Raw genomic sequence first — 47,221 nt, 5'->3', positions numbered from 1 at the left:
CTCAGAAGTGAAACAGGCCTGCGCCGATGGTAGTGTGGCATTTGCCCATGTGAGAGTAGGTCATCGTCAGACTCTTAATACCAAACCCCAGCTTCTTGCGAAGCTGGGGTTTTTTTATGTCCGAAATTAGTCTTGCGAGCAGTGTGGAAGCTCCCTCATTTGCATCCCGGTGATATACTGTTTTCACGAAACCAAATGCGATACGGAGTAATTCAATGTCTGGCAACGATCATCTGGTTATTTTTGATACAACTCTCCGTGATGGCGAGCAAAGTCCCGGCGCTACGATGAATAAAGCCGAGAAGCTCCGTATTGCCAGGGCTCTTGAAAAGCTTCGTGTGGATGTCATTGAGGCAGGTTTTGCGATCGCGAGTCAGGGAGATTTTGAAGCCGTTAAGTCCATCGCAGAAACGATCAAAGGCTCAACGATTTGTAGTCTCGCTCGTGCGCTGGACAAGGACATTGATCGGGCGGCTGAAGCGATTCGCCCCGCAGAGCGGGGGCGTATACATACGTTTATTGCAACCTCGCCAATCCACATGCAGCACAAGCTGCAGATGGAACCGCATGAGGTGATTGAGCAGGCAGTTCGGTCTGTAAAGCGTGCCCGAAGTCACGTGGATGACGTTGAGTTCTCCTGTGAGGATGCAGGGCGGTCCGAGCTGGATTTTCTCTGCAGAATTATTGAGGCGGCCATCGATGCGGGTGCCAATACGATCAACATTCCGGATACGGTTGGTTATGCTGTGCCAGAGCAGTTTGCAGAAACCATTCATCAACTCCTTAATCGTGTCCCTAATGCCGATAAAGCCATTTTCTCTGTGCATTGCCATAACGATCTGGGGCTTGCCGTTGCAAACTCTCTGGCAGCGGTAACTCGTGGTGCCCGTCAGGTCGAATGCACCATCAATGGACTGGGAGAGCGTGCAGGCAATGCCTCACTCGAAGAGATAGTGATGGCCGTCCGCACGCGGCAGGATTTTTACAATCTCGATACGCAAATAGATGCCAACCATATCGTACCTGCTTCTCGACTCGTGTCTACGATCACAGGTTTTCCGGTACAGCCCAACAAAGCCATTGTGGGCGCTAACGCCTTTGCCCATGAGTCGGGTATTCACCAGGACGGAGTGCTCAAGCATCGCGAAACATACGAAATCATGCGCGCAGAAGACGTGGGCTGGCACACTAATAGCTTGGTGCTTGGTAAACACTCAGGCCGAAATGCTTTCCGCACGCGCCTCCTGGAGCTTGGTATTCAGTTTGAAACTGAAACGGAGTTGAACGAAGCATTTACCCGTTTCAAAGCCCTGGCTGATTTGAAGCACGAAATCTTTGATGAGGACTTGCAGGCAATCGCCAGTGACACTCGGCAGAAAGATGAAGAGGGCCGTTATGGCTTGGTGTGCCTGCAGGTTTGCTCAGAAACAGGTGTTGTTCCAATGGCTAACCTGACGTTAACGATGGATGGAAAGGAGCATAAGGTAGAGGCGGAAGGGAGTGGTCCGGTAGATGCGACTTTTAAAGCGATCGAGTCGCTGGTTGATTCGGGCTGCAATTTGCAACTTTACTCAGTAAACAATATCACCAGCGGCACGGACTCCCAAGGCGAGGTTACTGTTCGGCTGGAACGTGGTGGGCGTATCGTAAATGGTATCGGCGCCGATACAGATATTATCATTGCTTCAGCTAAGGCCTACATCGAAGCGCTTAACCTGATTAGCCGTGGTGGGATTCGGCAACATCCACAGGTGGCGGATGTTTGAATGATTCAGACTGAGGCTCAAAGACAGTTCTATCTTGGCTCGGCGGGAATCCGGTTGTGGTATGCCCGTGAACCACTGCCGGGTGCTGCTTCGAGCCCGGCGTTTGTATTTCCTGAGCCAGATAAGGTTGTACATTCCCCCTCATTTGCTCCAAGCCGCGCGCCCGTAGAGGCTGAAAAAAATGGTTCGCCGGCGGCGAGCGTCGCCGCGAACAAGAAAGGTGTGCAGCGAATTGCCAGTCTTCAGGCTCTAATGGAGGGTAAGGAAGAGCCATCTGCGCAACCGAAGCAACCACCAGATCAGGGCTTGTCGGAGCTTTCTGTTCCGTCTCCTGAAGGTTCGGAGGTGACTGTTGCATCGCCGCAGGAAGTTGAAGCGCCAGCAGTAGCCGTAAGTCTGGGAGTGTTTTTTGGGTCAAAGTACGTTCTCATCGCGGATATAACCCGGGAAGCGAGCCTGAGCCTCCAGGAAACTCTTGCCGCGAATATTGTGAAGAGTCTGGGAGATGGGCAGTTAAAGCCTGTTGACTGGGTTCACTGGCCCGTCTTCAATAATCGTGTAGTTCCCGGAAATTCCTTGTCCGATTTAAAGGCTGTGGTGCAGTACGTGTTGCGAGATATAGATGACAGGAAGGTGATTGTTCTTGGGACAGGTGAGGGCCTTGATAGAAGTGGTGTCGAAGCTGGTTGGCTGTTCAAAGCTCTTGGCCGAGCCCCTGACGTAAAATCTATTCACTCATTGGCGGCTCTTGCCAGCAACCCTCCGCTGAAGCGGTCTTTATGGGAACAGCTTAAGCCCCTGGCTCAGAAATGACACAGCGACGTTCTGATCGATACCACTGTATGCAAGGTCTTCAGCTGGGATTTCGGCCTCTGACGCCTGAAGATATTCCGGAGATGCTTGAGATCGAGCGCCAGGGCCACTCCCACCCCTGGACTGAAGGGGTGTTTCTCGATTGCTTCAAGCCGAATTATCGCTTATGGGGTGCCTGCCTCGGCGATTCTCTTGCGGGGTTTGTGGTCGGAACTTATATGCTGGATGAAGTGCATCTGCTGAATATATGTGTTCATCCTCGAAGCCGAGGCCATGGGGTTGGGCGGTATTTGTTGAGGCACCTCATCGCAGAAGCTACTCATGAAGGCATGAATCAGATGCTTCTTGAGGTGCGGTTAAGTAACAGTGTGGCAAGCAAGCTCTACCGCAATGAAGGGTTTGTAGAAATAGGACGGCGCCCCGGATACTATCCTGCAGCCTCTGGCCGCGAAGATGCGCGGGTAATGTCGTTGCTTCTGTACCCCTGATATTACCGCTTGTGTTCGCGTAATAACCTCTTAGCCCCTATAATACCCGCCTTCTCCGAACATCTGACGCAGGTTTCTCTTCGACTATGTCTCACCTTTCCCAGGAAGTGGCCAAGCGCCGCACCTTTGCAATCATCTCTCACCCGGACGCCGGTAAAACCACGATTACCGAGAAAGTACTGCTATTCGGGCATGCTCTGCAGCGGGCGGGAACGGTCAAGGGTAAGAAGTCCGGGCAGCATGCAAAGTCTGACTGGATGGAAATGGAAAAGGAGCGGGGTATTTCTGTTACCACGTCTGTCATGCAGTTTCCTTACGGCGGAAAGCTGGTGAACCTGCTGGATACGCCAGGTCACGAGGATTTTTCGGAAGATACTTACCGTACCCTGACAGCTGTAGACTCCTGTCTCATGGTGATTGACAGTGCAAAAGGCGTTGAGGAACGTACCATTAAGTTGATGGAAGTTACCCGGCTAAGAGACACGCCGATTATCACTTTCATGAACAAATTGGATCGGGATACCAGGGACCCGGTTGAGCTTATGGATGAAGTGGAAGATGTTCTTAGCATTGCCTGTGCGCCGATTACCTGGCCTATTGGTATGGGCAAGAGCTTCAAGGGTGTCTATCACTTGCTGCGTGACGAGGTGATTCTTTACCAAAGTGGGCACGGTCACGAGATCCAGGAGGTTCGAACTATCAGCGGGTTGGACAATCCGGAGCTTGATAATGCTCTTGGTGGATACGCCAGCGATTTGCGCGATGAGGTCGAGCTGGTAAAAGGAGCGTCTCACGAATTCGATCAGGAAGCATTTCTGGCTGGTGAGCTTACGCCGGTATTTTTCGGTACGGCGCTAGGTAATTTTGGCGTTGATCACATGCTCGACGGTTTGGTGGACTGGGCCCCTGAGCCACAGCCACGCGAGACGGATCAGCGGTTGGTGCAGCCGGATGATCAGGGATTCTCTGGCTTTGTTTTTAAAATTCAGGCCAATATGGATCCCCAGCACCGGGATCGAGTTGCATTTATGCGCATAGTGTCGGGCAAGTACAGTCAGGGTATGAAAGCCAGGCATGTGCGCATAGCAAAAGACGTGCGTTTTTCCGATGCACTGACGTTTATGGCAGGCGATCGGGAGCACGCAGAGGAAGCCTACGCTGGCGACATCATTGGACTGCACAACCATGGGACTATTCAGTTAGGGGATACCTTCACCGCTGGCGAGGACATGAAGTTCAAGGGCATTCCAAACTTTGCGCCCGAGCTCTTCCGCCGTATCCGCCTGAAGGACCCATTGAAGGCCAAGCAGCTTCAGAAGGGCTTGATTCAGTTGTCGGAAGAGGGTGCGGTTCAGGTGTTTCGACCCTTGCGTAACAACGATTTGATTGTCGGCGCGGTTGGTGTCCTGCAGTTTGATGTGGTCGTCAGTCGCCTCAAGACCGAGTACAAGGTTGAAGCCGTTTATGAGCCGATCAACGTCGCAACTGCTCGCTGGGTAACCTGTTCGGATGATCGCAAGCTGGATGAGTTCCAGCGCAAGAACAATGACAATTTAGCACTTGATGGCGGTGATCGCCTGGCTTATATCGCCCCCACCATGGTAAATCTCAATCTGGCCCAGGAGCGCTATCCGGATATCGAGTTCCATAAAACCCGGGAGCACTGATCCATTAGCGGGTGGAGGCTGATTTGAAACTGGTTGATGCCCACTGCCACTTTGACTTCCCATTTTTTGATGGGCGGCGCGCATGGGAGCTTGAGGTCGCTTTTGACGAAGGTCTCGTTGGGCTGGTGATTCCCGGTGTGCGGCAACGGGATTGGGTCCGTGTTCGCGATACTGCCCAGGCGTACGCTGGCCTCTATTATTGTCTTGGAGTCCATCCGTGGTATGTCGGGGAGCACTCTGACGAAGCTTTGATGGCCCTTGACCGGGCTTTGCGAGCAAGGCCTGAGCGCTGTGTGGCGATTGGTGAATGCGGGTTGGACCGCCTCTACGGAAATATGAGCAATCAGTATCCGTGGTTTGAGGCTCAGGTTGGGCTGGCTTCCGAGTTGGGTTACCCTCTTGTTATACATTCCGTCAGAGCCCACGATGAGGTTCATGCAACACTGAGGCGTACGAACTGGAGTGGCAGGGCATTGGTGCACGGCTTTTCTGGCAGCTATCAGCAGGCTTCGAAGTTGGTCGATTTGGGCTGCTCTATTGGTGTAGGTGGGATAATCACACACTCTCGGTCCCGAAAAACTCGCGATACCATAGCTCGTTTACCCCTAGAGGCTTTGGTGCTGGAGACAGACGCGCCGGATATGGCGCCGGAGGGGGTTGAGGTCGGAGCTAACTCGCCCGTGCATCTCCGCAGAATTCTTGAGTGTCTCTCTGATATTCGGGGGGAATCTGTGGATTATGTAGCGTCCGTAGTGTTTTCCAATACGAAGCTGCTTTATGGCGAAACCTTGTGGTAATGACAGGGTGATAAAACTATTACCTGCAGGGTTGGATTTCATTATTTGTTCGAGTATACTTCGCGCCCTGGCTTTTCAAGGCGATGTCACTATCTCAGCCCCGAATAGTGTCACTGCCGATCAAATTACAGGTACAGAACCTCCTCCGGGTGTACTACACTTTCCGGTGGCGGTTTTTAACGTTTCTTTGTATAGCGTTCAAGGCGGAATCAATGAAGACTCTGAGTGCGAAACCAGAAACCGTAAAACGTGACTGGTACGTTGTAGACGCAGCCGGCAAGACGCTGGGTCGTCTGTCAACCGAAATCGCCCGTCGTCTGCGGGGCAAGCATAAGCCTGAGTACACCCCTCATGTAGACACTGGCGATTACATTGTAGTTATCAATGCGGGCCAGGTGCGGGTTACCGGCAACAAGGCATCTGATAAGATGTACTACAGTCATACCGGGTTTCCGGGTGGGATCAAGTCCATCAGCTTCGAGAAGCTGGTTGATAAGGCGCCTGAGCAAGTTATTCAGAAGTCTGTCAAAGGCATGCTTCCGAAAGGCCCGCTTGGTCGTGCCATGTTCAAGAAGCTGAAAATCTATGCCGGCGCTGAGCACCCTCACACAGCCCAGCAGCCCAAAGAACTCGACATTTAACGGAAGGCGGATATGTCTGTAGCACAAAATTACGGTACTGGTCGCCGCAAAACGTCCACGGCTCGGGTGTTCATCAAGCCGGGAAGCGGTAATATTTCAATCAACGGTCGCACAATCGAAGATTTTTTCGGTCGTGAGACTTTGCGCATGATTGTGCGTCAACCTCTGGTTGTTGCAGAATCTGCGGATCGTTTTGACATCAACATTACTGTCAAAGGTGGTGGTAGCAGTGGTCAGGCTGGCGCAATCCGCCACGGCCTGACCCGTGCGTTGATGGATTACGACGAAGCTCTGCGCCCAGCGATGCGTAAAGCGGGTTATGTTACCCGTGATGCTCGTGAAGTTGAGCGTAAGAAGGTTGGTCTGCGTAAGGCGCGTAAGCGTCCACAGTACTCCAAGCGTTAAGTTCCGCTGGAGCAGATCTCAGGAAAACCCGGCTATTTGGTCGGGTTTTTTTGTTTGGGGCGCAATGATAGTCAAATTGATCTGGAGCAGAGAAGTCGCTCTGGTGGCGGCTTTCTGACTTGTAAGGACATGGTAATTTCATTACCATTTGTTCGCTTATAATTTTGGATTGTGAAGTCCTTTTCGATGCACGCTGTCGGCTTTTCGGCGGGCTGTGACATCGCCTGATGGGAGAGAACCATAATGAATAATGGCGACGTGAGCCAAGGTCGACGCCGGTTTCTTATCGGCGCTACGGCTGCGGTAGGTGGGGTCGGCGTCGTCGGTGCGGCAGTCCCTTTCGTGGCATCCTGGAATCCCAGTGCCAAAGCGGAAGCGGCTGGTGCACCGGTAACCGTCAATATCAGTAAGATTGAGCCAGGCCAGCAGGTCACTGTTGAGTGGAGGGGTATGCCGGTCTGGCTTATTCGCCGCACAGATGAAATGCTGAGCAACATCGAGAAGCTCAACGACAAGGTGAAAGATCCTCAGTCTGAATCTCCGCAGCAGCCGCCATACATAGATGGCATACTGCGCTCGCTGAAGCCTGAGATAGCTGTGCTGGTAGGGATTTGCACTCACTTGGGTTGTGTGCCTTCCTATCGCCCTGAAGTGGCACCGGCGGATCTTGGTGATGAGTGGCTGGGTGGTCTTTTCTGTCCGTGCCATGGCACGCGCTATGACATGGCTGGCCGCGTCTACAAGGCGCAGCCTGCACCGCTCAACCTGCAAGTGCCGCCTTATCGCTATGACGATGATGAGACACTCACGATTGGTCTTGATCCGGAGGCAGCGTAATGCAGAAGCTACTTAATTGGGTGGACGAGCGTCTGCCAGTTGTAGATGCCTGGAATAAGCACCTGGCAAAATATTACGCGCCGAAGAACTTTAACTTCTGGTACTTTTTCGGTTCTCTGGCGATGCTTGTACTGGTTAACCAGCTAGTTACCGGTATCTGGCTTACTATGAGCTATAACCCGACAGGTGAGGGGGCATTCGCATCCGTTGAGTACATCATGCGTGATGTCCAGTGGGGTTGGTTGCTGCGCTATCTTCACTCTACGGGGGCATCTGCCTTCTTTATTGTGGTCTATCTCCACATGTTCCGCGGCCTTATGTATGGATCCTACCAGAAGCCGCGTGAGTTGATCTGGCTGTTCGGTATGCTGATTTATCTGGTGCTTATGGCTGAAGCATTTATGGGCTATTTGCTACCTTGGGGTCAGATGTCTTACTGGGGCGCTCAGGTTATCGTAAACCTGTTCGGTGCTATTCCTGTAATAGGTGAAGATCTATCCCTGTGGATTCGTGGTGACTACCTGATTTCCGGTATTACACTGAACCGTTTCTTCGCCTTGCACGTGGTTGCGCTTCCAATTGTTCTCCTTGGCTTGGTGGTACTCCATATTCTTGCGTTGCATGAAGTGGGCTCCAACAATCCGGACGGTATCGATATCAAGAAGAACAAGGATGAAAACGGCGTTCCGAAAGACGGTATTCCGTTCCACCCATACTACTCCGTGCACGATCTCGTGGGCGTGGCGGTATTCTTCTTTATCTTCTTTATCGTAGTGTTCTTTTTCCCTGAAATGGGCGGTCTCTTTATCGAGAAGCCAAACTTTGAACCTGCAAACGCGCTGAAAACACCTGAGCACATTGCGCCTGTGTGGTACTTCACACCCTTTTACGCCATGTTGCGTGCGGTAACGGTTGATCTGTTCGGCCTGTCTGCGAAGTTCTGGGGTGTTGTTGTGATGGGTGGTGCGATAGCAATCCTGTTTGTGCTTCCTTGGCTCGACAGAAGTCCGGTACGCTCCATTCGCTACAAGGGGTGGTTGAGCAGGATTGCGTTGACACTATTTGCAGTAAGCTTCGTTATTCTCGGTTATTTGGGGCTTGTGCCTGCAACCGAAGGTCGTACTACTGTGGCTCAGATATTGACGGTGGTGTACTTCCTCTACTTCATTCTGATGCCGTTTTATACGCGCATGGAGAAAACCAAGCCAGTACCAGAGAGGGTGACAGGATAATGAGAAAGCTGATTTTTGGTCTTTTCATCGCATTCCTGCCGGTTCTCGGACTGGCAGCCGGTGCCGGCGTTCCGCTTGATCACATCAAAACGGATCACACAGACAAGGCATCATTGCAGCGTGGCGCTGCAATGTTTACCAACTACTGCATGGGGTGCCACTCCATGGAGTATGCCCGCTACAAGCGGGTTGCTGATGATCTTGAGATACCCGCCAAATTGTTCGAGGAGAATCTGATTTTCACCGGCGCCCAGATCGGTGAGTTGATGAAGAACTCCATGAACAAGGACATGGCAGCTGCCTGGTTTGGTGCTCCGCCACCGGACCTTACTCTGGAGAGCCGCTTGCGTGGTGAATCCTGGTTGTACTCCTACTTGCGTGGATTCTATAAAGATGAGTCTCGCCCGCTGGGTGTAAACAACGTGGTGTTCGACAAGGTAGGCATGCCTCATGTGCTGGTCGATCTCCAGGGTTTGTGCGCGGTTAAGCCCAATATTGGCAAAAAAGCCAGTGTTGAGCCGCTGAGCGGAAATGTCAGGAATGCAGATGCTTGTCCGGAGTATGCCATTGAAGGCAGCATGACTGGTGCTGAGTTTGATCAGGCTATGTACGACATGACGAACTTTATGTCTTACATGGCTGATCCGATCAAAGTCGAGCGTGAGCGCCTCGGTATATTTGTGTTGATCTTTGTCGCTATTTTCTTTGTCTTCGCCTACCTGCTCAATCGTGAGTACTGGAAGGACGTACACTGAGAAATAGGGTATAATCCTGTTCCCTGAGTTCCAGTGGGTGTTAATCGGCCCGCTGGAATTTTTGCGTTTTTCAGGTCCATTTCGGTTTGTTTACTCGTGAGGTAATTCTATGGGCGTTGTGACTAAGCGGTCATCGATGACATTTTTCTCAGACCCGGCCAGCCACTATAGCCACAGAGTGCGCATTGTGCTGGCAGAGAAGGGTGTTACCGTTGATATCGTTGATGTTGACCCGGACAATCCGCCAGCTGAAGTGGCTGATATGAATCCGTATAACGCCCTGCCGACGTTGGTGGATCGTGATCTGGTTCTGTATGAGCCGAACATCATGATGGAATATCTTGATGAGCGTTTTCCGCACCCGCCTCTTCTTCCGGTTTATCCGGTGGCCCGTGCTAACAGTCGCTTGATGATCCATCGGATTCAGAGAGATTGGTGTGGTTTAGTTGATCAGATTCTGGCTCAGCCAAATGCCAAGGCTTCGGAGGCTGCTCGCAAGGAATTGCGCGAAGGGCTGCTCGCAGCCGGGCCCTTGTTTGGCGAAATGCCGTTTTTCCTCTCTGAGGAATTCACAATTGTGGACTGCTGCATTGCGCCTATTCTCTGGCGTTTGCCTGCCCTTGGCATCGAACTTAATGATAAGCAGGCCAAGCCGCTCCAGAAGTACATGGACAACTTGTTCGCCCGTGAGGGTTTCAAGGCCAGCCTTTCTGATCTCGAAGAAGACATTCGCAGCTGATTTGGCTGGCTTCCGCGATAGGGAACAGGAGACAAGCAGTGCCTGATAACAAGATCACCATGACCTCCAGTCGCCCTTATTTGGTGCGCGCGTTCAACGAGTGGATACTGGATAACGACTGTACGCCATATATCGTTGTGGATGCGGGTATTCAGGGTGTTCAGGTGCCGACAGCACATGTGGCGAATGGTCAGATTGTTCTGAATATTAGCCCTGGTGCTGTACGTGCACTCGTTGTTGGCAATAGTGCGTTGGAATTCAGCGCGCGGTTTGGTGGCGTACCTATGCAGGTGTTCATTCCTCTGCAGGCGGTTATGGCCATTTACGCGAAAGAGAATGGTGAGGGCATGGTGTTTGGCAGTGAGCCCGGCTCTCCGGATCCCGATGGCACCAATGATCGCGAAAGCTCCAGGCAGAATGGCCAGGAAGAACGACCAACCGGGCGGCCTACGCTCAAGGTTGTTAAATAAGTATCAGATAGTAGTTTCAAGCTCTGATAAAAATGCCGGCGTAAGCCGGCATTTTTATCAGCCTCCAAATAGTTTTCCGTCTACCAGCGAACACAGGGCGTTGATCACTAGCATCAGCAAGGGTGTGGCCTCTGTGGGCGACAGGTCGTTCAAGGCGATCTCGTGGTCTTCCGAGTGCATGAGGGAGGTTATATCGGACTTCTCCCGTGCGCTCAGCACAACCACATTCATTTCCCGGTCATGGGCCGCCTGAATGGCCTGGATGAGGTTGGCTTTGTGGCCGTCGTCAACGATCACGAACAGAAGGTCACCTGGTTTGCCTATGGCTTTAACCTGGCGCGAGAAGGTGTCATTAAAGCGGTTGTCACGGCAAATGGCGGAATAGGTTGTAGCGTCTGCACCAAGGTTAATGGCAGGGAGGGCTGGTCGGTCTTGCTCAAAGCGGTTGAGAAAAGCCGTACAGAAATACTGGGCTACTACATTGGCATTGCCATTGGCGCAGGTGACGATTTTTCCGTCGTTTAGAAGGGCGTTTACGAAGGCGTCTGCTGCCTGCTCTATGGCGGGGCCGACGGTGCTGGCCGCTTGGGCAGTATGCTCCATGTGGCTCGCAAATAACTGGTTGATCAGGTTGCCCATGTCGTCGTTCATCAGAGTCTATACATCCGCCTGAATTGCATTTTTGATCCATTGTACCCGGTATTTTTTAACCGTTCCCGGGCTGATTGCCACTACGTCTATTCGGGTAACTGTGTCCCAGAGTTGGTGGCGGTGCAGATAGAACGATGCGGCTTTTATGAGCCGCTTTTGTTTCGGATAAGAAATTGAACTGGCCGGATCGACGAGGCTGCCACTGCCCCGGTACCGTACCTCAAAGAATACAAGGGTGTCTTGGTCTTGTCCTATCAGGTCAATCTCGCCACCACGGCTGTAGACGTTCCGCTCCCGGATATGTACACCGTGAGACTCAAGGTATCGTGCGGCAACACCTTCAAAATATGTTCCAATCGCTTTTCGGCCTTCCATGGCTCTTGTTATCCTTGTGAAGGCGGCGGTCAGTTCGCCAGCGTTTGAGCGTCTGTATTGTTTTCACGGGCAGGTTCGGGGAGCAGCTTGGGTGTTCCGCTCCGGAATTGAGCCCACAGTTGCTGCCTGTGAATGCTCCCTTCGGGGGTCATGGTAAGTTGCCCTGTTTGTCCGTCAACAGAAGCGGTTTGGATTTGACGAAGCAAGGGGAGGCGCTTGCTTAGTTGCCATGCGTCTGCGCCCATGGCAAACAGGCGGCCCAGTTGGCCGCGGGTGCCAGGCAAGGCGTTACCTGCTTCTTCGCGCAGCGGGTTTTTGTCGTTAAGTACCCAGGGGATATCGGTGAAAATTACCTGGTTCAGGTCACGATCACGACCGGCATCTGGTACACCTTCGTAAATAATCGAAGGTGAATATACTGGCAGGTCGCCTCCGAAATAGTATGCAAACAAGGGTTTTAGTTGGCGAGCAACAGCCGGTTCGGCGACCATGATAATGGCTTCTGCGTCTTGCCGACGGCGCGGCTCGAACTCTACGTTTAGCCCAATGGTGCGCTCAACCTGTATGGCCCTGTCCCGTGATACGGATATGCCCAGAAGGTCTGCAGTGACAGCCCGCAGGTTGTCCTCGCGGAAAAAACGTTCTATATCCAGAGCAATTGCGCCGTTCTTTTGCATGCGCCTCAGCAGTGCAGCCTCGACACGGTCACCCCACTCACCCTGAGGGATAAGTACCAGAACCTGGTTGATGTTTTGCCCGGACAGCCTGTCTGCAATTTGACGGGCTTCGTCCTCAGCCGATAGGCCAAATTGGTACAGGCCATCGGGCAGCGTTGTTCCGTCAGCCAGGTAGTTAAGCCCCAGCGCGGGAACGGGAAGGGTTTTCATGTTTGTAAGGCTTGCCAGGGCTTCCTTCTCAAGGGGCCCTATGATCAGGTCGATATCCTCCGCAGCGAGTTCTTTGTATAGTTTTTCAAACGGTTGACCAGATGTGTCGATCACCCGAATGTCGGTTTTGCTTCGATCCGCCGATTTGTCCTGATAGTAAGCCGCTAGAAAACCATCTCGAATGGCTTTGCCAGCACTGGCCAGGGGGCCATTCAGTGGCAGGGCGAGTGCGAGTTTTTCGGGGCGACTTTCTGCCAGATTGGCAATGAGCTGTAACTCGGAAGGCAGTATCTGTGCGGCAGGGTGGCCGGGCCGGCTGTTTTGCCAGCGCCGAATAGTGCGCCCTTGGTCGTCAATGCTGAGTCCGGGTGCTCGAATGTTGGCTGCAAGTTCGAGCCATCCTTCGGTTTCAAAGCCAATGCTTTGTTCGCTTGCAGTTGCGAGTTTGTTATCTGGAACCGCTTTCAGGAATGCCCAGATCCGGTCATGTATCTGCTGTGGATTTACATTGCCGTCAGATTGGGAGAGTAGCATCAGGGTCATGGCCGCTGACAGTCTGTCATCTACGAGGGCGTAGGTGTCGGCCTGAAGATTGGCGGCCCGGTTAATAAATTCTGAGTTGTAGCCTTTGAAGTTGTCTGGCGAGATTTTCGTGACAATGCTGGCTGCCCATTCGCGATCTTCGAGTGCCACTGCGCTGGCCATGGCGAGTAACTGCTTTTGAGCCTGCAAGGCAGGTGCAGGTTGCGCCAGTTGAGTGCTCTGCAGTAATGTGCGGGCGGCGCGGTGGTCGCCTTGATCCTGAAACTGGCTAGCGACCTTCAGCAGGTATCGCTGCGCGACTTCAGCGTTACTTTCTTTTGCTGCAAGCTCAAGTGCCTGGGAAGGAGTCTGGGCAATGTGCGAGTCAAGGTCGATACTGGCGCAACCTGCAAACAGCAGGGTGAGCATGAATATACCGGCCAGGGCACGATAATTAGCAGGATTCTTTGTCATGGCAAGCTCTATAGATTCCGGGGTTTTGGCTTGTGGCGCCGATCTGATGGTGGCAAGTTTAACAGCTCCCGGGGCAATTCACATGACGCAGGTGTCATGGTGGCGCCATCTCTCCACGCGAGGCACACATTTTGAAATCTGAATCGGATCAGCCTGCTGTGCAGGTAATAAGGCCAGGTGATAATCGGGGAACGCTCTATATCGTTGCGACCCCTATTGGCAACCTGGACGATCTATCACCGCGCGCAGTTAAGGCGCTTTCGAATGTGGCTGTTATTGCAGCCGAGGATACTCGCCACAGCGGGCGATTGTTACAGCATATTGGTATAAGCAAACCGTTGATCGCGTTACATGATCATAACGAGCGTGGCAGGGTTCAGAATATACTGGAGCAGTTGCGGGCTGGCGCTGATGTTGCCTTGATTTCAGATGCTGGCACGCCGTTAATCTCTGATCCGGGTTATGTGCTGGTTCGGGAGGCGAGAGCGGAAGGTCTGCGGGTTAGCCCGATACCTGGGCCCTGCGCATTGGTAGCTGCCCTGAGTGCTGCAGGCCTGCCCACCGACCGGTTTTTGTTCGCGGGCTTCCTTCCGGCAAAAGGTGCTGGTCGGCGAGCGGCTCTGGAGGAGCTTCGCAAAGAGGTTGCAACATTGGTGTTCTATGAGTCTCCTCACAGGATACTGAACACCGTAGCGGATATAGCGGAGGTTATGGGCGCGCAGCGGGAGATTGTGCTCGGTCGTGAGATCACCAAGGCCTTCGAAACGTTTTATTCTGGTACCGCTGCAGAAGTGCACGCCACATTGACGGATGACCCCCACGGCAGTCGTGGCGAGTTCGTTGTGATGGTGCGGGGTGCGGAAAAGGCTGAGGCAGGTTTGATGGCCGGTGAGTTGGATGTGGATCATTTGCTGCGCCTTCTTATGGCGGAGCTGCCGCTGAAAAAAGTGGCAAAGATAGCGTCTGGCTTGAGTGGGCTGAGCAAGAACGAACTGTATCAGCGCTCCCTGGAGCTCAAGGAGGGTTGACCCCTTGTTCTGCGCTTTTCCTTGCATGGTGCTTGGCGCAATAGTATTGTCTCGCCCGAGCTCGCCAGACAGTCGCCGCCGGTTTTACCGGGGGAGGAAAGTCCGGGCTCCGCAGGGCAAGGTGCCAGGTAACTCCTGGGCGGCGTGAGCCGACGGAAAGTGCAACAGAAAGTAGACCGCCTAAGTGTTTGTGACTCGTTCGCGAGCACCGGTAAGGGTGAAACGGTGCGGTAAGAGCGCACCGCGTGGCTGGCAACAGTTCACGGCGATGGTAAACCCCACCTGGAGCAAGACCAAATAGGAGTCCTATGGCGTGGCCCGCGCTGGACTCGGGTAGGTTGCTTGAGGCCTGTGGTGACGCAGGCCCTAGATGAATGACTGTCCAAGACAGAACCCGGCTTATCGGCGAGCTCGCCTTTTTTCCTTCATGAGGCGCATTAATTATCATTGCGCGTTTCTTATAGCCAAAAAATCTTAAACCTCACTTGTCTTCTTCAGACATTTTTGCAGGTGTTTGATTTTCCTTCTTTTCTTTTCCGTAATGTCATCTCTGACTCTCGCTAGTCTCTGTAACCTGTTGTCATAAAAGGAACTTTCCCAAGAGTGGCGTCGTTGACGGCGCTTGCATTGTGAATTGCGTGTTTCTATAGTGTGCACAAGTGGGAAAAAGTGGTTTCTAGTGGTTATTTGTGGAATTTGAGTCTCCAGAGACGGTGTAAATGAGCAATTTTCTCGGCAGTCATGCCATCAATATGGATGCAAAGGGGCGCTTGGCGATCCCGGCCAAGGTGCGTGAGATCCTCATGCAAGCCTGTGGTGGTCGCATTGTATTGACTGCTAATGCTGATGAAGAACGCTGTGTACTGGTTTATCCCGAGCCTGAGTGGGAGATTCTGCGGGTTAAGATCGAAGATCTTCCCAATATGAAAAAGCCAGTCCGACGCCTGCAGCGCCTGGTGCTCGGTAATGCTGCACCCATGGAAATGGACTCGGCCGGGCGCATTCTGGTGCCACCAACCTTGCGCAGACACGCTAATCTGGAGAAAAAGCTGATGCTCGTCGGGCAGGGCAAGAAGCTGGAGCTATGGAGTGAAGAGCGTTGGTTCGAGTGGCTTGATGAGACTTCATGCGATGAAGATATACCGCCCGAGATGGAGGCGCTTTCCCTATGACCTCTGATCGCAAGCCGGAGACCGGAGGGGAGTTCTCCCATCGTTCGGTGCTCCTGGATTCGGCGGTCGACTATCTGGTTAGTGACCCCGAAGGCAGGTATGTGGACGCCACATTCGGTCGTGGTGGGCATAGTCAGCTCATTTTAGGGCAATTGGGCACCTCTGGTCAGTTGCTGGGCATCGACAAGGACCCCGAAGCGATTCTTGTCGCAGAACAGCTTGCGAAAACCGATTCCCGTTTCAAGTATTTCCACGGCTCCTTCGCAGAGCTCGACCGCGCTGTGTCCGAAGCTAGCTGGGAACTGGTGGGTGGCGTGCTGATGGATCTTGGTGTGTCGTCGCCACAGTTGGATGATGCGTCGAGAGGCTTCAGCTTTATGCGTGATGGTCCCCTTGATATGCGCATGAACCCGCAACAGTCGCCAAGTGCGGCAGAGTGGTTGATGTATGCGGAAGAGCGGGACATTGCCGATGTGATTTTTCGCTACGGCGAAGAGAAGTTTTCCCGTCGCATCGCCCGGCTGATTGTTGAGCGTCGCAAAGAAAATCCAATCGAAACAACGCTTCAGCTGGCTGCGCTGGTTAGTGAGGCCGTACCAAAAAAAGAGAAGCACAAACACCCGGCAACCCGGACGTTCCAGGCGATACGGATTTTTATCAATCGCGAGCTGGAAGATCTGGAGGTGGGGCTGCAGGCGGCAGTTGACAGGATCGCGCCCGGCGGCCGGCTGGTTGTGATCAGCTTCCACTCGCTGGAAGACCGGCTCGTAAAGCGTTTTATGCGAGATCTCGCTCGCGGCCCCAGGTTGCCCAAGGGTATTCCAGTAACGGCGGCGCAGGAGACTTCGGATTTTCGGTTAATAGGCAAGGCGAGCAAGGCCGGTGCCGGTGAAGTTAGTGAGAATGTTCGCGCTCGCAGTGCTGTTATGCGGGTTCTGGAGCGTATCGACAACACAAAGACATCACAGGGGAGCGCGTAATTATGGGCGCCGTAGCCATAGAGACGGCTGTAAAGCCAGCAAAGTTGAACAAGGAAAAGGTTCGCGAGGGCGTTGTAGCTGCTGTGCGAATCTCCCGGCAGGTTTTCGATGCCACGCGCCAGACAAATGTACTGGTGTCTCTGGGCTTGGCCGTGGTGCTTGTGGGTTCGTCCATAGGTGTTGTTGTGAGCGCCCATGAGAACCGTGCGCTGTTCAATACCCTGTCTCAACTGCAGGCAGAGCGTGACAGCTTTCAGGCCGAATGGAGTCAGCTACTTCTGGAGCAAAGTGCCATGGGTGGCCACGGCCGTGTAGAGAGACTTGCGGCAGAGCGCTTCAATATGGTGGTGCCCGGGCGTCAGGACATTGTTCTTGTGCCCCTGATGTCGCCGCTGGCCTCCCGTTAATTCACAACAATAACAACCTCAAGGTGAACTGATTGTCCAATCAGGAGTCGGCAAGAACATTGAGCCAGAGAGTCGCGGCGGGCCTGAAAGCCTGGCGCTTTGGCTCTGTGCTGGGTGTGTTTCTGGTTGTCGTGCTGGCCCTTGGCTGGCGCCTGGTTGATCTGCACGTTGTGGACAATGACTTTTTGCGTAAGCAGGGTGACGTGCGCACCATCCGCGTAGAAACGATTGATGCCCATCGCGGCGTAGTTACCGATCGTTATGGTGAGCCACTGGCTGTAAGTACCCCGGTTCAGACACTCTGGGCTAACCCTTCCGAGACCGATCCTGCCGAACCGCGCCTGACCAACCTGGCTCGGGTGCTGGACATCAGTGAAGCCAGGCTTCGGGAGCGCCTCGCGACATACGCTGGTAGAGAGTTCATTTATCTGCGCAGAAAAGTGCAGCCCGGGCTGGCTGCAAAAGCGATGGAGTTGGATATTCCCGGTATCTACACGCGGCAGGAATATCGCCGTTATTATCCTGCGGGCGAGGTGACATCGCATATCGTCGGGTTTACCAACATCGACGAGCGTGGCCAGGAAGGCTTGGAACTGGCTTATAACGATTGGCTATCTGGTGAGTCGGGACGCAAACGTGTTCTGAAGGATAATCGGGGGCGGATCATCAAGGATCTGGCGCTGATCCGTGATGCGGCTCCTGGTCACAATCTTGAACTCAGCATAGATCTGCGCCTGCAGTATCTGGCTTATCGCGAGCTGAAAGCTGTGGTTAGTGCGCATAAGGCCCGTGGCGGCACTCTTGTGATGCTGGACGTCGAGACAGGTGAAGTGCTCGCGATGGTCAATCAGGGGTCCTATAACCCCAACGATCGCAGCCAGTTCGCATCGGAAAATCTCCGCAACAAAGCCATTACTGATTTGTTTGAGCCCGGCTCAACCATGAAGCCCATCTCTATGGCAGCTGCGCTCGAATCCGGGCAATACACCGCGAATGAAACCATTGATACCTCACCAGGTTATCGGCGCTTCGGCAGGTTCACAATTCGCGACTACCGGAACTACGGCGTTATTAGCCTTACAGACATTATTGTGAAATCGAGCAACGTAGGTATCAGCAAGATCGCCACGGAACTAGGTGGTGACACGATTCGCAACCTCTACGCCCGCCTCGGGTTCGGTCAGCCAACTGGTATTGGATTTCCGGGAGAAGCTGTAGGGGTATTGCCAGCACCACCGAAGTGGCGCCCCTCCGAAGAAGCAACGCTCTCATACGGTTACGGAATGAGTGCGAACGCACTTCAGTTAGCTCAGGCCTACATGGTTATCGCCAATGGCGGTGTGCGTTACCCCCTGAGTCTGATGAAGCTGAACGAAAAGCCTGTTGGTGAAAGGGTTCTTTCCGAGCGGGTAACAAGTGATGTGCGGACAATGCTGGGAGAGGTAGTGTCCAGAGGGTCTGGTAAGCGTGCTCAGCCTGGCTTTTACAGTGCCGGAGGCAAGACCGGAACCGTTCATTTGGTGGGTGCCCAAGGCTATGAAGACAGTCAGTACAAGGCAATTTTTGCCGGTATGGCGCCCATCGATAATCCGAGAATTGTCACGGTTGTGGCAGTGGATGCGCCTCAGTCAGGCGAATACTACGGCGGCGAAGTGGCTGCGCCAGTGTTCTCCCGGGTGATGAGCGATGCGCTGCGACTGCTAAACGTAAAACCTGAACTGGAGGTTGGCGCAACAGGTCGACCGCCAGCAAACATCGGAGCGAGGGGGTAGGCCTATGTGCATAACATCTCTCAGTACGTTGTTGCAGGGTATTGCACCCGTGCCTTCTGTTTTCGATGTGACCATCCACGGGTTGCAAACGGATAGTCGTGAAGTTCGTTCCGGAGATGCATTTGTTGCTTTGGCAGGCGCAAAGACGCCCGCTAACCAGTATGTAGATCAAGCAATAGCGGCAGGCGCCACAGTTGTGCTTCTGGAAACGGAGAGCAGTGGCGAGTGCCATGAACATCGGGGTGCATTGATTGTGCCTGTTCCGGAACTCCGGCAACTACTGGGGAAAATTGCAGCCCGCTTTTACGAGCACCCTTCGCGCAGGCTGCGGCTGATTGGTGTTACCGGTACCAACGGAAAAACTTCGGTGAGCCATTACATCGCACAATTACTAGGCGCGGCAGACACGCCCTGTGGTGTTTTGGGAACTTTGGGTTACGGCATGCCCGGCGCCTTGCAAAAGGCCAGCCATACCACGCCTGACGCAGTTCAGATTAGCCGTGCTTTGTCGGGCATCCTTTCCAGCGGTGGCCGTGCAGCAGCGATGGAAGTGTCGTCCCATGGTCTGGATCAGGGAAGAGTGGACGGCCTGGCCATAACCGGTGCCGTGTTTACCAATCTGACACGGGACCATCTGGACTATCACGGTTCAATGGAATCCTACGGTGCTACCAAGGCTCGACTGTTCGAGCGTGAGGATGTGCACTTCTCGGTGATCAACTTTGACGATCCCTTTGGCCGTCAGCTCTATGAAAAGCTTGAAGGTAAATGTGACCGCATTCGTTATAGCCTTCACGAATCCGAAGTCGAGCTATGGCTTAAAGAGTTCCGTCCTACCGATAACGGCTTTGATGCTGTGGTTGATGGCGAGTGGGGCGAATTTGGCTTTTCCGCGCCACTGATGGGAAGTTTCAATGCCAGCAACGTGCTTGCGGCAATTGCAACGGTGATGACCCTTAATGTGACGGTCGAACAGGTGCAGCAGGCGGTAGAATTGTTAACACCGCCACCCGGGCGGCTTGAGCGTTTCTGTGGCGCAAGCGGCGTTCGTGCTGTGGTTGATTATGCTCACACACCCGATGCGCTCGCGAATGCTTTAGCTGCGCTGCGGCCTCACGTAACAGGCAAGCTGATCTGTGTGTTTGGTTGCGGTGGCGACCGGGATAGCGGCAAGCGGCCTGAAATGGCGAAGGAAGCTGAAACGTGCGCCGATGTCATTATCGTTACAGATGACAATCCACGGACAGAAAACCCGGTGGAGATTGTGCAGGACATTCTGGCGGGCTTCTCCCGGCCGGATGCCGCCACAGTTATTCATGACCGCGCTGAGGCGATTCGCACGGCCATAAATATGGCTGAGCTGGGCGACCTTGTTCTTGTGGCTGGCAAAGGCCATGAATCCTGGCAAGAGATATCGGGCCAAAAGCTTCCGTTCAGTGATGCAAGTCATGTGCGCCAAGGCTTGAGTATTGAAGGAGCTGACCTATGATGCGCGCCTTCTCGTTTGCCGAGGCAGTAGGTTTTACCGGTGCCAAGTGTGTGTCACAGGGGCTGGATACGGTTCAGTTCACTGGCGTGTCTACCGACACCCGCGCCTTGAACGCAGGTGACCTGTTTGTTGCCCTGCGCGGTGACAACTTCGATGGCCACAAATTTTTACAGGCTGCGCAGAAGCTGGGTGCGAGTGCTGCCGTAGTTGATACGCCGGTTGGCAGCAGTCCGGATATGCCGCAGATGGTTGTGGCGGACACCGTTAAAGCGCTGGCGAATCTTGCTGCGGGCAATCGCAGTGAAAGCGACGCGAAGCTGGTTGCGATTACCGGTAGCAGTGGCAAAACCACCGTTAAAGAGCTGGTCGCTGCCATTCTGGCGCGAATGGGGGAAACCCTTGCTACCCGCGGCAACCTGAACAATCACATTGGTGTGCCCTTGACCCTGTTCGGCCTGGAGCCCAGGCACGAATACGGTGTAGTTGAGTTAGGTGCCAGCGGGCTCGGCGAAATCGCTCATACCGTTGCCATTACAAAGCCTCAGGTTGTGATTCTCACGAATGCAGGAGAAGCACACCTCGAGGGCTTTGGCAGTTACGAGAATATCGTGCAGGCCAAGGGTGAAATTATTGAAGGCGTAAACGATGCAGGTCTGGTGGTTTTGAACCGGGATGATCCTGCGTTCGAGCGGTGGCGTGCCCGAGCCGGGAACCGGCGGGTTGTCAGTGTTAGCCGCTTGGGAAACCCCGAGGCGGACTACAGCGCAGTTATCCAACCAAAGCAAAGCCCGCAGGCGGAAGTTGTGTGTGCAGGGCCTGACGGATGGGGGCTCACGTTCCTGTTGCCCCTCGAAGGCGAGCACAACGTAACCAACGCTCTGCTGGCGATTGCAGCAGCCCGTGAGCTGGGTGCAACGGATTTGGCGATCAAAGACGGTTTAGCCGGGGTTCAGCCCGCACGTGGGCGCCTCCAGGTAGTCAATCTTCCGGGAGAATTGTCAGTTATTGATGACAGTTACAACGCAAACCCGGCCTCCATGAAAGCAGCGTTGGGTGTTCTGGCAAAGCGCCAGGGCGCGCATATTGCGGTTTTAGGAGCGATGGGCGAGCTCGGGCCAACTGCTCGCGAACTTCACCGTGAAGTGGGCGCTTTTGCTTCGGAGTTGGGGATTGCGCGCCTGGTAACGGTAGGAGCTGGCTGCGAAGGCTACGCCGAGGGCTTTGGCGACGCGACAGAGATGTATGAAACACACGATGAAGCCGTGCAGGTCATTTATCGGGCTAAAGAGCGGCCAATGACTGTGCTGGTTAAAGGGTCCAGAAGTTCCGCCATGGATCTCGTGGCGGATGGAATTATAAACAAGGTGAATAAAGCATGCTGCTCTGGCTGACAGGGGTTCTTTCAGAATATTTCTCGGCGCTGACGGTGTTTCAGTACCTGACCGTGCGCGGAATTTTGGGCACATTAACCGCGCTCCTGATCTCTTTGGTTATCGGGCCGGTGATGATCCGTAAGCTGAGCCAGTATCAGATTGGTCAGGCGATTCGCGATGATGGCCCTCAAACACATCTCAGTAAAGCTGGAACGCCAACAATGGGCGGAGCGCTGATTCTGGTATCTATCGGCGTCAGCACATTGTTGTGGGCGGATCTGTCCAACCGGTACGTGTGGGTGACGTTGCTGGTTACCTTGCTGTTCGGCGCCATTGGTTGGGTGGATGATTACCGGAAAGTTGTCGAGCGCAACCCCCGTGGCCTGCCTGCACGCTGGAAGTACTTCTGGCAGTCGTTGATTGGTGCAGCCGCAGCCATAGTGTTGTACTTCAGTTCCGCTTTGCCTCAGGAAACCTCGTTGTACCTGCCATTCCTTAAAAATGTGTCACTGACCCTCGGGCCGGTGCTCTTTATCCTGCTTACTTATTTTGTGATTGTCGGTAGCAGCAACGCGGTGAACCTGACAGATGGTCTGGATGGCCTCGCAATCATGCCGACAGTCATGGTTGCAGGTGCCTTGGGCATTTTCGCCTACGTATCCGGTAACGTGCAGTTCGCAAATTATCTGCTGATCCCGCACTTGCCGGGCACCGGCGAACTGATTGTCTTTTGCGGAGCTCTGGTGGGCGCCGGTCTTGGCTTTCTGTGGTTTAACACCTATCCCGCACAAGTGTTCATGGGTGATGTTGGTGCGCTGGCGCTCGGTGCCGCTTTGGGTGTGGTTGCGGTGATCGTGCGCCAGGAAATCATCCTTTTCATCATGGGTGGTGTGTTTGTGATGGAAACAGTGTCAGTGATCTTGCAGGTGGCTTCCTTCCGGTTGACCGGCCGCCGGATATTCCGGATGGCGCCACTGCATCACCATTTTGAGCTTAAAGGGTGGCCGGAGCCGCGCGTAATCGTGCGCTTCTGGGTCATCACTGTAATTCTGGTTCTGATTGGCTTGTCCAGTTTGAAATTGCGATAGGAAGCCGGATTGATTATGAGTGTCATCACTTCAGATCGTCGCATATTGGTAGTAGGGCTCGGTAAAACCGGGCTCTCCTGCGTGCGCTTTCTGACTGCACAGGGAAGAGAGGTTGCCGTGGCTGACAGCCGCGAAGCACCGCCGTGCCTGGATGACCTTCGTGCCGGGTGGCCTGATGTTTCTGTGCATCTTGGATCGTTCAGCCCGGAGCTATTTGCGGGGTTCAACGAACTGATCGTAAGCCCGGGAATCAGCATTGCTGAGCCGGCCATCGCCTATGCCGCCAAACAAGGTGTGCGCATACGGGGCGATATTGATCTGTTTGCTGAAGCTGCCGATGCGCCGGTTGTGGCCATAACAGGCTCCAACGGGAAGACCACTGTTACCACCTTATTGGGCGAGATGGCTCGCTCTGCGGGTCGCAAGGTTCAGATCGGCGGGAATATCGGCACGCCTGCACTGGATTTGCTGGGACTGGGCGCCGACTTGTACGTGCTGGAGCTTTCCAGCTTTCAGTTGGAAACCACAACTGGTCTGAATGCGCTGGCGGCAACCGTACTGAACGTGAGTGACGATCATCTGGATCGCTACCCGGACAAGATGGCTTATTTTCAGGCCAAGCAACGAATCTTCCAAGGATGCAAGAACGCTATCGTAAACCTTGACGATGCGCTCAGCACTCCCATGGCGCGGGATAACCTGCGGTTTGTATGTTTCGGCTTTAATCGGGTGAACCCGCAAACGTTCAGTACCCGGGAAGACGATCAGGGTCTATGGCTGACCTTCGGCTTCGATAACCTGCTGAATGCCAGCGAGCTGGAATTGATGGGCTGGCATAACCTCAGCAACGTAATGGCTGCGCTGGCACTTGGGCAGGCTGCTGGGCTGCCAATGGACACCATGCTGGATAGTGCGCGGAACTTCAGTGGGTTGCCGCACCGGTGTGAGCTTGTGCGCAGGCTTGCTGGCGTTGATTACATCAATGACTCCAAGGGCACGAATGTTGGAGCGACAGTCGCGGCAATTAAAAGCCTGATGCCGGAAGGCGAGGGCAGGATCGTGCTGATTGCTGGTGGAGAAGGCAAAGGTGCCGAGTTTACAGAGCTGGCGGCGCCCATTAGTGACGGTTGCCGCGCTGTCGTATTGATTGGCCGGGACGCAGATCGGATTGCTGGCGCCCTGGCCTTAGATACACCCGTGTACCGGGCCGAAACCTTGAAGGCTGCGGTGGAAAAATCTGCCGAGCTTGCGCAGCAGGGCGATCGGGTACTCTTTTCCCCCGCTTGCGCGAGCTTCGATATGTTTGCGGACTATATGGATCGTGGTGAGCAATTCCGCACCCAGGTCCAATCACTGCGGGAGGTGAGCTGATGCAGCTAGGGCTATCAGCAGCACCCGTAAGGACCCAATGGTTGGTCGAAATTCAGCCCCTGCCGGTTCTGGTTATCAGCTCGGTCGCCTTGCTGATTATCGGGGTTGTGATGATTTCCTCTGCTTCCATGGACCTGGCAGTAGAGACCATGGGCAATGGTTATCACTATGTGATTCGTCAGCTTATGTTCGCGGTTATGGGCTGCATGCTGGCATTGGTATCGGTCAATGTGCCAGTGGCCTGGTGGGAGCGCAGCGGCTGGTTGTTGCTCGGAATAGGCCTGCTGGTGCTGGTTCTGGTTCTTACGCCTCTGGGCCGCACCGTGAACGGTTCTACGCGTTGGATCCCCTTTGGTCTATTCAACGTGCAGGTGTCGGAAGTGGCAAAGCTATGCCTGATTGCATACCTGGCCGGCTACGTTGTAAGGCGCCGCGATGAGTTGCTGAATACCTGGCCGGGCTTTTTGAAGCCGCTGGTCGTTCTTGGCGTGGCATCTGCCTTATTGGTTATACAGCCCGACTTCGGGGCAACGGTGGTTCTGGTGACAGCGGCAGCGGGCATGATTTTCCTTAGCGGCGTGCGGCTTAGCCGGTTTGTGCCGCTGATCGCCATTCTGGTGGTGCTCGGAGTCATTCTGGTACTGACTCAGCCCTACCGGCTGAAGCGCGTAGTGAGCTACCTCGACCCCTGGAAAGATCAATTCGACAGCGGCTACCAGCTAACGCAGTCGTTGATTGCTTTTGGCCGCGGCGATTGGAGTGGCGTTGGCCTCGGAAACTCAATACAGAAACTGTTCTTCCTGCCGGAGGCTCACACAGATTTTATTTTCGCCATCATCGCGGAAGAGTTCGGGTTGATTGGCTCACTGATCGTGCTGGGGCTGTTTACTGTGCTGGTTGTAACTGGATTTGTGATTGCACGTCGGGCTGAAAAGGCGGATATGCCGTTTGGTGCCTGCTTCGCCTACGGCATCACATTGCTGATCGGCTTGCAGGCTGGAATCAACATGGCAGTCAGCACCGGATTGCTGCCTACCAAAGGGCTTACTTTGCCATTGGTGAGCTATGGGGGCTCCAGCCTGATGATCAGCTGTGTGTGTATCGGCATTCTCGCTCGAGTTGAAATGGAGCGGCTGGATAAAGAAAAACAGGCGACGGAAAAGACGGCCCCCCGGAAACGCGGAGGTGCGCGCTATGAGTGAACCTCGCCGCTTTCTGATGATGGCTGGTGGCACCGGAGGCCACGTGTTTCCCGCACTTGCCACCGCCCGGGCACTAGAGGCCAAGGGGCATGAAGTTCACTGGCTGGGTGCTGTCGGCGGCATGGAGGAGCGGCTGATCTCAGACACTGGTATACCCATGTCGCTGATCCACATCTCCGGGCTCCGTGGAAAAGGCAAGCTCGCGTTGCTGGCAGCGCCATTCCGCCTGATGCGCGCGCTCGGGGAGGCCTTTACCATCATGCGTCGCATTCGCCCGGACTGCGTAGTTGGCATGGGTGGGTTTGTGACTGGCCCTGGCGGCTTGGCCGCCTGGCTTACGAAAACGCCGCTGGTGATTCATGAGCAGAATGCCATCGCAGGCATGACAAACCGGATTCTGGTGCGTTTTTCCAAAACGGTACTGGAAGCCTTCCCGGGAAGTTTTGGAGCGGAAGTGATCACCCGGTGCACCGGTAACCCAGTGCGGGAAGACCTGGCGACCTTGCCGGCCCCGGAAGAAAGAATGGCCGGGCGCTCGAACGAAACCGGAGGTCAGAACAACCCGCTGCGAATTCTAGTGGTTGGCGGCAGCCTGGGTGCACAGGTGTTCAATCAGCAGTTGCCAGAAGCCCTGGCAATGCTGCCAGAACAAGAGCGGCCAGAGGTTAGGCATCAGTGTGGGGAACGACATCTTGAAGATGCCCGCGCCTCTTATGAGCAGCACGGCGTGAGTGCCAATGTTGAACCGTTTATCAAGGATATGGCGGAAGCCTATAGCTGGGCCGACATAGTGTTGTGCCGCTCAGGCGCGCTGACGGTTTCTGAGCTGTGTGCCGCAGGAATCGGCGCAGTGCTGGTGCCATTCCCCCATGCGGTGGACGATCATCAAACAAAAAATGGTCAGCAAATGGTAAATGCCAAGGCGGCCATTCTGATACCACAGTCACGGCTGACACCGGCTGTGCTGGCAGAAACCCTTGGCGATCTCGCCAGGGACCGCGCCCGGGTCATGGATATGGCCAAGGCTGCACGTACTTTGGCTCGCCCCGATGCAACGGAGCGAGTCGTAAATTATTGTCTGGAGGCCGCTAATGGCTGATACAAACAATCCGCCGCTTGCTTTTCAAGTACCGGAAATGCGCCGGATTCGCCACATTCACTTTGTGGGTATCGGTGGTGCTGGCATGAGCGGCATTGCAGAAGTGCTGAAAAACCAGGGCTACGACGTGTCTGGTTCAGACATCAAGCAGGGTGTCGTCACAGATCGCCTCAAAGCCATGGGCATTGAGATACAGATTGGCCACCGTGAGGAAAACAGCGCCAAAGCTGACGTGGTTGTGGTGTCGTCTGCTGTGGCGTCAGATAACCCTGAAATGGTGTCAGCTCGCAGTCGGCGGGTGCCCATAGTGCCCCGTGCTGAAATGCTGGCAGAGATCATGCGTTACCGTCACGGCATCGCCGTAGCTGGTACCCATGGCAAGACCACCACCACCAGCCTGATTGCGTCGGTGCTGGGTGAGGCCGGCCTCGATCCCACTTTCGTGATCGGCGGCAAGCTGAACAGTGCTGGTACCAATGCCAAACTGGGTGGGTCGCGCTACCTGGTGGCTGAGGCGGATGAGAGCGATGCCTCCTTCCTGCATCTGACGCCGACCGTGTCAGTGGTCACGAACATCGAAGCCGATCATATGGACACCTACGACGGCGACGTGGAAAAGCTCAAGCAAACATTCGTGGACTTCCTCCACAACCTGCCATTTTACGGCCTGGCTGTAATGTGCGTGGATGATCCCTATGTGAACGAAATCATCCCCCGAATCTCCCGGGCCATCATCACCTATGGCATCAGTAATCCGGATGCGGATTATCGGGCCGAGAACATTGTCTCTGACGGCCTGAGAACTCACTTCGTGGTGAAGCGGCCGGGCGGTCGAAGCGACCTTACTGTGGAGCTGAAAATGCCTGGGCGGCACAACGTTCTGAACGCCTTGGCCGTGATCGCTGTGGCAACGGACGACGGCATAGCAGATGAAGCTATTTGTCGCGGGTTGGCAGCTTTCGCCGGCGTTGGTCGTCGCTTTCAGGTTTACGGGGATTACAAAATACCCAAAGGCACCATCACGCTTGTGGACGACTATGGTCACCACCCTACAGAGGTTGAAGCGGTCATTCGTGCCGCTCAGGGTGCCTGGCCCGAGCGCCGCATAGTGATGCTGTACCAGCCCCACAGATTTAGCCGAACCCGTGATCTGTATGAGGACTTTGTTCGGGTTTTGTCGGAGGTTGATAGCCTGTTGCTCATGGATGTTTACTCCGCCGGAGAAACAGCGGTTCCTGGCGCTGATAGTAGGGCGCTATGCCGCAGCATAAGACAGCGGGGCAAAGTTGAGCCTTTGTTTGTGGAAGATAATCGAGAGATTGAAGGCTTGTTGTCCACTGTTTTACAGGACGGCGATCTTTTGATTACTCAGGGTGCCGGGGACATAGGTGGGATAGCGATCCGGTTAGCGGCGCAAGGAGTTATTTCAGGTGAGTGATGTGAAGCATCCCGGAATACCGGCGTATCAGGCCGAGCCAGAGATGGTTAAGGCGCTTGGGCGTGTGGCTGTGTTTATGGGTGGGGATTCTGCTGAGCGCGATGTCTCTCTCAAAAGCGGCAAAGCGGTACTAGCCGCTTTGGTATCTGCAGGCGTAGACGCCTTTGCCATGGATGTTCAGGGATGCCTATTGAAAAGTGTAGAAAATCCGGACTTTGACCGGGTATTCATTGCTCTGCACGGCCGTGGTGGAGAAGACGGAACCTTGCAAGCGATTCTGTCTCAGGCGGGAATTCCTTATACGGGAAGTGAAGTGATGGCTTCCGCCCTGGCAATGGATAAATTGCGAACCAAATACGTCTTTGCCGGTTGCGGTTTGCCAACGCCTAAATTCAGAACCATGACGGCTGCAGGCGATGCTGAAAAACTTGTTCAGGAATTACGCACGCCTTTGAGTGTTAAGCCGTCGCGGGAAGGTTCCAGCATTGGCATCCGCAAAGTGAACAGCACAGCAGAGTTGGTGGAAGCCTATGAGGCTGCTGCAGCACTGGACACCCAAGTGTTAGTAGAAGAGTGGGTTGAAGGCCCCGAGTTTACGGTCAGTCTGTTGCAGGACAGAGCGCTACCAGCCATCGGATTGAGTACCGATCACGTGTTCTACGACTATGACGCGAAATATCTGGCGGACGATACCCGTTACCGGATTCCCTGTGGCTTGTCGCCTCAGGATGAAGCGAAGTTACAGAACCTCGCGCTGGAAGCTTTTCGGGTCGTGGGCTGTCGGACCTGGGGACGTGTAGACATCATGCAGGATGCAGAGGGTGAGTTCTGGCTTCTGGAAGTCAACACCGTCCCGGGTATGACCGATCACAGCCTGGTACCAATGGCTGCAAAAGCTGCGGGCATCAGCTTTGAAGAGCTGGTTGTGCGGATCTTGAGCGACACGCTGGAGGGAGCCAATGCTTGAAACACTACTAATCCGGAGCCGGGCGATACCGTCCGACCCTCCCCGGCGCCGGGGAGCAACAACCCTCGGTCCCGAGAAGGACCGGTTTGGAGTGTTGAAGGCAATTCTGGCAGCGGTGCCCTGGCTCCAGGCGGGCATGGGCATTGCGATTCTGCTTGTGGCGGGCCTTGTGCCTTGGGCAACAGGCAAGGTGCTGGGGGCCATGGACCAGCAAATTCTGGCCATTGATGTGAATGGTGATTTTGTCGGCGACAGCCGTGTTGCCATTGAGCGTCAGGCCGGCAACTGGATTGGCAAGAGCTACTTTTCAACGGACCTTTCGGACATAAAAGCAAATCTTGAGAGGCGTCCTTGGATTGAAACTGTAGCAGTGCGTCGGGTATGGCCGGATCGACTGGAAATTAACATCCGGGAAAAGAGGCCGCTGGCTTACTGGACTGACGGCCGCCTGGTCAGCCGAACGGGTGAGCTGTTTATGCCGCCCAACCCGGAAGTTGCAGGAAGATTGCCGCAGCTGGCTGGTCCGGATGAGCGGGTGCGTGATGTGATCAACATGGCGCGCACTATGAGCGACAAACTGGTTGGGCACGGCTTGGGATTCGCAGGGCTTTCGCTTGAGCGGCGCGGCGCCTGGACGCTTAGCCTCTCAAACGGAATTGAAGTGGTGCTGGGCCGGGATCAGGTCGCGAAACGCTTTGAGCGCTTTATTACGGTGTATGAAAACCGGCTGATATCACGGTCGGACGAAGTTAGCCGGGTGGATGCCCGCTACACGAACGGTGTGGCGGTTCAATGGAAGTTGGCGCAGGCCGCTTCCGGCCCGAAAACATAGAAACAGTAAATTCAGACCTACGGTTTGGTGGAACACATGTCATCGGTTGAAACGGAAAACATGATTGTCGGCCTCGATATCGGAACCTCTAAAGTGGTTGCGATCGTCGGCAAACGCAAGATGGACGGAACCATTGAGGTGGTGGGAATTGGTTCCCACCCTTCCCGGGGTCTGAAGCGGGGGGTGGTGGTCAATATCGAAACCACGGTTCAGGCGATTCAGCGAGCGGTTGAGGAAGCAGAGCTGATGGCCGGTTGCCGCATTCACTCTGTGTATGCAGGGATTGCAGGCAGTCATATCAAGAGCCTCAATTCCCACGGCATTGTCGCTATTCGCGACCGCGAGGTGACTCAGGCCGATATCGACCGGGTTATCGACGCTGCACAGGCCGTAGCCATTCCTGCCGATCAAAAAATTCTGCACATTTTGCCGCAGGAGTTTGTGATCGATAACCAGGAAGGCATCAAAGAGCCAATGGGCATGTCCGGTGTGCGTTTGGAGGCGAAGGTTCACTTGGTTACCTGTGCCGTGAACGCAGCCCAGAACATTGAAAAGTGCATTCGCCGCTGCGGTCTTGAAGCCGACGACATCATTCTGGAGCAGTTGGCTTCGAGCCACGCCATTCTCACAGATGACGAAAAAGAACTGGGTGTCTGTGTTGTGGATATGGGTGGTGGCACCACGGATATCGCCGTGTTCACCGGCGGGGCCATCCGCCACACCGCGGTAATCCCCATTGCGGGTGATCAGGTTACCAACGACATCGCCATGGCTCTGCGTACGCCCACGCAGAACGCAGAAGAAATCAAGATCAAATACGCCTGTGCTTTGACACAACTGGCTGGCGCTGACGAAACCATCAAAGTGCCCAGCGTTGGCGACCGGGCACCGAGGGACCTCTCACGACAGGCCTTGGCAGAGGTGGTGGAGCCCCGTTACGAGGAGTTGTTTACCCTCGTGCAATCAGAGCTGCGCAGGTCAGGATTTGAAGACATGATTCCGGCGGGAATTGTGATTACAGGCGGATCTTCAACCATGGAAGGTGTGGTCGAGCTTGCAGAAGAAATCTTCCATATGCCGGTACGTTTGGCGTGTCCGCACGCAGTGTCCGGCATGACAGAAGTTGTTAATAACCCCATCTACGCCACCGGCGTCGGGTTATTGATTCATGGTTTCCGGCAGATGGATCTTGGCCGGGCACCGGTGCTCAAGGGTGAAGACGCACCCTCGCTGTTTGAGCGCATGAAAGCCTGGTTTACCGGTCATTTCTGACGGTTCCGGGCAAGCAGTAAACGAAGGTATCTCGAAAAAAACGATCTCGAATTAACAGCCTGGAACAAGGCTGAAAACAGCACGAAGGGGAAGGGTATGTTTGAACTAGTCGATAATGTCCAACAAAACGCTGTCATTAAAGTAATCGGTGTGGGCGGTGGTGGCGGTAACGCCGTACGGCACATGCTGAACAGTGACATTGAGGGTGTAGATTTTATCTGCGCCAACACAGATGCTCAGGCGTTGGCTGGAATGGATGCGCGCCAGATCATTCAGCTGGGCGGTAACATCACAAAGGGACTCGGAGCAGGGGCAAACCCGGAAATCGGGCGCCAGTCTGCCCTGGAAGATCGCGATCGTATCGCCGAGTCTATTAAAGGCGCGGATATGGTGTTCATCACCGCTGGCATGGGTGGTGGTACTGGCACGGGTGCCGCCCCTGTTGTTGCTGAAGTTGCACGGGAAATGGGCATTCTGACCGTTGCCGTGGTAACCAAGCCGTTCAACTTTGAAGGCGGCAAACGTATGAGCCTGGCCGAAGAAGGGCTCAGAGAACTGGAAGAATGCGTTGACTCGCTAATCACTATTCCTAACGAAAAGCTGCTGGCGGTGCTGGGTAAGAAGACCAGCCTGTTGGATGCTTTCGCAGCTGCAAATGACGTTCTGCTTGGGGCGGTTCAGGGTATTGCTGATCTGATTACTCGCAACGGCATGATCAACGTCGACTTTGCTGATGTAAAAACAGTTATGTCCGAAATGGGTATGGCAATGATGGGTACGGCGACCGCCACCGGCGAGAACCGCGCGCGGGAAGCCGCCGAAGCCGCCATCCGCAGCCCATTGCTGGAAGACGTCAACCTGCAGGGTGCCAAGGGCATTCTGGTCAACATTACTGCGGGTATGGACCTGAACCTGGGCGAATTCTCCGAGGTTGGCGACATTGTGCGTGAGTTTGCATCGGATACCGCTACCGTTGTTGTTGGTACCGTTATTGATCCAGAGATGACCGACGAGCTTAAGGTAACGGTTGTTGCGACAGGCCTGGGCGGAGACCGTGAAAAGCCTACCAAGGTGGTGGATAACACCCGCTCCCTGGACGGTAAAACAGATTACAAACAGCTGGACCGCCCCGCAATCCTGCGTCGCCGTGCGGTATCTCACGGTAATGTTGCGATTGATCAGAGCAAGGAAAGTGAAGAGCAGGGTGTCGACTATCTCGATATTCCCGCATTCCTTCGCAGGCAAGCTGACTGATAATCTGTTGCAAATGACATCCGGTTGGGAGTGATTGTTGCAATTTTTAATCATGAACCCGGATAACGAAACGCTGGCTGCTGCAGCTACGTTGCTTAAAGTTTAGGCAGTGTTGGGCCGCGCAAATAGCAATCAGTCGTATTTTTTGGTATTCTCGACGCACGATTTTGTTTAGAATATCGCCAATTTTTACGGAATAACGAACCGATGATCAGACAACGGACACTTAAAAACACGATCCGTGCTACCGGTGTCGGGCTGCACTCAGGTGAAAAGGTTTACCTGACTCTCAAGCCTGCACCGATAGATTCGGGAATCATTTTCCGCCGCACCGATCTGGACCCAGTGGTCGAGATTCTGGCCTGCGCTGAAAATGTGGGTGAGACCATGCTGTCCACGACGCTGGTAAAAGACGGTGTCCGTGTGGCGACAATTGAGCACTTGTTGTCAGCCATGGCTGGTCTCGGTATCGATAACTGCTATGTAGAACTGAGCGCTGCAGAAGTGCCGATTATGGACGGTTCTGCCGGTCCATTCGTGTTTCTGCTGCAGTCTGCCGGCATTGCCGAGCAGGAAGCGGCCAAGCGATTCATTCGCATCAAGCGGGAAGTCACGATTGAAGAAGGCGACAAGAAGGCTACCTTCCTGCCGTTTGAAGGCTTCAAAGTGAGCTTCGGCATCGACTTTGACCACCCTGTGTTCAAAGGCCGTGCCCAGACTGCGACCGTGGATTTTTCAAGCACGTCTTTCGTGAAGGAAGTCAGCCGCGCACGAACTTTCGGGTTCATGCGCGATATTGAAAAGCTGCGAGCGATGAATCTGGCGCTGGGTGGCAGTGTAGATAACGCCATTGTGGTAGACGACTACAAAATCCTGAACGAAGACGGTCTTCGTTATGATGATGAATTCGTCAAGCACAAAGTACTGGACGCAATCGGAGATCTTTACCTGTTAGGCAATAGCCTGATTGGTGAATTCCGTGGCATCAAGTCTGGTCACGATCTGAATAATAAGCTGCTGCGCAAGCTCAGGGCGGAAGAAGATGCATGGGAAGTAGTGACCTTCGATAACGAAGAAACTGCCCCCATCTCCTATATGAAACCTGTGCTGGCGGTACCGGCATAAGGCTGGATGCCTTAATCCCGGACGTGGCTTGCGAGTTTTTCGAGAACCTCGCGTAGTTTTTGATCCTTCGTGTGCCCGGCTTCCTCTGTGAGGAGCTGGGCATTTTCTTTACTGAGGACTAACTTTTTCGCCGGTGGTTTTTCTTTAAATCTTGGTGGTACTACTTTTACTTTGAGCTTCCATACAAATCGGAACAGCTCGTGCTCCCGCAACTTATCCATGATTTCATGCTGACGGAAACGTATCTGGCTGGCCCTTCCGGCGTTATCGGCTGAAAGTGTTAGCTCGCCCTCGATACAGCACACAAAGCGAGTGCCTTGTGCCAACGCAGGCGGTAGTAGCGCGATTACTTCCTCTTCAGCCTGGCGGTGGGTATTGGCTTTTGCAACCAGTTCGCGCAGAACCGGCGTCCGGCCCAGGTTGTCGAAGGTCATTTTTTGCTCACTTTTTCGTTTCATAAGGCGTTTTCTTCTCGACGACCACGATAACGATTGGTTACACTTCGGCACGTTTTGTGCGTAGCGCCGGTGTTACTGTTGTTTTACCTTGTTGTAAATCAGTATGTCTACCGGGCGCTGCGATATATCAGTACGTAGTAGTTGCTAAGGATGGCAAACCCACTCGGATTATTCCGGGCTGCAACACTACAGGAAACGGTTGCGGTTCATTGATGAAATCAGAAAACACTATGAATATCATTCTTGTTGGCAAGAGTCACGGCAAGTCCCGTGTGCTGGCGCTGAATAGCACGGTTGTTATTGCCATGGCGCTTTTGGGCGCGGCATTGGTAGCAGCTGCAGGCTGGGTGGGATATAGCGTGGCGGTAGGCCAGGCTGAAGCCCGCGAACCGACGGACTCTGAGTTTGTTTCCCATTGGCAGGGCACGCTGGGAGAACAAAAAGCCGAGCTCGCCGGTTTGCAGCAGAATGTTCAGGATCAAGTAGATGCTCTGACACTGCGCCTTGGTGAGATTCAGGGTCGTCTGTTGCGCCTTGATGCCTTGGGTCAGCGCTTTGTGGAGTCCGGTCTGATTGCCAGTGATGAATTCGACTTTAATCAACCGGCAGCGGTTGGTGGCCCGGAAGATTCACTTCCCGCAGATTCATTCTCAGCGCCCGATTTGACCAGGATGATTGATGAACTGGAGCGCAAAATGCTTGATCGCGAGCAGCAGTTGCGCTTGCTGGATCAGGTATCGTCCCGTCAAAAGCTCGAGGATGAGTTGTATCTGGAAGGCCGTCCCATCACATGGGGTTGGTTGTCGTCACGCTATGGCTACCGCTCTGATCCGTTCACGGGTAAGCGTACCTGGCACGCCGGGGTTGACCTTGCAGGGAAGGATGGCAGTGACATTATTTCTGTTGCTGGCGGTGTAGTTACCTATGCCTCCGAGCGTCATGGTTACGGGAATCTGGTTGAAGTTGATCATGGTGAGGGTTTGGTTACCCGTTACGCCCATAGCAAGACAATCAAGGTGAAGGTGGGTGATGTAGTCCAGAAAGGACAGGTGCTCGCACTTATGGGAAGCACAGGACGTTCTACGGGCCCCCATGTGCACTTCGAGGTTATTCGCAACGGAAAATCCGAAAATCCTGAAACCTACATCAAGAGAGCCAGTCGCTAATAGCTCAGGTATCGCCTGACGTTCGCTAAGCCCCCGCCAGCCTCATCAGGTTCTTTAACTCCCGGTATTTGGCACAGGATAGCCGCATAACTTCGGCTATGTGAGCCCTGCCTTTTGTACTCCCGCAAAATAAGGTTAGAATGCCGGCTTCCTCCGTTTAATCAAAGAAGCAGTGGTCTATGTTCTCAAAGTTTGCAACCAAGATGTTCGGCAGTAAAAATGCCAGAGAAATCAAGAGAATGCGCAAGCTGGCCTTGGGTGTTAATGAGCTTGAAGAGCAGTTTGGCAATCTTACGGACTCCGAGTTGCAGGGCAAGACTGCCGAGTTCCGTCGTCGGCTGGATGATGGAGAGAGCCTTGATGCATTGCTGCCTGAGGCTTTTGCCACCGTCCGCGAAGCCGGGCGCCGGGTTATGGGCATGCGCCACTACGATGTGCAGCTGATCGGTGGTATTACCCTGCATGAGGGTAGGATTGCCGAGATGAAGACCGGCGAGGGTAAAACCCTGGTCGCCACTGTTGCTGTTTATCTGAACGCTTTGCCTGGCAAAGGCGTGCACGTAGTAACCGTAAACGACTATCTGGCTAGCCGTGATGCTGAATGGATGGGCAAGCTTTATCGCTTTCTTGGTTTGCAGGTGGGTGTGGTTGTTGCAGGCCAGCCTCCCGAAGAGAAGCGCGCCGCCTATCAGGCCGATATTACCTACGGTACCAACAACGAATTCGGTTTTGATTATCTCCGCGACAACATGGCCTTCAGCACCGACGATAAGGTGCAACGTGGCCTCTACTACGCGATTGTCGACGAAGTTGACTCCATCCTTATCGACGAAGCCCGTACGCCGCTGATCATCTCTGGCGCTGCGGAGGATAGCTCCAAAGCATACTTGGCTATCAACGAGCTGATCCCCAGCCTTGAGAAAGGAGAGGTCAGTGAGGAGGGCGAGTCGTCCGGCGACTTCACCATCGACGAAAAATCCCGTCAGGTTGAATTGACTGAAGTGGGGCATGAGCGTGTTGAAGAGCTTCTGCTGGGTCGTCAGCTACTGGAAGAGGGTGAGAGCCTCTACTCTGCAGCCAACCTGAGCTTGCTGCACCACGTGCATTCAGCCCTTCGCGCTCATCACCTGTTCCAGAAAGATGTGGATTATATTGTTCAGGGTGGCCAAGTTGTCATTGTTGACGAGCATACAGGGCGCACAATGCCGGGCCGTCGCTGGAGCGAAGGACTGCATCAAGCGATAGAAGCCAAAGAAGGCCTCAAAATTCAGGCTGAGAGCCAGACACTGGCTTCAACAACATTCCAGAACTATTTCCGGCTGTATGAAAAGCTTGGCGGCATGACGGGTACCGCGGATACCGAAGCGTTCGAATTTCGCCAGATTTACGGCCTTGACGTGGTGGTTATACCGCCCAACAAGCCGATCCAGAGAATTGATTACAACGACCTTGTCTATCTTACCCAGGATGAAAAGTTCCACGCCATCATTGATGAAATCAAGGATGTTACAGCCGAGGGACGGCCAATTCTGGTGGGTACCGCTTCCATTGAAGCCTCTGAATTGCTCTCCATGCTGCTGAAAAAGGCGCGTATTGAGCACAAAATACTTAACGCCAAACAGCACGAATCGGAAGCACAGATTATTGCTCAGGCGGGGCGGCCAGGTGCTGTGACAATCGCCACAAACATGGCGGGTCGTGGTACGGATATTGTACTGGGTGGTAACTGGGAGCACGAGGTTGCTGCCCTGGATAATCCCACCGAAGAAGAGGTTGCTCGCCTCAAGGCTGAGTGGACAGAACGCCACAATCAGGTTCTGGAAGCGGGTGGCCTGCACATTGTGGGCACCGAGCGCCACGAATCCCGCCGTATAGACAACCAGTTACGCGGCCGTGCCGGGCGTCAGGGTGACCCGGGTTCTTCTCGTTTCTTCCTGTCTCTGGAAGATAATCTGATGCGTATCTTTGCGCCGGATCGCGTCAAGAGTCTGATGCAGGCTATGGGAATGAAGAAAGGCGAAGCCATTGAGCATCGGATGGTTACCAACGCCATTGAGAAATCCCAACGCAAGGTTGAAGGCCGTAACTTCGACATGCGTAAAACGCTGCTTGAGTACGACGACGTAGCGAACGATCAGCGTACGGTTATATACGACCAGCGCAATGAAGTGATGTCTTCAGAGGATGTCTCCGAGATGGTTGATACCATCCGTGAGGATGTTGTTGATACGCTGGTCAGCGAGCATATTCCACCCCAGAGCATGCCTGAACAGTGGGATGTAGCAGGTCTGGAAGCCCAGTTGCAGTCCGAAATGGCTGTTGATCTGCCAGTTCAGTCCTGGTTGGATGAGGATAAGAAGCTGTACGAAGACAATCTTCGTCAAAAAATTCTGGACGAAATCGTTGCAGCATACAGGGCGAAGGAAGAGATTGCCGGCGCTGAGTCCATGCGCAGATTTGAAAAACAGGTGTTCCTGCAGGTTCTGGATACCTTGTGGAAAGAACACCTTTCCAACATGGATCACCTGCGTCGCGGTATCCATTTGCGTGGCTACGCTCAAAAGAACCCCAAGCAGGAATACAAGCGCGAAGCGTTTAACCTGTTTGAAACCATGCTGGATACCATGAAGCGTGATGTAACCCGCGTGCTTTGCCATGTTCGGGTTCAGAGCCGGGAAGAAATGGAAGAGGTTGAGCGTCGCCGCAAGGAAGAACTCGAGCAAGAGCTTGCCCGGGCACGCCTGCGTCACGATGAAACCAGTGCGACAGCGCAAGGCGAAGGCGAACGAAGGGATGAAGAGCAGGGTGCGCCAGAAACCTTTGTGCGCCAGGAGCGTAAAGTGGGTCGTAACGAACCTTGCCCATGCGGATCCGGCAAAAAATTCAAACAGTGCTGTGGCAAGGTGAGCTGACTACCCTGCACTGACACAAAAAAGTACGGAGCCCGCAATCGACCAGTTAACTGGCAGACTGCGGGTTTTTCGTTTTCAGACCTATTCATACAAGTAGCATTCTCAACAGGAGCGGCAGGATGGCGGTTGGACCAGGAACCTTACCCGAGTTTTCCCCGGTAGCAGGTGTCAAGGTGGGTATTGCCAGCGCAGGGATCAAGAAGCCTGGACGCAAGGACATAGTGGTGTTTGAACTGGCACCGGGAAGCCGTGTTGCCGGCTTGTTTACCCGCAACCAGTTCTGCGCTGCCCCGGTAACCTTGAGTCGCAAGCATCTGGCTGAAAAAGCCCCGCGTTACCTTTTGATCAACACAGGTAATGCCAATGCGGGTACAGGTGCCCGTGGCATGGATGATGCGCTTGCGTGTTGTCAGGCCTTGGCAGAGCATGCCGGCGTCACTGCTGCAGAGGTGCTGCCGTACTCAACAGGGGTGATTGGTGAGCCTTTGCCGGTTCAGAAGATTGTGGGCGCTTTGCCAGAAGCCTTGGGCAGCACGGCGGACAATCGCTGGGCGGAAGCGGCGAGCGGTATAATGACCACAGACACACGGCCCAAGGGCGCATCGGTTCAGGTTGATCTGGACGGCCACACAGTGACTATATCCGGCATCAGCAAGGGCGCAGGTATGATTCGCCCCAATATGGCCACCATGCTGGGCTTTATCGCCACCGATGCGCGTATTGCGCAAGATGCGTTGCAGGTTTTGGCATCAGAGTTAGGGGAGCAATCCTTCAACCGAATCACCATTGATGGTGACACCTCCACCAACGATGCCTGTACGCTCATCGCCAGCGGTCAGTACGCCGGTCCGGAAATTACTCTCGACAGCCCGCACTTGCCGGCGCTTAAGGCGGCGTTGAAAGATATCTATATGGATCTCGCCCACGCCATCGTGCGTGACGGTGAAGGTGCCACCAAGTTCATTACCATTCAGGTTAATGGTGCAGCGGCCCAGCAGGAGGCTCTGGATGTGGCTTATACCGTCGCTCACTCACCTCTGGTGAAGACCGCGTTGTTTGCATCAGATCCCAACTGGGGGCGCATTCTGGCCGCCGTAGGCCGGGCTGGGGTGGTGGATCTGGACGTTAACGCCCTGGAAATTCATCTCGGAGACGTATGTCTTGTGAGCGACGGTGGACGCGCTGAGGATTATTCCGAGGAGCGAGGGCAGGCGGTTATGGATCAGGAAGAGATAACTATCGCTATCGATCTTAAGCGGGGCGATATCAGCGAAACCGTCTGGACCTGCGATTTCTCCCATGACTATGTCACCATCAACGCAGACTATCGCAGCTAAGTATGGCCCAGGCAGAAAGTGAGACTCGGGAAGTTCATGTCGCGGTGGGCGTCATTGTCCGCCAGGGGCGTGTGCTTATTGCCCGCCGCCCCGACCATGTCCATCAAGGTGGTTTGCTGGAATTTCCCGGTGGAAAAGTTGAGCCGGATGAAACGGTACAGGCTGCCTTGGTTCGGGAGATTGCCGAAGAAACCGGTTTAAACATACCGGAGAGCTCCTTGCGACCAGTGATTGGTATCCGCCACGACTACGGCGACAAGCGGGTGTTTCTGGATGTTTGGCGAACGGATCAGGCCGAGGGTGACGCTCATGGCCGCGAAGGGCAGCCCATAGAGTGGGTTCGCCCTGAAAGCCTACGGGATGAGGATTTTCCGGCAGCTAACCGACCAATTATCCGGGCCCTGCAGCTCCCTTGCTTGCTGGCGATAACCGGCGGGTTCAGTTCTGATGACAACCCCGGCCAGCTCCTAAGCAGGGCACTTGTGAATTTGTCAGAGCAAGACCATTCAGCGTTGATTGTGTTGCGGGTACCGGCTTTGGATACAGAAAGCTATGCCTCTCTTGCCGAAGCTGCGTTAGACATGTGTGAGGGGGCCGGTGTCGGCCTTGTGGTGCATGGCTCGCCTGCTGCGTTTGATGATGCCCCCGATGCGGCCGGGCTGCATCTGCCATGGCGAGAGGCCCAAAAACTTGAGGCAAGGCCTGTGCCCGATGGGGTATGGCTTGGGGTTTCCTGCCACAACGCCCGTGAGATAGATCATGCGGTGGCGATTGGGGCAGACTATGTGACGCTTGGCCCGGTAAAGCCCACAGAGACGCACCCGGGCGCTCCCGTGCTGGGCTGGGCGGGATTCCGTGATCTGGTCGCAAGCGCACCCATTCCAGTTTTCGGGCTGGGAGGGCTGCAGCCAGAAGATCTTGATGAAGCTCAGCAGGCAGGCGCTCAAGGTATCGCCGGGATCCGATACTGGTGGCCTCAGGCTTGACCTGGATTCGCCGCGCTGTCCTGCATCTCTGGTATGCTCCTGCAGCTCGATACTTATTTTGGTACTGCGTTTTAGTACTACGCACTCATTACTTACTGACACTGAACCCCGGGAGACACCGTGAGTAAACTGACCCATCTTGACGACAAGGGTGAAGCCCGCATGGTGGACGTTACGGAGAAAGCCGTAACGGAACGTGAAGCGCGCGCCGAAGCGACCATTCACATGGCGGCAGAAACCCTCCGGATGATCATCGACGGGGAGCACCCGAAAGGTGATGTGCTGGCCGTCGCCCGTATCGCCGGAATCATGGCCGCCAAACGAACCCACGATCTGATTCCGTTATGCCACGCCCTGAACCTCACATCAGTGAAGGTGGAGCTAACCGCAGGGGCAGACGGCGCATCGGTACACATACTGACCCGGTGCAAACTTTCCGGGCAGACAGGCGTCGAAATGGAGGCTCTGACAGCCGCCAGTATCGCAGCACTGACCCTTTACGACATGTGCAAGGCCGTCGATAAGGGCATGGAAATTGGCAAGGTGCGTTTGCTGGAGAAGAAAGGCGGGCGCAGTGGGCATTGGATTGCTGACGACCACTGATGCCTGATGGGCGCGCCCATGATAGAATACGCGCCCAGATTTACTGAACCACGAGGACGTACTGTGGCTGTTCGTTACATCGAGACCTGCCGGTTGCCGACCCCGTTTGAGGTATTCGATATGCATGGCTTTGAAGAACCGGACACGGGAAAGGAGCATGTTGCCCTGACCCTGGGGTCGCTGGACGGCGACGAGCCCATGCTGGCCCGCACGCACTCTGAATGCCTTACGGGCGATGCGTTGTACAGCATGCGTTGCGATTGTGGTTATCAGCTGGAAGAAGCTTTGCGCAGTATCGCCCGCGAAGGTCGCGGTATTTTGATGTACCTGCGTCAGGAAGGTCGGGGTATTGGCTTGCTTAACAAAATCCGCGCCTACCATTTGCAAGATCAGGGCGCAGATACTGTGGAGGCGAATGAGCGTCTTGGCTTTGCAGCAGACTTGCGCGATTACAGCATGTGCAAGGATATGTTGGAGCACCTGGGTATCAAAAGCCTTCGTCTGATGACGAATAATCCTCGCAAGGTCAAAGCACTGACCTCATATGGCATCGCAGTCACCGAACGCGTTCCCTTGCACGTTGGTCGCAATCCTCATAATGAGCATTACCTCGACACCAAGCAAAGCAAACTCGGGCACTGGCTGGAAACTCATCAGGACGATGATCCCCAGCAATAACGCCAGCCTTGAGCTACACGCAGACACGAAAAAAGCCCGCCTGATGAACTGAGCGGGCTTTTTTCGTATTGGCCTGGCAGTGTTATTTGACCGCTTTGAGCCTTTGGTGCTGAAGACGCTCCATGCGAGTGCTTATGGCAGCGAATAGGCCATTGGCGTCCAGTCCACAATCCTTCAGAAGCTCGTCGTGCTTACCGTGATCAATGAAAGTATCCGGTAATCCGAGTTGAAGCACGGGCATCAAAACTTCTTGGCTGTTCAGGAATTCCGTAACAGCGCTTCCTGCGCCACCCGCAATGGCATTCTCTTCCAGGGTGACCAGCAGGTGGTGCTGCTCCGCGAGCTCCAGAACCAGCGCCTCGTCCAAAGGCTTGACGAAGCGCATGTCAGCTACGGTAGCCCCAAGCTGCTCTGCAGCTTCCAGAGCTGGTGTGAGCAGCGTGCCAAAATTAAGAATAGCAATGCCGCTGCCTTCGCGAACCTTGCGTCCCTTGCCAATTGTCAGAGGGGTAAGTTCTTTTTGGATATCTGCACCTGGCCCGGTTCCACGTGGATACCGCACAGCTGCTGGGCCATCGAACATCAGACCAGTATGAAGCAGTTGACGGGTTTCGTTCTCGTCCGAAGGCGTCATCAGTACCATATTCGGTATGCAGCGCAGATAGCTGATATCGAAAGCACCGGCGTGGGTAGGGCCGTCCTCACCAACCAGTCCCGCACGGTCGATCGCGAACAACACATCCAGATTCTGGATGGCCACATCGTGAATCAGCTGATCGTACCCGCGCTGTAAAAAAGTCGAGTAGATTGCAACCACTGGTTTAGCACCATCGCAGGCCATGCCCGCTGCAAGCGTTACAGCATGCTGTTCCGCAATGGCCACATCAAAATATCGATCCGGGAAGCGTTCAGAGAATGCCAGCAAATCCGAGCCTTCGCACATAGCGGGGGTAATGCCGCTCACGCGCTCATCCAGCTCAGCTGCATCACACAGCCATTGGCCGAATACGTTCGCGTACTTCTGCTTAGTGGCGACAGGTTTAACCGGCTCCGGCTTGCTGGTGGGCACAGGTTCAATCTTGTTGATTGCGTGGTAGCCAATGGGGTCGGCTTCCGCAGGGGCAAAGCCCTTACCCTTGGTCGTTACCACGTGGAGAAATTGAGGCCCCTCAAGCTCGCGGATATTCTCCAGAGTCTCGACCAGCAAGGGTAGGTCATGGCCGTCGATGGGCCCGATGTAATTGAAGCCCAGCTCTTCAAACAGGGTGCCCGGCACGATCATGCCCTTGAAGTGCTCTTCGGTTTTCTTGGCTAGCGCCATCAGCTGTGGCGCACCTTGGAGAACCTTCTTGCTGCTATCGCGAACCTGATTATAGGTGCGGCTCGATAGCAGCTTGGCAAAATAGTTGGACAGACCACCAACATTGCGCGAAATCGACATGTCGTTGTCGTTCAGAATTACCAGCATATCAGCGCGCAGATGCCCGGCGTGATTCAGTGCCTCGAAGGCCATGCCTGCGGTCATGGCGCCATCACCAATAACGGCAATGCTCTTGCGACCAGTACCCTGCTGTCGGGCGGCGATCGCCATGCCTAGGGCGGCACTGATGGACGTGCTGGAATGGCCTACGCCAAAGGTGTCGTAGTCGCTTTCCGAGCGTTTGGGGAAACCGGCCAGGCCATCTTTGCGCCGAATGCTGCCCATCTGTTCGCGTCGGCCGGTGAGAATCTTATGTGGGTAGGCCTGGTGGCCAACATCCCATACCAGTCGGTCTTCCGGCGTGTTGAAAACATAGTGCAATGCTACGGTGAGTTCGAGCACGCCAAGCCCGGCGCCAAAATGGCCCCCGGTCTGCCCAACCGACCACAGCAGAAATGCCCTTAGCTCTCTCGCAAACTGAGTAAGCTGATCAGAGGCTAGCTCACGCAGTTGGGCGGGTACGTCAACCCGGTCCAGCAACGGCGTGTTGGGCCGCTGTGAGGGGATTTCCTTGAAAATATAAGTGTCCTGCATCTATACGGGTCTTTTCCGGGATGTTCGATAACTGGCTGCCATTATAATGGAACAGGGGGGCCTGTTTCACACATGTCAGCAAGTTCAGTAAGTTCTTGCCACCACGTAATCCGCCATGGCTCGAAGAGGATCGGCTTCCGGCCCGAAGCCTTTCAGGCTCTCAAGTGCGCTGTCCAGCAAAGAGGAGAGGTGCTCACGTGCTCCGGTTAGCCCCAACAGAGCCGGATAGGTCGGCTTGGCACGGGCGATATCCGAGCCTTGAGGCTTCCCGATAGTTTCGGTGTCGCCTTCAATGTCCAAGAGGTCATCCTGAACCTGAAAGGCGAGCCCGAGGGCTTTCGCGTAGGCTGTCAACGCTTCCAGTGAGCGATCACATACTCCGGGCGCGGTCAGTGCACCAATACGAACGCTGGCTTCAATTAATGCTCCGGTTTTATGTCGGTGCATGTTTTCGAGCTGTGCCAGAGTCAGGCTCTTGCCTACAGATTCAAGATCAATAGCCTGACCACCTACCATGCCGCTATGACCACTTGCGTGGGCCAGTTCCTGAATCATGGCAAGCCGTGCTGGCGCTTCTATGCCGGGAGCCTCCGCCAGCCATTCAAATGCCAATGCCTGCAGGGCATCGCCGGCAAGAATGGCTGTAGCCTCATCAAAGGCAATATGGGCGGTTGGCCGGCCCCGACGCAGTTCGTCGTTGTCCATGGCTGGCAGGTCGTCATGAACAAGGGAATAAGCGTGGATCAGCTCGATCGCACAGGCAGGTACCAGCGCGATCTCCATGTTCTGCCCCAGAGCACTTGCAGCGGCCAGACTTAATGCCGGCCGGATACGTTTGCCACCGCCCAGAACACTGTAGCGCATGGCCTCCTGAAGCCGCTCAGAGGTCGACCCGGACGCAATGAGGCGATCCAGCTCTGCATCCACGCGGCTGCGGCAGGTTTCAAGATAATCCATGGTGGGCAGAGTCCGGTTAGGCATCAGTCGGCGTCGTCCGGAGTAAATGGGCGGGTTTCCAGGGTTCCGTCGTCATTTTGCACCAGCTGTTCAACCCGCTGCTCGGCGCCTTTAAGAGCCTGTTGGCATGCGCGGGTAAGTTTTACACCGCGCTCGAAGGCTGTCAGGGATTGTTCGAGAGACAATTCCCCTTGTTCGAGGTTGCGAACAAGTGTTTCCAGCTCATCAAGAGACTTTTCAAAGTCGGCAATGGATGTTGCGCCTTGTTGACCGGCCATTGGCGGCCCTCCGATCGGGTGGACGAATTTCGCCGATTATATCAGAGGCTGAGCGCTATCGCTGCCAGTGGAATTGCCGGTATTCTGCAGGGCGTCCGTCGGGTACCCAACTCTGTTCACTAACGTGGATGTCGCCGGTGATCGAGACGCTGATTACGGTGGTTGCGCGGGTGCCGTATTCTGTTCCTGTTATAAATGGAGATGAAAGAAAACGTTCGGTATCACGGTGCACGCCGGAGTTCGGGAGCAGGTGGTCTGGTGCGGGTGTGGTGTCTTGCAGCAGGCTGGTAAGATCTTTGTGCAGAGTGTCTGTATTCTTCCCTGCAGATTTAACTGTGTGGCCAACCACTTCCCTGAGGCGCAAAAGCTTGGGCCAGGGCGTTTGGAGCAGGTGATTGCTCAGGCCATAGGTGCCACGAAAAATTCTGCGGCCCGGGTGAGCATCTCTGTTGCTGTAGTACCAACCAGACGTGTCACCGATACGAACCAGATTGAACCCTGCGTAGCGGGAAGATGTGCCTTCAAGGCTCCTTTGCATTTGCAATTCCGATTCCTCAAGTGCTCGCAACGGTAACTCACCGCGACTGATTTGCCCGGCTTCCGGCGACCCCTCGCGAACATTGGTTACCGCAGTGACAAGCCCTTCAGGGGAAACGGCCAGCCAGGTGCCGCCGGATTGTAAGTCCTTGCCGGAGAGCACTCGGTTGCCGTTTTCAGTAGTCCACCAGTCCAGAGGTGCGGTGGGCCTTCGGAAAAACTCATCCCGGTTAGCGGCTACCACCAGAGGATATCGGGCGCTCTGGCCAAGGGAAAATGCGATCAGGCACATGCGACGTTGCTCTCCAGTGGGTGATGGGGGTGCTGCTTGTGGTGAAGTTGCCACGGCCGGTGTGTATCATACCAGCCTTGTTTTACCGGATGTGTGAGAGTGTATGTCCCTGTTATCCGTATTTGCCATCTATATGGTGCTTGGCGCGTTTGCTGGCACTCTTGCAGGCCTCTTCGGGATTGGTGGCGGCCTTATTATCGTGCCGGTACTGATTTTCAGTTTCGGGGCTCAGGGTTTTAGTCTGGAAATTGCGGCACATATGGCCGTTGGCACCTCACTTGCGACCATCGTGTTTACATCCCTCAGCTCCATTCGTTCGCATCACGGTCATGGGGCTATCCGCTGGGATGTATTCCGGCCGATGGCCTGCGGTATCGTTGCTGGCGCGCTTATAGGCGCCTGGACAGCGGCCCTGTTAAGCGGAGCTATGCTGGAACTTATTATCGGTGTGTTTGTCATTCTGGTCGGGCTGAAAATGCTGTTCGAGGTAAACCCCTCGCCAGGCCGAAATGTTTCAGGCAAAGCCGGCCTTGCAAGTGCGGGTGCAGGTATTGGCTGGGCCTCAGCGATTTTCGGGATAGGCGGCGGAACGCTTACTGTGCCCTACCTGAGCTGGAGCAATGTTCGTATGCAGCAGGCGGTAGGCACCTCCGCCGCCTGCGGATTGCCAATTGCGGTTGCCGGTGCTGTGGGCAATGCCTGGACAGGGTGGGGCGAGCCGGCCCTGCCGGAATACAGCCTTGGTTATATTTATTTGCCGGCTTTGATCGGGATTATTCTTACCAGTGTGCTGTTTGCTCGCGTGGGAGCGAACCTGGCACACCGGCTTAACGCCAAAGCCCTGAAACGCGTGTTCGCCATCCTGCTGCTACTGGTTGGCCTACGTTTTCTTTTAAGTTGAGAGGTTATTGATGCTCCAGCATCCACAGATAGACCCGGTGGCCATTTCCCTTGGGCCGCTCAAGATACACTGGTACGGATTGACCTATCTCGTCGGCTTTGTTGCAGGCTGGTGGTTGGGCCGTCTACGCGCCCGCAAACCCGGCTCTCCGATTACCGAGGAGCAGATGGGCGACCTGCTGTTCTATCTGGCGCTCGGGGTTATCCTGGGCGGGCGCTTTGGCTACGTAATTTTCTACAATTTTGACGCCTTCCTGGCAGACCCTCTATGGCTTTTGCGAGTATGGGAAGGGGGCATGTCCTTCCACGGCGGACTGTTGGGCGTTATGTTTGCCATGTGGTGGTACGGTCGAAAAATCGGTACCGGCTTCTGGCACCTTGCCGACTTCGTTGCACCTCTGGTGCCTGTGGGCCTGGGGGCAGGGCGAATTGGCAACTTCATCAACGGTGAACTCTGGGGCAAACCAACGGATGTGCCCTGGGGCATGGTCTTCCGTCAGGCTCCGGATGCGCTCGCACGACACCCCTCCCAGCTTTACCAGTTCGCCCTGGAAGGCGTGCTGTTTTTTATCATTCTTTGGTGGTTCTCATCCAAGCCACGCCCAAGAATGGCGGTGTCAGGCCTGTTCCTGGTTTGCTACGGTATTTTCCGCTTCCTGGTTGAGTTTGTACGTCAGCCAGATGCGCAGTTGGGGTACCTGGCATTTGACTGGGT

44 protein-coding genes, 1 other RNA gene and 1 pseudogene (1 of these 46 running past the window's edge) are annotated in these 47,221 nt (G+C 54.6%); 38 read left to right on the top strand and 8 right to left on the bottom strand.

The window, feature by feature from the left end; translation table 11 throughout:
• The first annotated feature begins 215 nt into the window (after positions 1 to 215).
• The 12 genes from RG807_RS10910 to RG807_RS10855 all read left to right on the top strand — a co-directional run bounded on the left by RG807_RS10910 (position 216) and on the right by RG807_RS10855 (position 10,610).
• Positions 216 to 1,766, top strand: a complete 1,551-nt coding sequence (locus RG807_RS10910; RefSeq protein ID WP_309044937.1) for a 2-isopropylmalate synthase — start codon at positions 216 to 218, stop codon at positions 1,764 to 1,766.
• A complete protein-coding gene (locus RG807_RS10905) occupies positions 1,767 to 2,579 on the top strand; it encodes a 2-isopropylmalate synthase (RefSeq protein ID WP_309044936.1) in 813 nt (270 codons plus the stop codon).
• Positions 2,576 to 3,067 carry a ribosomal protein S18-alanine N-acetyltransferase gene (gene rimI, locus RG807_RS10900; protein ID WP_309044935.1) on the top strand — a complete coding sequence of 164 codons (492 nt, stop codon included), beginning with the start codon at positions 2,576 to 2,578 and terminating at the stop codon, positions 3,065 to 3,067. Before RG807_RS10905 ends, rimI begins: the two co-directional genes overlap by 4 nt.
• Before the next feature lie 86 nt (positions 3,068 to 3,153).
• Positions 3,154 to 4,734: a peptide chain release factor 3 gene (prfC, locus tag RG807_RS10895; RefSeq protein WP_309044934.1), complete on the top strand. Its 1,581-nt coding sequence runs from the start codon at positions 3,154 to 3,156 to the stop codon at positions 4,732 to 4,734.
• Positions 4,735 to 4,757: 23 nt separating this feature from the next.
• Entirely contained in the window at positions 4,758 to 5,531 is a 774-nt protein-coding gene (locus RG807_RS10890) for a TatD family hydrolase (protein ID WP_309044933.1), read from the top strand.
• Between the two features lie 212 nt (positions 5,532 to 5,743).
• Positions 5,744 to 6,172 (top strand): 50S ribosomal protein L13, encoded by a 429-nt coding sequence (rplM, locus tag RG807_RS10885; RefSeq protein ID WP_144780435.1) that lies wholly within the window; start codon positions 5,744 to 5,746, stop codon positions 6,170 to 6,172.
• Positions 6,173 to 6,184: 12 nt separating this feature from the next.
• Complete coding sequence (rpsI, locus tag RG807_RS10880) at positions 6,185 to 6,577, top strand: 30S ribosomal protein S9 (protein WP_298449619.1); 393 nt, start codon at positions 6,185 to 6,187, stop codon at positions 6,575 to 6,577.
• A gap of 243 nt (positions 6,578 to 6,820) precedes the next feature.
• On the top strand, positions 6,821 to 7,414 hold the full coding sequence (gene petA, locus RG807_RS10875) for a ubiquinol-cytochrome c reductase iron-sulfur subunit (protein WP_298449621.1): 594 nt from the start codon (positions 6,821 to 6,823) through the stop codon (positions 7,412 to 7,414).
• Positions 7,414 to 8,646: a cytochrome b gene (locus RG807_RS10870; protein WP_309044932.1), complete on the top strand. Its 1,233-nt coding sequence runs from the start codon at positions 7,414 to 7,416 to the stop codon at positions 8,644 to 8,646. The genes petA and RG807_RS10870 overlap by 1 nt, the downstream gene beginning before the upstream one ends.
• The gene (locus tag RG807_RS10865; RefSeq protein ID WP_309044931.1) at positions 8,646 to 9,401 is read left to right on the top strand and encodes a cytochrome c1; all 756 of its coding nucleotides are present in this window, start codon (positions 8,646 to 8,648) and stop codon (positions 9,399 to 9,401) included. Before RG807_RS10870 ends, RG807_RS10865 begins: the two co-directional genes overlap by 1 nt.
• 109 nt (positions 9,402 to 9,510) lie before the next feature.
• Positions 9,511 to 10,140 (top strand): glutathione S-transferase N-terminal domain-containing protein, encoded by a 630-nt coding sequence (locus RG807_RS10860; protein ID WP_309044930.1) that lies wholly within the window; start codon positions 9,511 to 9,513, stop codon positions 10,138 to 10,140.
• Positions 10,141 to 10,199: 59 nt separating this feature from the next.
• On the top strand, positions 10,200 to 10,610 hold the full coding sequence (locus RG807_RS10855; RefSeq protein ID WP_298450488.1) for a ClpXP protease specificity-enhancing factor: 411 nt from the start codon (positions 10,200 to 10,202) through the stop codon (positions 10,608 to 10,610).
• A 57-nt stretch (positions 10,611 to 10,667) separates the two neighbouring features.
• On the opposite strand, the gene RG807_RS10850 is transcribed toward RG807_RS10855, so the two are convergent.
• The 3 genes from RG807_RS10850 to RG807_RS10840 are packed head-to-tail and all read right to left on the bottom strand — an operon-like array spanning position 10,668 to position 13,519.
• Positions 10,668 to 11,261 (bottom strand): D-sedoheptulose-7-phosphate isomerase, encoded by a 594-nt coding sequence (locus RG807_RS10850; RefSeq protein WP_298449629.1) that lies wholly within the window; start codon positions 11,259 to 11,261, stop codon positions 10,668 to 10,670.
• Positions 11,262 to 11,267: 6 nt separating this feature from the next.
• Positions 11,268 to 11,636 carry a YraN family protein gene (locus RG807_RS10845; protein WP_298449632.1) on the bottom strand — a complete coding sequence of 123 codons (369 nt, stop codon included), beginning with the start codon at positions 11,634 to 11,636 and terminating at the stop codon, positions 11,268 to 11,270.
• 29 nt (positions 11,637 to 11,665) lie between these two features.
• Entirely contained in the window at positions 11,666 to 13,519 is a 1,854-nt protein-coding gene (locus tag RG807_RS10840) for a penicillin-binding protein activator (RefSeq protein ID WP_309044929.1), read from the bottom strand.
• Positions 13,520 to 13,650: 131 nt separating this feature from the next.
• On the opposite strand from RG807_RS10840, the gene rsmI reads away from it, so the two are divergent.
• The 18 genes and pseudogenes from rsmI (at position 13,651) to lpxC (ending at position 33,388) form a co-directional block, all read left to right on the top strand.
• Positions 13,651 to 14,547 (top strand): 16S rRNA (cytidine(1402)-2'-O)-methyltransferase, encoded by an 897-nt coding sequence (rsmI, locus tag RG807_RS10835; RefSeq protein ID WP_309044928.1) that lies wholly within the window; start codon positions 13,651 to 13,653, stop codon positions 14,545 to 14,547.
• A 56-nt stretch (positions 14,548 to 14,603) separates the two neighbouring features.
• Positions 14,604 to 14,965: RNase P RNA component class A (gene rnpB, locus RG807_RS10830), an RNA gene on the top strand.
• 301 nt (positions 14,966 to 15,266) lie between these two features.
• Entirely contained in the window at positions 15,267 to 15,719 is a 453-nt protein-coding gene (gene mraZ / locus RG807_RS10825) for a division/cell wall cluster transcriptional repressor MraZ (protein ID WP_309044927.1), read from the top strand.
• Entirely contained in the window at positions 15,716 to 16,699 is a 984-nt protein-coding gene (rsmH, locus tag RG807_RS10820) for a 16S rRNA (cytosine(1402)-N(4))-methyltransferase RsmH (RefSeq protein WP_309044926.1), read from the top strand. Before mraZ ends, rsmH begins: the two co-directional genes overlap by 4 nt.
• A gap of 2 nt (positions 16,700 to 16,701) precedes the next feature.
• Complete coding sequence (gene ftsL, locus RG807_RS10815) at positions 16,702 to 17,106, top strand: cell division protein FtsL (RefSeq protein ID WP_309044925.1); 405 nt, start codon at positions 16,702 to 16,704, stop codon at positions 17,104 to 17,106.
• Positions 17,107 to 17,138: 32 nt separating this feature from the next.
• Positions 17,139 to 18,878 carry a peptidoglycan D,D-transpeptidase FtsI family protein gene (locus RG807_RS10810; protein WP_309044924.1) on the top strand — a complete coding sequence of 580 codons (1,740 nt, stop codon included), beginning with the start codon at positions 17,139 to 17,141 and terminating at the stop codon, positions 18,876 to 18,878.
• A gap of 4 nt (positions 18,879 to 18,882) precedes the next feature.
• Positions 18,883 to 20,367, top strand: coding sequence for a UDP-N-acetylmuramoyl-L-alanyl-D-glutamate--2,6-diaminopimelate ligase (locus tag RG807_RS10805; protein ID WP_309044923.1), 1,485 nt, complete (start codon positions 18,883 to 18,885; stop codon positions 20,365 to 20,367).
• Entirely contained in the window at positions 20,364 to 21,758 is a 1,395-nt protein-coding gene (locus RG807_RS10800; protein WP_309044922.1) for a UDP-N-acetylmuramoyl-tripeptide--D-alanyl-D-alanine ligase, read from the top strand. Before RG807_RS10805 ends, RG807_RS10800 begins: the two co-directional genes overlap by 4 nt.
• The gene (gene mraY, locus RG807_RS10795) at positions 21,743 to 22,828 is read left to right on the top strand and encodes a phospho-N-acetylmuramoyl-pentapeptide-transferase (protein WP_309044921.1); all 1,086 of its coding nucleotides are present in this window, start codon (positions 21,743 to 21,745) and stop codon (positions 22,826 to 22,828) included. Before RG807_RS10800 ends, mraY begins: the two co-directional genes overlap by 16 nt.
• A gap of 15 nt (positions 22,829 to 22,843) precedes the next feature.
• Entirely contained in the window at positions 22,844 to 24,199 is a 1,356-nt protein-coding gene (gene murD / locus RG807_RS10790; RefSeq protein ID WP_309044920.1) for a UDP-N-acetylmuramoyl-L-alanine--D-glutamate ligase, read from the top strand.
• The gene (gene ftsW / locus RG807_RS10785; RefSeq protein ID WP_309044919.1) at positions 24,199 to 25,401 is read left to right on the top strand and encodes a putative lipid II flippase FtsW; all 1,203 of its coding nucleotides are present in this window, start codon (positions 24,199 to 24,201) and stop codon (positions 25,399 to 25,401) included. The genes murD and ftsW overlap by 1 nt, the downstream gene beginning before the upstream one ends.
• A complete protein-coding gene (gene murG / locus RG807_RS10780) occupies positions 25,394 to 26,500 on the top strand; it encodes an undecaprenyldiphospho-muramoylpentapeptide beta-N-acetylglucosaminyltransferase (protein WP_309044918.1) in 1,107 nt (368 codons plus the stop codon). Before ftsW ends, murG begins: the two co-directional genes overlap by 8 nt.
• Positions 26,493 to 27,938, top strand: coding sequence for a UDP-N-acetylmuramate--L-alanine ligase (gene murC, locus RG807_RS10775; protein WP_309044917.1), 1,446 nt, complete (start codon positions 26,493 to 26,495; stop codon positions 27,936 to 27,938). Before murG ends, murC begins: the two co-directional genes overlap by 8 nt.
• A 43-nt stretch (positions 27,939 to 27,981) precedes the next feature.
• Complete coding sequence (locus RG807_RS10770) at positions 27,982 to 28,905, top strand: D-alanine--D-alanine ligase (protein ID WP_309044946.1); 924 nt, start codon at positions 27,982 to 27,984, stop codon at positions 28,903 to 28,905.
• On the top strand, positions 28,898 to 29,737 hold the full coding sequence (locus tag RG807_RS10765) for a cell division protein FtsQ/DivIB (RefSeq protein WP_309044916.1): 840 nt from the start codon (positions 28,898 to 28,900) through the stop codon (positions 29,735 to 29,737). Before RG807_RS10770 ends, RG807_RS10765 begins: the two co-directional genes overlap by 8 nt.
• A 36-nt stretch (positions 29,738 to 29,773) precedes the next feature.
• On the top strand, positions 29,774 to 31,009 hold the full coding sequence (gene ftsA, locus RG807_RS10760) for a cell division protein FtsA (protein ID WP_298449657.1): 1,236 nt from the start codon (positions 29,774 to 29,776) through the stop codon (positions 31,007 to 31,009).
• Positions 31,010 to 31,105: 96 nt separating this feature from the next.
• Positions 31,106 to 32,147: pseudogene (gene ftsZ / locus RG807_RS10755) on the top strand (cell division protein FtsZ); the annotation flags it as partial.
• 323 nt (positions 32,148 to 32,470) lie between these two features.
• A complete protein-coding gene (gene lpxC, locus RG807_RS10750; protein WP_298449661.1) occupies positions 32,471 to 33,388 on the top strand; it encodes a UDP-3-O-acyl-N-acetylglucosamine deacetylase in 918 nt (305 codons plus the stop codon).
• Positions 33,389 to 33,399: 11 nt separating this feature from the next.
• Here the strand turns inward: lpxC and RG807_RS10745 are convergent, their stop codons facing one another.
• Positions 33,400 to 33,846, bottom strand: a complete 447-nt coding sequence (locus tag RG807_RS10745) for a DciA family protein (RefSeq protein WP_309044915.1) — start codon at positions 33,844 to 33,846, stop codon at positions 33,400 to 33,402.
• A 212-nt stretch (positions 33,847 to 34,058) separates the two neighbouring features.
• On the opposite strand from RG807_RS10745, the gene RG807_RS10740 reads away from it, so the two are divergent.
• The 6 genes from RG807_RS10740 to ribA all read left to right on the top strand — a co-directional run bounded on the left by RG807_RS10740 (position 34,059) and on the right by ribA (position 41,528).
• Complete coding sequence (locus RG807_RS10740) at positions 34,059 to 35,012, top strand: peptidoglycan DD-metalloendopeptidase family protein (RefSeq protein ID WP_309044914.1); 954 nt, start codon at positions 34,059 to 34,061, stop codon at positions 35,010 to 35,012.
• A 179-nt stretch (positions 35,013 to 35,191) separates the two neighbouring features.
• Complete coding sequence (secA, locus tag RG807_RS10735) at positions 35,192 to 37,924, top strand: preprotein translocase subunit SecA (protein WP_309044913.1); 2,733 nt, start codon at positions 35,192 to 35,194, stop codon at positions 37,922 to 37,924.
• 119 nt (positions 37,925 to 38,043) lie between these two features.
• Positions 38,044 to 39,261 carry a bifunctional glutamate N-acetyltransferase/amino-acid acetyltransferase ArgJ gene (gene argJ / locus RG807_RS10730; protein ID WP_309044912.1) on the top strand — a complete coding sequence of 406 codons (1,218 nt, stop codon included), beginning with the start codon at positions 38,044 to 38,046 and terminating at the stop codon, positions 39,259 to 39,261.
• 2 nt (positions 39,262 to 39,263) lie between these two features.
• Positions 39,264 to 40,247 carry a Nudix family hydrolase gene (locus RG807_RS10725; RefSeq protein WP_309044911.1) on the top strand — a complete coding sequence of 328 codons (984 nt, stop codon included), beginning with the start codon at positions 39,264 to 39,266 and terminating at the stop codon, positions 40,245 to 40,247.
• Between the two features lie 120 nt (positions 40,248 to 40,367).
• Entirely contained in the window at positions 40,368 to 40,850 is a 483-nt protein-coding gene (gene moaC / locus RG807_RS10720) for a cyclic pyranopterin monophosphate synthase MoaC (RefSeq protein WP_309044910.1), read from the top strand.
• A 63-nt stretch (positions 40,851 to 40,913) separates the two neighbouring features.
• Positions 40,914 to 41,528, top strand: a complete 615-nt coding sequence (gene ribA / locus RG807_RS10715) for a GTP cyclohydrolase II (protein ID WP_309044909.1) — start codon at positions 40,914 to 40,916, stop codon at positions 41,526 to 41,528.
• An 82-nt stretch (positions 41,529 to 41,610) separates the two neighbouring features.
• Here the strand turns inward: ribA and dxs are convergent, their stop codons facing one another.
• The 4 genes from dxs to RG807_RS10695 all read right to left on the bottom strand — a co-directional run bounded on the left by dxs (position 41,611) and on the right by RG807_RS10695 (position 45,606).
• Complete coding sequence (dxs, locus tag RG807_RS10710) at positions 41,611 to 43,542, bottom strand: 1-deoxy-D-xylulose-5-phosphate synthase (RefSeq protein WP_309044908.1); 1,932 nt, start codon at positions 43,540 to 43,542, stop codon at positions 41,611 to 41,613.
• Between the two features lie 84 nt (positions 43,543 to 43,626).
• Positions 43,627 to 44,523 carry a (2E,6E)-farnesyl diphosphate synthase gene (gene ispA / locus RG807_RS10705; protein ID WP_309044907.1) on the bottom strand — a complete coding sequence of 299 codons (897 nt, stop codon included), beginning with the start codon at positions 44,521 to 44,523 and terminating at the stop codon, positions 43,627 to 43,629.
• Complete coding sequence (locus RG807_RS10700) at positions 44,523 to 44,777, bottom strand: exodeoxyribonuclease VII small subunit (protein WP_309044906.1); 255 nt, start codon at positions 44,775 to 44,777, stop codon at positions 44,523 to 44,525. Before RG807_RS10700 ends, ispA begins: the two co-directional genes overlap by 1 nt.
• Positions 44,778 to 44,832: 55 nt before the next feature.
• Complete coding sequence (locus tag RG807_RS10695) at positions 44,833 to 45,606, bottom strand: NRDE family protein (protein ID WP_309044905.1); 774 nt, start codon at positions 45,604 to 45,606, stop codon at positions 44,833 to 44,835.
• Positions 45,607 to 45,709: 103 nt separating this feature from the next.
• Between RG807_RS10695 and RG807_RS10690 the strand changes: the two genes are divergently transcribed.
• A complete protein-coding gene (locus RG807_RS10690) occupies positions 45,710 to 46,507 on the top strand; it encodes a sulfite exporter TauE/SafE family protein (protein ID WP_309044904.1) in 798 nt (265 codons plus the stop codon).
• A 10-nt stretch (positions 46,508 to 46,517) separates the two neighbouring features.
• Positions 46,518 to 47,221, top strand: partial view of a prolipoprotein diacylglyceryl transferase gene (gene lgt, locus RG807_RS10685; RefSeq protein ID WP_309044903.1) — the 5' portion only. The gene runs 85 nt beyond the window's last position; the window shows 704 of its 789 coding nt (coding positions 1-704); the start codon lies at positions 46,518 to 46,520; the stop codon falls past the right edge of the window.

Origin of the sequence: Marinobacter sediminicola (assembly GCF_031157525.1) — a bacterium.
In the GTDB taxonomy this organism is placed as follows: Bacteria; Pseudomonadota; Gammaproteobacteria; order Pseudomonadales; family Oleiphilaceae; genus Marinobacter; species Marinobacter sediminicola.
Note: the sequence above shows the minus strand (reverse complement) of the source record. Positions and strands in the feature narration are given on the sequence as shown.

What these genes read in the sequence shown, in the direction of transcription:
- mraZ (WP_309044927.1), top strand. Translation starts at nt 15,267, where the DNA reads ATGAGCAATTTTCTCGGCAGTCATGCCATCAATATGGATGCAAAGGGG.
- argJ (WP_309044912.1), top strand. Translation starts at nt 38,044, where the DNA reads ATGGCGGTTGGACCAGGAACCTTACCCGAGTTTTCCCCGGTAGCAGGT.
- ispA (WP_309044907.1), bottom strand. Translation starts at nt 44,523, where the DNA reads ATGCCTAACCGGACTCTGCCCACCATGGATTATCTTGAAACCTGCCGC.
- prfC (WP_309044934.1), top strand. Translation starts at nt 3,154, where the DNA reads ATGTCTCACCTTTCCCAGGAAGTGGCCAAGCGCCGCACCTTTGCAATC.
- murG (WP_309044918.1), top strand. Translation starts at nt 25,394, where the DNA reads ATGAGTGAACCTCGCCGCTTTCTGATGATGGCTGGTGGCACCGGAGGC.
- murD (WP_309044920.1), top strand. Translation starts at nt 22,844, where the DNA reads ATGAGTGTCATCACTTCAGATCGTCGCATATTGGTAGTAGGGCTCGGT.
- RG807_RS10860 (WP_309044930.1), top strand. Translation starts at nt 9,511, where the DNA reads ATGGGCGTTGTGACTAAGCGGTCATCGATGACATTTTTCTCAGACCCG.
- RG807_RS10845 (WP_298449632.1), bottom strand. Translation starts at nt 11,636, where the DNA reads ATGGAAGGCCGAAAAGCGATTGGAACATATTTTGAAGGTGTTGCCGCA.
- lpxC (WP_298449661.1), top strand. Translation starts at nt 32,471, where the DNA reads ATGATCAGACAACGGACACTTAAAAACACGATCCGTGCTACCGGTGTC.
- RG807_RS10905 (WP_309044936.1), top strand. Translation starts at nt 1,767, where the DNA reads ATGATTCAGACTGAGGCTCAAAGACAGTTCTATCTTGGCTCGGCGGGA.
- RG807_RS10910 (WP_309044937.1), top strand. Translation starts at nt 216, where the DNA reads ATGTCTGGCAACGATCATCTGGTTATTTTTGATACAACTCTCCGTGAT.
- ftsW (WP_309044919.1), top strand. Translation starts at nt 24,199, where the DNA reads ATGCAGCTAGGGCTATCAGCAGCACCCGTAAGGACCCAATGGTTGGTC.
- RG807_RS10850 (WP_298449629.1), bottom strand. Translation starts at nt 11,261, where the DNA reads ATGAACGACGACATGGGCAACCTGATCAACCAGTTATTTGCGAGCCAC.
- RG807_RS10805 (WP_309044923.1), top strand. Translation starts at nt 18,883, where the DNA reads ATGTGCATAACATCTCTCAGTACGTTGTTGCAGGGTATTGCACCCGTG.
- murC (WP_309044917.1), top strand. Translation starts at nt 26,493, where the DNA reads ATGGCTGATACAAACAATCCGCCGCTTGCTTTTCAAGTACCGGAAATG.
- RG807_RS10770 (WP_309044946.1), top strand. Translation starts at nt 27,982, where the DNA reads ATGGTTAAGGCGCTTGGGCGTGTGGCTGTGTTTATGGGTGGGGATTCT.
- RG807_RS10855 (WP_298450488.1), top strand. Translation starts at nt 10,200, where the DNA reads ATGACCTCCAGTCGCCCTTATTTGGTGCGCGCGTTCAACGAGTGGATA.
- RG807_RS10865 (WP_309044931.1), top strand. Translation starts at nt 8,646, where the DNA reads ATGAGAAAGCTGATTTTTGGTCTTTTCATCGCATTCCTGCCGGTTCTC.
- rpsI (WP_298449619.1), top strand. Translation starts at nt 6,185, where the DNA reads ATGTCTGTAGCACAAAATTACGGTACTGGTCGCCGCAAAACGTCCACG.
- RG807_RS10695 (WP_309044905.1), bottom strand. Translation starts at nt 45,606, where the DNA reads ATGTGCCTGATCGCATTTTCCCTTGGCCAGAGCGCCCGATATCCTCTG.
- RG807_RS10800 (WP_309044922.1), top strand. Translation starts at nt 20,364, where the DNA reads ATGATGCGCGCCTTCTCGTTTGCCGAGGCAGTAGGTTTTACCGGTGCC.
- RG807_RS10725 (WP_309044911.1), top strand. Translation starts at nt 39,264, where the DNA reads ATGGCCCAGGCAGAAAGTGAGACTCGGGAAGTTCATGTCGCGGTGGGC.
- petA (WP_298449621.1), top strand. Translation starts at nt 6,821, where the DNA reads ATGAATAATGGCGACGTGAGCCAAGGTCGACGCCGGTTTCTTATCGGC.
- rsmH (WP_309044926.1), top strand. Translation starts at nt 15,716, where the DNA reads ATGACCTCTGATCGCAAGCCGGAGACCGGAGGGGAGTTCTCCCATCGT.
- RG807_RS10840 (WP_309044929.1), bottom strand. Translation starts at nt 13,519, where the DNA reads ATGACAAAGAATCCTGCTAATTATCGTGCCCTGGCCGGTATATTCATG.
- RG807_RS10690 (WP_309044904.1), top strand. Translation starts at nt 45,710, where the DNA reads ATGTCCCTGTTATCCGTATTTGCCATCTATATGGTGCTTGGCGCGTTT.
- RG807_RS10740 (WP_309044914.1), top strand. Translation starts at nt 34,059, where the DNA reads ATGAAATCAGAAAACACTATGAATATCATTCTTGTTGGCAAGAGTCAC.
- RG807_RS10765 (WP_309044916.1), top strand. Translation starts at nt 28,898, where the DNA reads ATGCTTGAAACACTACTAATCCGGAGCCGGGCGATACCGTCCGACCCT.
- dxs (WP_309044908.1), bottom strand. Translation starts at nt 43,542, where the DNA reads ATGCAGGACACTTATATTTTCAAGGAAATCCCCTCACAGCGGCCCAAC.
- rplM (WP_144780435.1), top strand. Translation starts at nt 5,744, where the DNA reads ATGAAGACTCTGAGTGCGAAACCAGAAACCGTAAAACGTGACTGGTAC.
- RG807_RS10700 (WP_309044906.1), bottom strand. Translation starts at nt 44,777, where the DNA reads ATGGCCGGTCAACAAGGCGCAACATCCATTGCCGACTTTGAAAAGTCT.
- RG807_RS10745 (WP_309044915.1), bottom strand. Translation starts at nt 33,846, where the DNA reads ATGAAACGAAAAAGTGAGCAAAAAATGACCTTCGACAACCTGGGCCGG.
- rimI (WP_309044935.1), top strand. Translation starts at nt 2,576, where the DNA reads ATGACACAGCGACGTTCTGATCGATACCACTGTATGCAAGGTCTTCAG.
- secA (WP_309044913.1), top strand. Translation starts at nt 35,192, where the DNA reads ATGTTCTCAAAGTTTGCAACCAAGATGTTCGGCAGTAAAAATGCCAGA.
- RG807_RS10870 (WP_309044932.1), top strand. Translation starts at nt 7,414, where the DNA reads ATGCAGAAGCTACTTAATTGGGTGGACGAGCGTCTGCCAGTTGTAGAT.
- mraY (WP_309044921.1), top strand. Translation starts at nt 21,743, where the DNA reads ATGCTGCTCTGGCTGACAGGGGTTCTTTCAGAATATTTCTCGGCGCTG.
- ftsA (WP_298449657.1), top strand. Translation starts at nt 29,774, where the DNA reads ATGTCATCGGTTGAAACGGAAAACATGATTGTCGGCCTCGATATCGGA.
- ftsL (WP_309044925.1), top strand. Translation starts at nt 16,702, where the DNA reads ATGGGCGCCGTAGCCATAGAGACGGCTGTAAAGCCAGCAAAGTTGAAC.